Annotated in this window: 53 protein-coding genes and 3 tRNA genes (1 of these 56 running past the window's edge); 30 read left to right on the top strand and 26 right to left on the bottom strand. The window is 71.2% G+C overall.

Features of this window, described 5'->3' with window-relative positions:
* The 5 genes from IE225_RS29270 to IE225_RS29250 form a co-directional block, all read left to right on the top strand.
* Positions 1-1541, top strand: the 3' portion of a protein-coding gene (locus IE225_RS29270; protein WP_190060658.1) for an NADH-quinone oxidoreductase subunit 5 family protein. It extends 454 nt beyond the left edge of the window; the window shows 1541 of its 1995 coding nt (coding positions 455-1995); its start codon lies beyond the left edge, outside the window; the stop codon is at positions 1539-1541.
* 6 nt (positions 1542-1547) lie between these two features.
* Positions 1548-3122, top strand: a complete 1575-nt coding sequence (locus IE225_RS29265) for a complex I subunit 4 family protein (RefSeq protein ID WP_190060657.1) — start codon at positions 1548-1550, stop codon at positions 3120-3122.
* Entirely contained in the window at positions 3119-4672 is a 1554-nt protein-coding gene (locus IE225_RS29260) for an NADH-quinone oxidoreductase subunit N (protein WP_190060656.1), read from the top strand. Before IE225_RS29265 ends, IE225_RS29260 begins: the two co-directional genes overlap by 4 nt.
* 298 nt (positions 4673-4970) lie before the next feature.
* Complete coding sequence (htpX, locus tag IE225_RS29255; RefSeq protein ID WP_190060655.1) at positions 4971-5831, top strand: zinc metalloprotease HtpX; 861 nt, start codon at positions 4971-4973, stop codon at positions 5829-5831.
* Positions 5828-6220 carry a YccF domain-containing protein gene (locus tag IE225_RS29250; RefSeq protein WP_190060654.1) on the top strand — a complete coding sequence of 131 codons (393 nt, stop codon included), beginning with the start codon at positions 5828-5830 and terminating at the stop codon, positions 6218-6220. The genes htpX and IE225_RS29250 overlap by 4 nt, the downstream gene beginning before the upstream one ends.
* Before the next feature lie 104 nt (positions 6221-6324).
* Here the strand turns inward: IE225_RS29250 and IE225_RS29245 are convergent, their stop codons facing one another.
* Entirely contained in the window at positions 6325-7587 is a 1263-nt protein-coding gene (locus IE225_RS29245; RefSeq protein WP_190060653.1) for an APC family permease, read from the bottom strand.
* Positions 7588-7881: 294 nt separating this feature from the next.
* Between IE225_RS29245 and IE225_RS29240 the strand changes: the two genes are divergently transcribed.
* A complete protein-coding gene (locus IE225_RS29240; protein ID WP_190060652.1) occupies positions 7882-8148 on the top strand; it encodes a GlsB/YeaQ/YmgE family stress response membrane protein in 267 nt (88 codons plus the stop codon).
* A gap of 139 nt (positions 8149-8287) precedes the next feature.
* Here the strand turns inward: IE225_RS29240 and IE225_RS29235 are convergent, their stop codons facing one another.
* The 16 genes from IE225_RS29235 to IE225_RS29160 all read right to left on the bottom strand — a co-directional run bounded on the left by IE225_RS29235 (position 8288) and on the right by IE225_RS29160 (position 21030).
* Entirely contained in the window at positions 8288-8776 is a 489-nt protein-coding gene (locus tag IE225_RS29235; protein WP_190060651.1) for a YajQ family cyclic di-GMP-binding protein, read from the bottom strand.
* 417 nt (positions 8777-9193) lie between these two features.
* Entirely contained in the window at positions 9194-10558 is a 1365-nt protein-coding gene (locus tag IE225_RS29230; RefSeq protein ID WP_190060650.1) for a tyrosine-type recombinase/integrase, read from the bottom strand.
* A gap of 58 nt (positions 10559-10616) precedes the next feature.
* Positions 10617-10805: a helix-turn-helix transcriptional regulator gene (locus IE225_RS29225; RefSeq protein ID WP_190060649.1), complete on the bottom strand. Its 189-nt coding sequence runs from the start codon at positions 10803-10805 to the stop codon at positions 10617-10619.
* Positions 10806-10909: 104 nt separating this feature from the next.
* Positions 10910-12319, bottom strand: a complete 1410-nt coding sequence (locus IE225_RS29220) for a DNA primase family protein (protein WP_190060648.1) — start codon at positions 12317-12319, stop codon at positions 10910-10912.
* Entirely contained in the window at positions 12316-12747 is a 432-nt protein-coding gene (locus tag IE225_RS29215) for a hypothetical protein (protein WP_229880154.1), read from the bottom strand. The genes IE225_RS29220 and IE225_RS29215 overlap by 4 nt, the downstream gene beginning before the upstream one ends.
* On the bottom strand, positions 12744-13646 hold the full coding sequence (locus IE225_RS29210; RefSeq protein ID WP_190060647.1) for a bifunctional DNA primase/polymerase: 903 nt from the start codon (positions 13644-13646) through the stop codon (positions 12744-12746). Before IE225_RS29210 ends, IE225_RS29215 begins: the two co-directional genes overlap by 4 nt.
* Before the next feature lie 92 nt (positions 13647-13738).
* Positions 13739-15016, bottom strand: a complete 1278-nt coding sequence (locus tag IE225_RS29205; protein WP_190060646.1) for a DNA cytosine methyltransferase — start codon at positions 15014-15016, stop codon at positions 13739-13741.
* 92 nt (positions 15017-15108) lie between these two features.
* On the bottom strand, positions 15109-15387 hold the full coding sequence (locus IE225_RS29200; protein WP_229880153.1) for a hypothetical protein: 279 nt from the start codon (positions 15385-15387) through the stop codon (positions 15109-15111).
* A gap of 17 nt (positions 15388-15404) precedes the next feature.
* Positions 15405-15866 carry a hypothetical protein gene (locus IE225_RS29195; protein WP_190060645.1) on the bottom strand — a complete coding sequence of 154 codons (462 nt, stop codon included), beginning with the start codon at positions 15864-15866 and terminating at the stop codon, positions 15405-15407.
* Positions 15867-16070: 204 nt separating this feature from the next.
* Positions 16071-18197: an FtsK/SpoIIIE domain-containing protein gene (locus IE225_RS29190; RefSeq protein WP_190060644.1), complete on the bottom strand. Its 2127-nt coding sequence runs from the start codon at positions 18195-18197 to the stop codon at positions 16071-16073.
* 115 nt (positions 18198-18312) lie between these two features.
* A complete protein-coding gene (locus IE225_RS29185; RefSeq protein ID WP_190060667.1) occupies positions 18313-18483 on the bottom strand; it encodes a pRL2-8 in 171 nt (56 codons plus the stop codon).
* Positions 18484-18485: 2 nt separating this feature from the next.
* Complete coding sequence (locus IE225_RS29180) at positions 18486-18803, bottom strand: hypothetical protein (protein ID WP_190060643.1); 318 nt, start codon at positions 18801-18803, stop codon at positions 18486-18488.
* 115 nt (positions 18804-18918) lie between these two features.
* Positions 18919-19218 (bottom strand): hypothetical protein, encoded by a 300-nt coding sequence (locus IE225_RS29175; protein ID WP_190060642.1) that lies wholly within the window; start codon positions 19216-19218, stop codon positions 18919-18921.
* Positions 19215-20111, bottom strand: a complete 897-nt coding sequence (locus IE225_RS29170) for a protein spdB (protein ID WP_308432566.1) — start codon at positions 20109-20111, stop codon at positions 19215-19217. Before IE225_RS29170 ends, IE225_RS29175 begins: the two co-directional genes overlap by 4 nt.
* Positions 20108-20764, bottom strand: coding sequence for a GGDEF domain-containing protein (locus IE225_RS29165; RefSeq protein WP_190060641.1), 657 nt, complete (start codon positions 20762-20764; stop codon positions 20108-20110). Before IE225_RS29165 ends, IE225_RS29170 begins: the two co-directional genes overlap by 4 nt.
* The gene (locus tag IE225_RS29160; protein WP_190060640.1) at positions 20761-21030 is read right to left on the bottom strand and encodes a DUF6284 family protein; all 270 of its coding nucleotides are present in this window, start codon (positions 21028-21030) and stop codon (positions 20761-20763) included. The genes IE225_RS29165 and IE225_RS29160 overlap by 4 nt, the downstream gene beginning before the upstream one ends.
* 701 nt (positions 21031-21731) lie before the next feature.
* On the opposite strand from IE225_RS29160, the gene IE225_RS29155 reads away from it, so the two are divergent.
* A complete protein-coding gene (locus tag IE225_RS29155) occupies positions 21732-22862 on the top strand; it encodes a helix-turn-helix domain-containing protein (RefSeq protein ID WP_506004988.1) in 1131 nt (376 codons plus the stop codon).
* Here the strand turns inward: IE225_RS29155 and IE225_RS29150 are convergent.
* Positions 22846-23637: an NUDIX domain-containing protein gene (locus IE225_RS29150; protein WP_190060639.1), complete on the bottom strand. Its 792-nt coding sequence runs from the start codon at positions 23635-23637 to the stop codon at positions 22846-22848. The two genes, IE225_RS29155 and IE225_RS29150, sit on opposite strands and share 17 nt — an antisense overlap.
* 355 nt (positions 23638-23992) lie before the next feature.
* Between IE225_RS29150 and IE225_RS29145 the strand changes: the two genes are divergently transcribed.
* Positions 23993-24205 carry a hypothetical protein gene (locus IE225_RS29145; RefSeq protein ID WP_190060638.1) on the top strand — a complete coding sequence of 71 codons (213 nt, stop codon included), beginning with the start codon at positions 23993-23995 and terminating at the stop codon, positions 24203-24205.
* A 115-nt stretch (positions 24206-24320) separates the two neighbouring features.
* Here the strand turns inward: IE225_RS29145 and IE225_RS29140 are convergent, their stop codons facing one another.
* From IE225_RS29140 to IE225_RS29130, 3 genes are all read right to left on the bottom strand, one after another.
* A complete protein-coding gene (locus IE225_RS29140) occupies positions 24321-24722 on the bottom strand; it encodes a nuclear transport factor 2 family protein (protein WP_190060637.1) in 402 nt (133 codons plus the stop codon).
* Positions 24723-24724: 2 nt separating this feature from the next.
* Entirely contained in the window at positions 24725-25381 is a 657-nt protein-coding gene (locus tag IE225_RS29135) for an SDR family oxidoreductase (RefSeq protein ID WP_190060636.1), read from the bottom strand.
* Between the two features lie 227 nt (positions 25382-25608).
* Entirely contained in the window at positions 25609-26874 is a 1266-nt protein-coding gene (locus tag IE225_RS29130) for an amidohydrolase family protein (RefSeq protein WP_190060635.1), read from the bottom strand.
* A 404-nt stretch (positions 26875-27278) separates the two neighbouring features.
* Here IE225_RS29130 and IE225_RS29125 point away from each other — a divergent pair.
* From IE225_RS29125 to IE225_RS29100, 6 genes are all read left to right on the top strand, one after another.
* Positions 27279-27351: transfer RNA gene (locus IE225_RS29125), tRNA-Thr, on the top strand.
* A gap of 45 nt (positions 27352-27396) precedes the next feature.
* Positions 27397-27469, top strand: a tRNA-Met gene (locus IE225_RS29120).
* A 90-nt stretch (positions 27470-27559) separates the two neighbouring features.
* On the top strand, positions 27560-27724 hold the full coding sequence (rpmG, locus tag IE225_RS29115) for a 50S ribosomal protein L33 (protein WP_190060634.1): 165 nt from the start codon (positions 27560-27562) through the stop codon (positions 27722-27724).
* A gap of 321 nt (positions 27725-28045) precedes the next feature.
* Complete coding sequence (locus IE225_RS29110; protein ID WP_190060633.1) at positions 28046-28498, top strand: MaoC family dehydratase N-terminal domain-containing protein; 453 nt, start codon at positions 28046-28048, stop codon at positions 28496-28498.
* A 4-nt stretch (positions 28499-28502) separates the two neighbouring features.
* Complete coding sequence (locus IE225_RS29105) at positions 28503-28931, top strand: MaoC family dehydratase (protein ID WP_190060632.1); 429 nt, start codon at positions 28503-28505, stop codon at positions 28929-28931.
* Between the two features lie 171 nt (positions 28932-29102).
* On the top strand, positions 29103-30158 hold the full coding sequence (locus IE225_RS29100) for a UDP-N-acetylmuramate dehydrogenase (RefSeq protein ID WP_190060631.1): 1056 nt from the start codon (positions 29103-29105) through the stop codon (positions 30156-30158).
* Positions 30159-30331: 173 nt separating this feature from the next.
* Here the strand turns inward: IE225_RS29100 and IE225_RS29095 are convergent, their stop codons facing one another.
* Positions 30332-30964, bottom strand: coding sequence for an NAD(P)-dependent oxidoreductase (locus IE225_RS29095; RefSeq protein ID WP_190060630.1), 633 nt, complete (start codon positions 30962-30964; stop codon positions 30332-30334).
* 107 nt (positions 30965-31071) lie between these two features.
* Here IE225_RS29095 and IE225_RS29090 point away from each other — a divergent pair, with 107 nt between their 5' ends.
* Positions 31072-31680, top strand: a complete 609-nt coding sequence (locus IE225_RS29090) for a TetR/AcrR family transcriptional regulator (protein WP_190060629.1) — start codon at positions 31072-31074, stop codon at positions 31678-31680.
* Between the two features lie 55 nt (positions 31681-31735).
* Here the strand turns inward: IE225_RS29090 and IE225_RS29085 are convergent, their stop codons facing one another.
* A complete protein-coding gene (locus IE225_RS29085; protein ID WP_190060628.1) occupies positions 31736-32776 on the bottom strand; it encodes an adenosine deaminase in 1041 nt (346 codons plus the stop codon).
* Positions 32777-32980: 204 nt separating this feature from the next.
* A complete protein-coding gene (locus tag IE225_RS29080) occupies positions 32981-34207 on the bottom strand; it encodes a pyridoxal phosphate-dependent aminotransferase (RefSeq protein WP_190060627.1) in 1227 nt (408 codons plus the stop codon).
* Between the two features lie 295 nt (positions 34208-34502).
* On the opposite strand from IE225_RS29080, the gene IE225_RS29075 reads away from it, so the two are divergent.
* From IE225_RS29075 to IE225_RS29005, 15 genes are all read left to right on the top strand, one after another.
* Positions 34503-34575 (top strand) — tRNA-Trp (locus tag IE225_RS29075).
* Between the two features lie 105 nt (positions 34576-34680).
* On the top strand, positions 34681-34971 hold the full coding sequence (gene secE / locus IE225_RS29070; RefSeq protein ID WP_190060626.1) for a preprotein translocase subunit SecE: 291 nt from the start codon (positions 34681-34683) through the stop codon (positions 34969-34971).
* Positions 34972-35052: 81 nt separating this feature from the next.
* Entirely contained in the window at positions 35053-35904 is an 852-nt protein-coding gene (gene nusG / locus IE225_RS29065; RefSeq protein WP_190060625.1) for a transcription termination/antitermination protein NusG, read from the top strand.
* Positions 35905-36085: 181 nt separating this feature from the next.
* Positions 36086-36520, top strand: a complete 435-nt coding sequence (gene rplK, locus IE225_RS29060; protein ID WP_190060624.1) for a 50S ribosomal protein L11 — start codon at positions 36086-36088, stop codon at positions 36518-36520.
* 97 nt (positions 36521-36617) lie between these two features.
* A complete protein-coding gene (gene rplA / locus IE225_RS29055; RefSeq protein WP_190060623.1) occupies positions 36618-37346 on the top strand; it encodes a 50S ribosomal protein L1 in 729 nt (242 codons plus the stop codon).
* Positions 37347-37934: 588 nt separating this feature from the next.
* Positions 37935-38465: a 50S ribosomal protein L10 gene (gene rplJ / locus IE225_RS29050; protein WP_190060622.1), complete on the top strand. Its 531-nt coding sequence runs from the start codon at positions 37935-37937 to the stop codon at positions 38463-38465.
* A gap of 114 nt (positions 38466-38579) precedes the next feature.
* Positions 38580-38969: a 50S ribosomal protein L7/L12 gene (gene rplL / locus IE225_RS29045; RefSeq protein WP_190060621.1), complete on the top strand. Its 390-nt coding sequence runs from the start codon at positions 38580-38582 to the stop codon at positions 38967-38969.
* A 619-nt stretch (positions 38970-39588) separates the two neighbouring features.
* On the top strand, positions 39589-43074 hold the full coding sequence (rpoB, locus tag IE225_RS29040) for a DNA-directed RNA polymerase subunit beta (RefSeq protein WP_190060620.1): 3486 nt from the start codon (positions 39589-39591) through the stop codon (positions 43072-43074).
* A 109-nt stretch (positions 43075-43183) separates the two neighbouring features.
* Positions 43184-47083 (top strand): DNA-directed RNA polymerase subunit beta', encoded by a 3900-nt coding sequence (locus tag IE225_RS29035; protein WP_190060619.1) that lies wholly within the window; start codon positions 43184-43186, stop codon positions 47081-47083.
* A 411-nt stretch (positions 47084-47494) separates the two neighbouring features.
* Positions 47495-47959: a DUF1707 and DUF4190 domain-containing protein gene (locus tag IE225_RS29030; protein WP_229880152.1), complete on the top strand. Its 465-nt coding sequence runs from the start codon at positions 47495-47497 to the stop codon at positions 47957-47959.
* 346 nt (positions 47960-48305) lie between these two features.
* A complete protein-coding gene (rpsL, locus tag IE225_RS29025; protein ID WP_007823146.1) occupies positions 48306-48677 on the top strand; it encodes a 30S ribosomal protein S12 in 372 nt (123 codons plus the stop codon).
* Between the two features lie 2 nt (positions 48678-48679).
* Positions 48680-49150, top strand: coding sequence for a 30S ribosomal protein S7 (gene rpsG / locus IE225_RS29020; RefSeq protein ID WP_190060617.1), 471 nt, complete (start codon positions 48680-48682; stop codon positions 49148-49150).
* A 39-nt stretch (positions 49151-49189) separates the two neighbouring features.
* Positions 49190-51316: an elongation factor G gene (gene fusA, locus IE225_RS29015; protein ID WP_190060616.1), complete on the top strand. Its 2127-nt coding sequence runs from the start codon at positions 49190-49192 to the stop codon at positions 51314-51316.
* A gap of 155 nt (positions 51317-51471) precedes the next feature.
* Positions 51472-52665: an elongation factor Tu gene (gene tuf, locus IE225_RS29010; RefSeq protein ID WP_190060615.1), complete on the top strand. Its 1194-nt coding sequence runs from the start codon at positions 51472-51474 to the stop codon at positions 52663-52665.
* A gap of 264 nt (positions 52666-52929) precedes the next feature.
* A complete protein-coding gene (locus IE225_RS29005) occupies positions 52930-56031 on the top strand; it encodes a glycosyl hydrolase 115 family protein (protein ID WP_190060614.1) in 3102 nt (1033 codons plus the stop codon).
* Positions 56032-56238: 207 nt separating this feature from the next.
* On the opposite strand, the gene IE225_RS29000 is transcribed toward IE225_RS29005, so the two are convergent.
* Positions 56239-56862 carry a hypothetical protein gene (locus tag IE225_RS29000; RefSeq protein WP_190060613.1) on the bottom strand — a complete coding sequence of 208 codons (624 nt, stop codon included), beginning with the start codon at positions 56860-56862 and terminating at the stop codon, positions 56239-56241.
* 120 nt (positions 56863-56982) lie between these two features.
* Positions 56983-57570, bottom strand: a complete 588-nt coding sequence (locus IE225_RS28995; protein WP_190060612.1) for an SUKH-4 family immunity protein — start codon at positions 57568-57570, stop codon at positions 56983-56985.
* Between the last annotated feature and the right edge of the window lie 101 nt (positions 57571-57671).

Raw genomic sequence — 57671 nt, 5'->3', positions numbered from 1 at the left:
TCGTCGGCCACTACTGGGAGACCCCCGAGGCCCGCGCCGCCTCGCTCAAGGCGTTCCTCGTCACCAAGCTCGGCGACGTGCCGTTCCTCATCGGCCTGTTCGCGCTGGCCGCCGACGCGGGCTCCTTCCGCATCACCCGCGTCCTGGCCGCCGTCGCGCACGGCGGGCTCGCCCACCCCACCCTCATCGCCCTGCTGCTGCTCGCGGGCGTGGCGGGCAAGTCGGCGCAGTTCCCGCTGCACACCTGGCTCCCGGACGCGATGGCGGGCCCGACGCCCGTCTCCGCGCTGATCCACGCGGCGACGATGGTCGCCGCCGGCGTCTACTTCACCGCCCGTCTCCTCCCGCTGTTCGAGGCCTCCAGGGCCGCGATGGTCGTCCTCGCCGTCATGGCCGCCGTCACGATGGCCGGCTCGGCGCTGGCCGCCCTCGCCCAGGACGACATCAAACGCGTCCTGGCCTACTCGACGATCGGCCAGCTCGGCTACATGAGCGGCGCCCTCGCCGTCGGCGACCGCTCCGCCGCCGTCTTCCACCTCCTCACCCACGGCGCCTTCAAGGCGCTGCTGTTCCTCGCCGCCGGCGCGGTCATCCACGCCGCCGGCACCAACTCGCTGGCCGCCATGTCCCGCATGAGCGGCCTGCGCGACCGCGTCCCCGACGCCTACTGGACGATGACCGTGGCGCTGCTCGCGCTCGCCGCGATCCCGCCGTTCAGCGGCTTCTTCTCCAAGGAGACGGTCCTCGGCGCCGCCGAGCACGTCACCGCCGGCCACACCGGGCACGCCCCCGGCGCCGCGGGCTGGATCGTCCTCGTCGCCGGTCTGCTCACCGCCCTGCTCACCGCCGCGTACGCGACGCGGCTGTGGCTGCTGGCCTTCCGCGGCCGGGGCGTCGAGGCCCCCGACCACGGCCGCCAGCCGCTGAGCATGACCGTGGTGCTGTGGGTGCTGGCCGTGCCGTCCCTCGCCCTGGGCGGGTTCGCGTTCCGCCTGCTGCCCGACTGGTTCGACGGCACCTCCCTCGCCCCGGCCCTCACCACCTCCGTCCTCGGTACCGGCCTGGCCCTGGCCGGCGGGATCGTCACCTACGGCGCCTGGCGGCACACCACCGCGCTCGCCGCCCGCCCGCCGCTCGGCGCGGTCGCCGCCCACCCGCAGGCGGACGCCGCACAGGTCGAGGCCGAGGCCATCGCCAGTCACAGGCCGGCCTACGGCACGCTCGCCGCCGCACCCGACCCGGCCGACCCCGGACGGCTGCTGCTCGGCCCGCTGCACCGGCACGCGGCCCTCGGCTTCCACCTCGACGCCGTGTACACGGCCCTCTTCGTCCGCCCGGTCCGGGCCGGCGCGTCCCTCGTCCGGTTCCTCGACCGCGAGGTCGTCGACACCTACGTACGCGGCGCGGGCGCCGTGCCCCGCCTGCTCGGGGCCGCGGTGCGGCGCGCCCAGACCGGCAACGTGCAGACCTATGTGAGCGCGCTGCTCGCCGGCACCGTCGTCCTGGCGGTCGCCGCCGTCCTCGTCGCCACAGGAGCGTGAGCAGGCGTGATCGATATCAGCGAGTCCGTGATGCAGTTCCTTCTGGCATTCGTCGTCGTCGGCCCGCTCCTGGGCGCGCTCGCCGCCCTCCTGCCCGCCCCGCCCGGGCTGAAGGGGAAGTCCCCGGAGCAGGCCGTGCTGCGGCACGGCGTCACCGTCACCGGCGCGGTCCTCATCGCCGCGATCGCCCTGGCGCTCGGCTTCGACCACGACCACCCGTCGAGGATGCAGGCCACCACCGACATCAGCTGGATCCCCGCACTCGACGTGCGCATCCACCTCGGCATCGACGGCATCTCCCTCCCCCTCGTGGTCCTCACCGCGCTGCTGACCTTCCTCAGCGCGCTCTACGCGTACTTCCACATGCCGGCCGGCCCCGGCCCGAAGGCCTTCGTCGCCCTGCTGCTCGTCCTGGAGTCCGGCACCCTGGCGACCTTCGCCGTCCTCGACCTGCTGCTGTTCTTCCTCGCGTTCGAGACGGTGCTCGTCCCGATGTACTTCCTCATCGCCCGCTGGGGCGGCGCGGGCCGCCAGGCCGCCGCCTGGCGGTTCATCCTCTACACGCTGCTCGGCTCGGTCGTCATGCTGCTCGGCCTGCTCCTGATCGGTCTCAGGGCGGGCACCTTCGACATGGTGGCACTCGCCACTGACAACGGCCGGTCGCTCACCGCGTCCGTGCAGGTCGTCGCCGTACTGGCGATCGGGATCGGACTCGCGGTCAAGACACCGATGTGGCCGCTGCACAGCTGGCTGCCCGACGCCCACACCGCCGCGCCCACCGTCGGCTCGGTCCTGCTGGCCGGCGTCCTGCTGAAGATGGGCACGTACGGATTCGTCCGGATCCTGCTGCCGATCACGCCCCACGGCTTCCACACCTTCGCGCCCTACCTCGCGGCCTTCGCCGTCGTCGGGATCGTCTACGGCTCCCTGGCCTGCCTGTCCCTGGCCCGGGCGGGCGCCAGGGGCGACCTCAAGCGGCTCGTCGCCTACTCCTCCGTCGGCCACATGGGCTTCGTTCTCCTCGGCATCGCCACGGCCACCCCCACCGGCGTCAACGGCGCCCTGTTCGCCAACATCGCCCACGGCCTCATCACCGGCCTGCTGTTCTTCCTCGTCGGCGCGCTGAAGGACCGCACCGGCACCACCGACCTCGACACCCTCGCCGAGGAGACCGGCGCCGCCCTGTACGGCCGCGCCCCGCGCCTGGGCGGCCTGCTCGCCTTCGGCGCCGTCGCCTCGCTCGGCCTGCCCGGCCTGGGCGGGTTCTGGGGCGAGATGCTGTCGATGTTCGGCGCGTTCCGGCCCGCCGCCGGCCTCAGCCGCCCCGCCTTCCTCACCTTCCTGTCGATCGCCGCGTTCGGCACCCTGCTCACGGCCGCCTACCTGCTCGTCGTGGTCCGCCGCGTCTGCATGGGCGCCGTACCGCAGGACGCCCCGGCGCTGCCCGACGTGCGCCCCTACGAGTTCGCGGCCTGGACCCCGCTCGTCGCCCTCACCGTCGTCGCCGGGCTGTGGCCCAAAGTCCTGCTCGGCCTGACCGACCCGGCCGTGCAGCAGCTCCTCGCAGGAGGCACCCGATGAGCTCTCTGGCCCACCCGCCGGCCGCCCCCGCGGTCCACTCCGTCGACCTGGCCGTCTCGGCGGTCCAGTCCGTCGACTGGCTCGCGATCGCGCCGCCCACCCTCACCGCGGCCGTCGCGCTCACCGTCCTCGTCGCCGACCTGTTCGTGCCCGACGCGCGCAAGACCCTCCTCGGGTGGCTGTCGGTCGCCGGGCTCGCCGCCTCCGCGCTGCTGCTCCTGCCCCTCCTCGACGGCGACCGCAGCACCTTCTGCCTCACCGGCGACCCGCGCGTGTGCAGCTACACCGCCGACCGCTTCACCCTCGTCATCCAGCTCCTGGTCCTGGCCGGCGCCCTCCTCGCGGCCCTGCTGTCGGTGACCATGCTGCAGGACGCCCGCCGGACGCTCCCCGAAGGGGAGTACTGGTTCCTGCTGCTGTCCTCCGCGGCCGGCGCCGCGCTGCTGCCCGCCTCCCGGGACCTGGCGACCCTGATCGTCGCCCTGGAGGTCGCCTCCCTGCCCGCCTTCGCCCTCGTCGGCCTCCGCCAGGGCGACCGGAGGTCCTCCGAAGCGGCCCTGAAGTTCTTCCTGTCGTCGGTCACCGCCACCGCCGTCAGCCTCCTGGGCGTCAGCTTCGTCTACGCCACCACCGGCACCCTCCACCTCACCCAGGTCGCCGCCCGCATCCAGCACGTCGACGGACAGCTGCGCACCCTCGCCCAGACCGGCGTCGTCCTCACCCTCGTCGGCTTCGCCTTCAAGACGGCCGCCGTCCCCTTCCACTTCTGGGTCCCCGACACCTACGTCGGCGCGCCCCTGCCGATCGCCGCCTACCTGTCGGTCGTCGGCAAGGCCGTCGGCTTCTCCGGCCTCATCCTCGTCACCGTCGTCGCCTTCCCCTCGTACGCCGGCGCCTGGGGCCCCGCCCTCGCCGTCCTGGCCGCCCTCACCATGACCGTCGGCAACGTCGGCGCCCTGCGCCAGCAGGCCACCCGCGCCCACAGCGCGGTACGGCTGCTGGCCTGGTCGTCCGTCGGGCAGGCCGGCTACCTCCTGGTGCCGATCGCCGCCGCCGGATACGCCGAGCACCCCCAGAAGGCCATCGGCTCCACCGTCGCCTACGCCCTGATGTACGCCGCCGTGAACCTCGGCGCCTTCGCGGTGGCCGCGCTCGTGGGCCGCACCCGGGCCCGCAACCGCGTCGCCGACTACCGCGGCCTGTACGCCACGAACCCGCTCACCGCGCTCCTGCTGGCCTTCTTCCTGCTGTGCCTGGCCGGGCTCCCGCCCGGCGTCATCGGCCTGTTCGCCAAGGTCACCGTCTTCTCCGCGGCCGTCGACGCGGGCCTCGGCTGGCTCGCCGTCGTCATGGCCGTCAACGTCGTCGTCGCGCTGTACTACTACCTGCAGTGGACGGCCCTGCTCTTCCGCGCCCCCGAGGGCACACCGCCACGGCACCGCGTCCCGGCCCCGCTCACCACCGCGCTCGCCGCCACCGCGGTCGTCGGCATCGCCCTGTCCGGCGTCCCCCAGCTGGTCCTGCGGTTCGCCGGAGCCGGTCTGTTCTGAGGCCGGCACCGGTCTGTTCCGAGGCCGGCACCGGCCTGTTCCGAGCAGCGGTCCGTTCGAGACGGCGGCCGCCTGCCGGGGGGCGGTGGGGCCCCGCCCCCGGACGCCCACCGCCCACCCGGACGCCCCCTCCCGCCCCCGCGTGCCCCCACCCGCACAAGGGAACTAGTAACCCCTGCCCGGCGTTGACCAGGCAGGAGGGCCTCCCGGCCGACACCGCTGGCACCCCAGCGCCAGGAGGCCGGACCAGCAAGCAAGGGCCACAGGGTTCCCCTGCCGCACACTTGGAGGGCGTACCGTGCACCGCCGGCACAACGGGCTCAGGACCGCGGCACTCCTCGGAGTGCTGTCCGCGATCATCATCCTCATCGGCAGCTTCTTCGGCCGAGCAGGGCTGGTCGTGGCCGTCCTGGTGGCGCTCGGCACGAACGCGTACGCGTACTGGAACAGCGACAAGCTGGCCCTGCGCGCCATGCGGGCCCGCCCGGTCAGCGAGTTCGAGGCCCCCGGCCTCTACCGCATGGTCCGCGAGCTCTCCACCCAGGCCCGCCAGCCCATGCCCCGCCTGTACATCTCCCCGACCGAGGCGCCCAACGCCTTCGCCACCGGCCGCAACCCGCGCCACGCGGCCGTGTGCTGCACCGAGGGCATCCTGCGCCTCCTCGACGAGCGCGAGCTGCGCGGCGTCATCGGCCACGAACTCAGCCACGTCTACAACCGCGACATCCTCATCTCCTCGGTTGCCGGCGCCCTCGCCTCCGTGATCATGTTCCTGGTGAACTTCGCCTGGCTGATCCCGGTCGGCCGCTCGGACGACGACGACGGCCCCGGCCTGGTCGGCATGCTCCTGATCATGCTGCTCGGCCCGCTCGCCGCCACCCTCATCCAGCTCGCCGTCAGCCGCTCCCGGGAGTACGAGGCCGACGCCTCCGGTGCCCAGCTCACCGGCGACCCCCTGGCCCTCGCCAGCGCCCTGCGCAAGCTCGAGACCGGCACCCGGCAGCTGCCGCTGCCTCCCGAGCCCCGCCTGGAGACCACGAGCCACATGATGATCGCCAACCCGTTCCGCCCGGACCAGGTCTCCAAGCTCTTCTCCACCCACCCGCCCATGGCCGAGCGCATCGCCAGACTCGAGCAGATGGCAGGTCGTTACCGATGAAGACGATCCTCAACATCCTGTGGCTGGTGCTCAGCGGCATCTGGCTGTTCCTCGCCTACCTCGCCGCGGGCGTCCTGCTCTGCCTCACGATCATCGGCATCCCCTTCGGGATAGCCGCCTTCCGCATCGGCGTCTACGCCCTGTGGCCCTTCGGGTACACCACGGTCGAGCGCCGCGACGCGGGTGCCCCCTCCTGCATCGGCAACGTCCTGTGGCTCCTCCTCGCCGGCTGGTGGCTGGCGCTCGGGCACATCGTCACCGGCCTCGCCCTGTGTCTCACGCTCATCGGCATCCCGTTCGGCGTGGCCAACTTCAAGCTGATACCGGTGTCGCTGTTCCCGCTGGGACGGGAGATCGTCCCGACGGACCAGCCGTTCGCGACGCGGTGACGTCGTAGAACCGGGCCCGGACCGAGCCCCGAAACCCGAGCCACGAGCCTCAAGCCATGAGCCACGAGCCTCAAGCCATGAGCTGCGAGGCCAGTGGCCGGGTTTCAGCGCCCGGCGGCCCACCGCCGTGCGCCGTACGCCGCCACCCCCACCGCCAGCACCCCCGCGCCCGTGGCGACCGACGTCCACGGCAGGGCGAAGGCGAGCGCGGCACACCCGACGAGCCCCACCAGCGGCACCGCCCGGGCCCTCGGCGCGGCGTCCAGCGTCCAGGCGGAGGCGTTGGCGAGGGCGTAGTAGGCGAGCACCCCGAAGGAGGAGAAACCGATCGCGCCGCGGACGTCCACGGTGGCGGCCAGGACGGCCACGACGGCGCCCACGGCGAGCTCCGCGCGGTGCGGCACGTGGAACCGCGGATGCACGGCGGCCAGGGCCCCCGGCAGGTGCCGGTCCCGCGCCATGGCCAGCGTCGTACGCGACACGCCCAGGATCAGCGCGAGCAGCGAACCGAGGGCGGCCACCGCGGCCCCCGCCCGCACCACCGGCACCAGCCCCGGCACCCCGGCCGCCCGCACCGCGTCGGCCAGGGGAGCGTCCGCGCGGGCGAGCCCGTCCGCGCCCAGGACTCCCAGTGCGGCGACGGCCACGCACGCGTACACGGCGAGTGCGATGCCGAGCGCGAGCGGGATCGCACGCGGGATGGTGCGCGCCGGGTCGCGCACCTCCTCCCCGAGGGTGGCGATCCGGGCGTAACCGGCGAACGCGAAGAACAGCAGCCCGGCGGCCTGCAGCACCCCGCCCGCGCCCGCCGCATCCCCGCTCGCGAGCCGGCCGCCGTCGAAACCGCCGGAGCCCAGGCACCCGGCCACCACGGCGGCCAGCACCGCCAGGACCACCGCCACGACGGCGCGGGTCAGCCAGGCGGACTTCTGGACGCCGCCGTAGTTCACCGCGGTCAGCGCCACCACCGCGGCCACGGCCACCGCGTGCGCCTGCGCGGGCCAGACGTACGCCCCCACGGTGAGCGCCATCGCCGCGCACGAGGCCGTCTTGCCCACCACGAACGACCAGCCGGCGAGGTACCCCCAGAACGCCCCGAGCCGCTCCCGCCCGTACACGTACGTGCCGCCGGAGGCCGGATACCGGGCCGCCAGCCGTGCCGAGGACGAGGCGTTGCAGTAGGCCACCACGGCCGCGACCGCCAGCCCCGGCAGCAGCCCCGAGCCGGCCGCGCGCGCCGCGGGCGCCGGCGCGGCGAAGACGCCCGCCCCGATCATCGAGCCGAGCCCGACCACCACGGCGTCCCCGAGCCCGAGGGAACGCCGCAGTCCGGCCTCCGCTCCGGCTCCCGTGTCCGTCCGTGTCATGTCCGGCACCCTACTGACCGGCGCAACCGCCCGGTGCCCCCGCGTCGTCCTTGCCACCGACACGGCACGAACGCCCGCCGACCCGCTCCCGAGCCGGATCCACCCGTTCGCCGGGTGAAGACCGGTGAACGCCGGTGAATACCGGTGAAGGGCATAAAGATCGGCGAGGACCGACGGGGTCAGTGGAGCTGCTGGGACCGGTAGGACCAGTGGGACCGGTGAGGCCGGCGGGCACCGGTGAAGACCACCGCGCCGGGACGGCGCGGGCGCAGGCGGGAAGGGCAGGATCGGGGCATGAGCATCGTCAGCTGGATCATCCTGGGGCTGTTGGCCGGCGCCATCGCCAAGTTCCTGCTGCCGGGCCGCGACCCGGGCGGGTTCGTCGGCACCACCCTCATCGGCATCGCGGGCGCCTTCATCGGCGGCTGGATCTCCGCCCGCTGGCTGCACCACCCCGTCAGCAAGCACTTCTACGACGGCGCCACCTGGCTCGCCGCCATCGGCGGCTCCCTGGTCCTGCTGGTGGCCTACCGCCTGCTGTTCGGCAACTCGCGCGACTGACGCGCCCGGTACGGCCGACGTGCCCGGTACGGCCGACGTGCCCGGTACGGCCGAAGCGGCCGGCATGGCCGGTACGCCGGCACGGGCGAGGGCGGGCACCCGTACCCGCCCGCCCTCGCCCCGCGCACCGTCCGGCCGGTCACCGGTAGTTCGTGAACTGCATCGCGAAGTCGAAGTCCTTGCCCTTCAGCAGCGCGATGACGGCCTGCAGGTCGTCCCGGCTCTTGGAGCTGACCCGCAGCTCGTCGCCCTGCACCTGGGCCTTCACGCCCTTGGGGCCCTCATCCCGGATGATCTTCGCCACCTTCTTGGCGTTCTCCTGGGAGATGCCCTCCTTGATGGACGCGAAGATCTTGTACTCCTTGCCGGACAGCTGCGGCTCGCCCGCGTCCAGCGCCTTCAGCGAGATCCCGCGCTTGATCAGCTTGGACTGGAAGACGTCGAGGACGGCCTTCACCCGGTCCTCGGAGTTCGCCACCATGAGGATCTTGTCGCCCGACCACGAGATCGAGGCGCCGACGCCCTTGAAGTCGTAGCGCTGCGAGATCTCCTTGGCGGCCTGGTTGAGGGCGTTGTCGACCTCCTGCCGCTCGACCTTCGAGACGATGTCGAAACTGGAGTCGGCCATGTCCTGTGGCTCCTTGTATCGGGTGAGACCGGCGTACGTGGGCGGCCACCGAGCCCGCCACGGGTCCCGGGCCGCATCCGCACCAGCCTAGCCACCCCGCGTCCCTGTGCCCGTCGATCAACCGGGTGGCGAAGCACCCCTGTGCATCAGGTATTGTTTACGTCGTTGCCAGGGAGCACCGCCGAAAGGCGGTCCCACAGGCAGCGACCCCGGCGGTGTGTCGGCTATGCCTACCCAGGTTCGAATCCTGGCGCCGCCACACGCGACGAAGGGCCCGTGACCAGCGAAAACGCTGGACGCGGGCCCTTCGAACGCTGTAGGTGACGGTGGTGCCGCTATGCGTGGTTCATCCCACTCTGTCTCACCCTGACTCGCGTGCTGACCAGCGCTTGCGGGGCATCCGTGGGGCAGAGTGGATCATGACCAGCGGCTCAGTGCCTCATCGATCCGGGCGTTCGCCATGGCCGTGGCCCCGTCCAGGCACTTCGCGTAGACCTTCAGCAGGACGGCCACGGAGTGGCCGGCGCGGCGGGCGACTTCCACGGGATCGACCCCGGAGTTCAACCAGAGGGACACGCACGCGTGGCGAAGATCATAGGGGCGGGCGGCGAGGGGTGAGGCGTACTGCTGCGGCGTGAGCGCCTGCTTGCGGGCGCGGGCCCACACCTCGCCGTAGCCGCTCTCCTGCACGATGCCGCCCCGCAGCGTCCGGAAGAGCCGGCCGTCGGACGCGGTCCCGTACGTGTCGAGGTGCTCCCGGAGCATGGCCGTGAACTCGGGAGGGATGGGCACGTGCCGTATCTCCTTCTCCGGCCGCCACTTCAGACCGCGGGTGTCGTGCGGAGCGCCGGAATCCGTCCAGCCGCGCCCGACGCGCGGGCGTGAGCCGTCCAAGTGCAGCGTGCCCCACCCGGACAGGGGGAGATCACAGTTCTCGCGCCGCAGCCACACGGCTTCGGCCGGGCGCATGCCGGCGTGGTACAGGCACCCGAAGAACGCTTTCAGGTGCTGCCCCCGGGCCCCCTGTTCGGCGACGGCCTCCAGCAGGGCCCGCGCCTGCCGGGGGTTGACCACACAGCCGGGGTCCACTTCATCGACCGCCGGAGGGACGGCCCACTGCACCTGAGTCAGCGGGTTGTGGGGCAGGCGCCGTGCCTCTACGGCGAAGCCAAGCGCGTTGTGGAAGATCGCCCGCTTCCGCTTGAAGGTGGAAGGGGCCGCCTTGGCGCCGTCCAGACGGAGGGTGAAGGCGGTCAGCACCTTCCGGATCACCAAGGGATCGTCCAGAGCGCTCACGGGCAGGGTGTTTCGCTCCACCCACGCGAGGGTGCGGGCCACGGCGGCCGGCGGTTCCTCCGTCCAGCGGTTGCAGTTGAAGGCCCACCCGTAGAGCGCGTGGCGAAGCTCCATGGTGTCGGGCATGCCCCGGCGGGTGCTCACCAGGGCCGGTGTCGCCGTCGCCATGGCGTCGGCGAGGGTCGTACGAGTCTTGGCCGGGGAGGTCGGCCACTTCATCTCGATGTAGTCGCGAGCATGCCGGTACCAGGACACGTCGTTGCGCTCCCGGAGCTCCCGCAGGGGCAGGCCGGTCGCCTCGTCGAACGGCTCGCCGTTGTTCACCGCGGTGAGCAGCTCCGCGCGGCGGCCGTCGGCGAGGGTCTTGGTGCTGAACGTCTGCGAGTGCGGGGTGTTGCCGACCCTCCATCGCAACTCGGCTGAGGACTGCCCCCGGTCCTTGCGCTGCCGGACCGCCCAGATTCGAACATCGTACGTCTTGCCCACAAGCGTCCTTTCACGGGAGCGGGCCCGCCGGATCGGCGGGCCCGCGGTCAAGCGATGATCAGTAGGAGGGGCGTTCGAGGCTCTCCCACCACTCGTCCAGGTCCCGCCGGGAGATGCGGATCTGGCCGTTGGGGAGATAGGTGATCCGGGGCGCCTTGCCGCGGGCGCGCATGCGGTAGAAGGCCGCGCGGCTCATCCCGATCTCTTCCAGCACTTCGCAGAGCTTGAGCTTCTGAGCGTCTGCCACTGCCGAGACTCCTTCAAGGTGCGGGGGAGTTGAAGTGACATTGCTCTGAGTCGTGACTCATCGCGACTCAGAGCGGGTTGGCGGGGGGCTTGAGTCGCGATGAGTCACGACTCAGGCTGATGTGGACCGGACGGCTTGAGGGTGATCCCGTTGTAGGTGGCCACCTGCCGGCCGTAGGCGTCGCGGGGTCGGGTGCGGTGGAGCTGAGGCACGACGGAGAGCAGGTTGCGGCCGAACATCTGCTTCGTGCCGACGGCCTTCACGCCGTTGTCCTCGGCCCACTCGCGCCAGACGGCCCACAGCGTGTCCACGGGCACGCTGCACGTCGGGCCGGTCAGGCAGCGCTCCCGGATGAACGCCGACGTGGGGGAGGCGGTGTCCTGCATGGTGGTGACCGCCTCCCGGCTGCACACCGGTTCGGTGAGCCGCCCCTTGGTCTCCAGCCGGGCAAGTCCGTCCAGGGCCCAGTTGAGGATGCCGGGCATCTCGACAACGAGCCGGTCGAACAGGGTGGGGTCTTCCTTGCCCAGCCAGGACACGGTCATGTTGAGCACCACGAAGCGGCGGGCGATGACCCCGGAGGCGTCGCCGAAGTAGGGCAGCTCATTGGACAGAATCATCAGCCGCGTGGGCAGCTTGCCGGTCCACGGCTCGCGGTACTTGCGGTCGATGTCGATGGTGTCCTCACCGGAGATGGTCAGCAGCCGCTCAACCACCTGGCTGTTGTCGTTGCCCGACAGCCGGGCGTCGGAGATGACGGCGAGGGGTTTGCCGATCAGGGTGGACAGGCCGAAATTCGTGCCCAGTCCGGCGAGGGTCGGCCCGGCAAGGTTCTCCTTGCCGACCAGCGCCTTCAGCACTCGGGCGATGGTGCCCTTGCCCGAGCGGGACGGGCCGACCATCAGCAGGATCTTCTGCTGGTCCGTGCGGCCGGACAGGACGTAGCCGAACCATTCCTGGAGGGACTGGATGGCGTCGGGATCGTTGGGCCAGATCTGTCCCAGGAAGCGTTCCCAGGTCGGCGCGGTCGCCTCGGGGTCGTAGGCGAAGGGGACGGAGACCAGGTTGAAGAACTCCGGCCCGTGCGGCAGCAGCGCGCGGTCGCGGATGCGCAGCAGTCCGTTCTCGCACGCCACGATGGGGCTGCGGTCCTGCTCGCCCCCGCCGGCACCGTCGATCCACGCGGGGGCGTCTACCTCGGTGGGCAGCAGGGTGACGGCGCCCAGGGCGTCGAGAAGGTTGCTGATCTTCTGCTTCGTGGGGGCCCAGTCGCGCGGCTCGGGCTGCCCGTCCTTGCCCGGGGTACTGTAGACGGCGTACTCCAGCCGTTCGTACATGCGGGCGCGCATCTGGGCTTCGTCCAGCTCCCGCCAGCAGGTGCCGGTCCAGCGCATCCACGAGCCGCGCCAGCGCCGCACGGTCAGGCGCCCGCCTTCGGTCTGCCAGTCGGGCAGGAGCCGCCGGGCGACGGCGAGCGGGTTGGACGGTGCGGGCAGTTCCTCCGGCTCGGTCATGCGGCCGCCCTCCCTTCGGTGGGTACGGCGGGTGTTCCGGTGCAGAAGTGCTGATGGGCGGCGTACTCGGTGACCAGGGCGGCCACGGCGTCCTGACCGCGCGCGGTGTCGGTGTGTCCGCAGGCGCAGGCGTAGGCGGCGGTAGGGGTGTCGCCCGGCCGTGTGGACCAGCGGGCACCGTCCCAGTGATGGCGGTAGACCGGCGGGGCGTAGATCCGGATACCGGGTCGCTCCGGCGTCGGGTCCTCACCGGGACGGCACCGCTCGCGGAACCGGTGCGGGTCGGGGCGAAGGGCAGAAAGGACGCCCTTGCGGGCGGCGTCCTTCGGGTCGCCCACGGCCGTCTCGGGTGCGGCCGGCCGGGCGGCGCGGGGGCCGGTGGCCGGTGGGGGTTGGCCTTCCAGGCGGGGGCGGTGGGGGACGCTCATGCCGCCTCCCGGGGGCGGGCTTTGCGGAGGGAGCTGTCCAGGGCGCTGCGGATGGTGGCGCGGCACTCGGCCGCGGTCAGTCCGGTCGCCTCGCCGGCCGCTTGGAAGGCCTCCTCTGCCACGTGCCGGGGGAGGTCGCCCCACGCCACGAAGCGCCCCACCTTGAAGGCGCACCGGTTCAGCGTGACGTTGCGCTCCCCGTCCGGAGCGGCGGCGACCACGGCGCATTCGGCCTCCAGTGCGGCCAGGGCCGCGCGGCTGCCGTCCACCGCGGGCAGCCGCAGCGGCCCCGCAGACGGCGCGGGGGCCGGTTGCAGGATGCTCAGCAGCCATGCGGGCAGAGGAGCCGGGAGACGGCCACAGGACGCCTCGTACCGTCCGGCAGGCGTGATGCTGCCGGCGGCGACGACGTAGCCGCCCCACGCGCGGGTGTCGACCAACTCGGCGATGGTTCCCGCCGTGTTGCCCAGCCGTGCCCCGGGCGGGGCGGTGAAGTACAGGTGCGTGCCGCCGCTCGGGGTCCGGGTGCGGTAGGTGGCGGGGACGGCGTGCCCGGCGCGCTCGCAGAGCGCCTTGAAGGTCGCCGCGCCGTCAGGCGCGTCCGAACTGCCCTTGTGCTCGGGGGTGTCCAGGTCAACGACCAGCAGCCCCGACGGGCCGGTGGCGATGCCGACGTTGTACGGGGCGCGCGCCCAGGTGGCGCGGATGCGGTCGGGGTCGGTGGTGGCGCGCTGCTCCCACTTGCGGTGCCCGCCCGCGCACACGCCGGTGCGGGGGCAGGCGGCCTGCCCGTGCAGGGCGGGCCGCTTGGTGCCCGGCCGCAGCGGGAAGACGCGCCACCCGCGCTCCGCGGCGTCCAGTGCGGCGCGCAGCAGCGCGGATTGGGGGTCATGGGTCATGCTGGATGCCTCCAACGGGTCTGTTGCGGACTGGTTGGGCAGGGGCGGCCCCGCGATCTTTGGCGAGACGGTGGGGGCCGCCCCTGGCGTTGTTAGGCGATGTCCAGGGCGAGCTGGGTGGGGGCGGGGTCCGCGGCCGCAGGGGTGAGGGTGGCGAGCAGTGTGCGGTAGGCGTGGACGGCCTGGTGGATGACGACGCCGTTGCCGAGGATCTTGAGCTGGTCGGAGCGGGACAGGCCCAGGTCCGCGCCGGTCACCCAGCCGGGGTCGGCGCCCATCATCCACTCCACGAAGACGGGGGACAGGCGGCGGTTGCCCCTGGTGCCGGGTTCGGTCGGCTCCGGGGCGGGGCGGCCCAGCACGGCCTCCCAGCGGCGGATGGCGGGCCCGTAGTCGGTGCCGTTGGTGGCCACCCACCGGTCATCCAGGCGCACGGCCTGGCCGGGCAGGTAGTAGTGGCCGGCCTTGTCGCGCTGGTTGGGGCCGCCGTGCGGCCCGTCGGAGGCCTTCGGCGTGGGCAGCAGGTTGACCACGACCTCGTTGAGCGGGCGGGAGTTGGTGCCCAGCAGGTTGGAGGCGCCGGACTTCCAGTCGCGGGCGGCGGGGGTGGGCAGCAGGGTGACGGCGGTGCGCAGGTTCATGCCGCCCCGGCGCTTCGGTGAGGTGCCGGGGCCGCCGGTGCCGTCGGCGGCGGCCGGGGTGGGCAGCAGCCTCAGGTGTCCGTCGGGGGCAGCAAGAAGACCACTTCGTCCTCCAGCGTGGGCCCGTGCCCGCCCGCCCGCCGTTTGTCCGGGTGCTGGGGTCCGCCGTTGCGCCCGAGCTGGGAGGTGGGGGTCTTCAGCAGCGGGATGGGCGAGGGCGAACCAGCGGTCCCGGCGGTGGCAGGCGCCGACTTCGGGATCGGAAGCGCGTAGGCACATCCACCGCGCGTCATACCCGCACGCGGCCAGGTCGGCGGTGACGACGTCGAGTCCCCGGCTGCGGATGGCGGCGACATTTTCCAGGAAGACGAGGCGGGGTCGAAGGTGGCGAATGGCTTCTGCGACGGTTTTCCACAGTCCCGAGCGGTCACCGGCGATCCCTCCCCGAGGTCCGGCGTTGGAGATGTCCTGGCAGGGAAAGCCGGCGGTCAGCGCCGCCGGGCGCGGCAGCGCGGCGGCCAGCGCCGCCCAGTCCACCTTCGTGATGTCGCCCAGGTTGCGGGCGCCGGGCAGGCGGGCGGCCAGCAGCCGGGAGGCGGCCGGGTCCCTCTCGCCGACCAGGACCGTGGAAAGGCCGGTGACGGCCTCCACGGCCAGGTCCAGCGCACCGGACCCGGTGCACAGGCTGACGTTGCCGCCCTCCGGCCGGGCGGCGGGGTCATGGGTCATGCTGGATGCCTCCAACGGGTCTGTTGCGGACTGGTTGGGCAAGGGCGGCCCCGCGATCTTTGGCGAGACGGTGGGGGCCGCCCCTGGCGTGGCTAGAAGGGCGGTTCGTTGCGGTAGTCGTTGCGGCCACGCCACCACCGCGGGCGGGGCAGCGGCAGCAGGACCCAGCGGCGGTTCTCGTTCCAGCAGGGGCACGGCTCCCACGCCGTGCCGTCGTACTCGCCGGTGTCGGGGTGGCCGTAGTCGCGGGCCGTGCCGCCGTCGCCCGCGCACTGCGGGCAGGTGGGGCGGGGGGTGTCGGCCAGGACCAGGGCGTGGCGCGGCCAGGTCGTGCGGTAAAGGCGCAAGCGGGGCAGGGTCTTGCGGGTCATGCGGTGCGCTCCTGTTCTCAGCCGCGGAAGTGGCTGCGCTTGATGACGGCCTTGCGGATGTGGACCGTGGTCCCGGCCCCGCCGCCGTGGCGGTGGCCGAAGAGCTGGATGGCGATGAAGCCGCCGAAGACGACGGCGGCGAGGATGATGAGCTGCTGCACGAGTGCCGCGAGGGCGGTGAGGAACGAGGTGAGCAGCAGCAGGCCGCCGCAGGCCGCGGCGAACCCGACGCCCCCGAGGGCGACGTTCACGGCGGTGCGGGAGACGGCCGGCTTGGCGGCGGGCTCGGGGTGGGCGGTGGGCAGGGCGTAGCCGGTGACGACCCTGCCGTCGGGCAGGACGATGCTGGCCACGCTCGGCACGGCGGCCGGCTGTGCGGGCACCAGCGGTGCCGCCGCCGGGGCGGGCGGGATCGGGGTGGGGTGGTGGACGGCGGTGGGCCGTCCGGCGGGCGGGCGCGGGGTGTGGTCGGGCAGCATGCGGAATCCCTTCGCGGAGTGGTTCAGGGAGGCGGGGGCACCCCCTTCGGGGGCGCGTGGGAGGGGAGTTTCGGGGCTGTGGCCTGCGGGCCTCCCTGCCTCCCTGGTGGATCATTTGTGCAGCTCAAGGGGAGGGAGGCGGGCCAGGGAGGGGGTCAGGGAGTTCTCCCTGCCTCCCTGGCCCGCGCGAGGGGTGGCTCCCTGTCAGCCGGCGGTGGAAGCGGAATCCGTTCCGGCGCGGGTCTCCAGGGCGCGGGCGAGGCGGTCGCGGGCGACGACCATGCGGCCGTCGGACTTGTAGGGCTCGGCGCCGGTGCCCTCCAGCACCCGCTTGAGGTCCAGGAAGGACCACTTGCCGTAGGCGTCCGGGTTGAGGGCGGAGAGCCGCTTGAGGACGTCCTGGGTGAACACGCGCGGGGCGTCGCCGATGACGGTGGCGATGTCGGCCAGCGGATCGCGTTCCTCGTCGCCGCGGTCGATGGCGTGCAGGGTGGTCACGCCGTCGCGCAGTGCCTTGGCGCGTTCGGCGATCGCGGTGGCCTGGTCGTCGTCGATGTAGTGGGTGCGCACGGTGATGGACGCCTGGCCGGCCGGGATGGCGATGCCGTCGGAGGCGACCACGAGGGTGCCCTTGTCCAGGCCCTGGCGCAGCAGGTGCGGGGCGGCACCGCCGTCGACGGCCTTGTCGCCCAGCGCCATGCGGGCCTGGGCCTCGGTGCCCAGGGCGAGGGCGGCGCGGGTGTGGGCGCCCTCGCGCACCAGCTTGGGCAGGTTCTGGTCGGTGGGGTCCTGGGTGCCCTCCCACATCAGCACGTCCACCGCCCGGCCCTGGTTGTGGACCTTGCGCACCGCCATGAAGTACCGGGAGGTGGCCTTGGCGCCGCCGTAGGGCCGCTTGTCCTCATCCACCGCGGGGCACATGAACGCCACCTGGGCTTCGTCAACGATGCAGATCAGCGGGCGGAACACGGCCTTGGGGTCGGTGCGGCGAGCCTCCATGCGGCGGTTCATCTCCGCCACCACGTCTTCGACCATTTCGGTGGCCTCGATGACGTGTTCGTCGGTCGGGCCCTGGATGAGCACCGTAGCCAGGCCGTCGAACATGGCCCAGTCGCCCACGCCCTTCAGGTCGGCGATGCGGAAATCCACGGTCTTGTCCAGCGCCGCCCACAGGGCGAGCGCGCGCAGCGAGGCGGTCTTGCCCTGGTTGGACAGGCCCGTGATGAGCAGGTGGCGCTGATACAGGCTCAGCGCCGCGGCGTCGCCGCGCAGGTCCTGGCCCCACGGTGCCTTGCCGGTCTTGTAGTTGGCGGTCAGGGTCGCGTCGGTGACCAGCGGGGAGGGGCCGATCGGTTCGTCCAGGGCGCCGGAGTCGGCGATCCACAGCCGCACCGTGCGGGCGGCCTGGGGGATGGTGATGAACACCTCGTGTTCGTGGCGGGTGAGGTTCTCGGCGAGCTTGCGCCGCCGGTTTTGCACCTCCACTGTCGACACCCCCGACGGCAGGGTCACATCCACCTCGACGCCGCAGCCGGCGATCCGGATGGGCCCGAGCATGGAGGCGCCGGCATCGCCCATCTCCTTGATGGCGTTGCGCAGCGCCGGGATGCCCAGGTCCCGCAGCGCCTTGACCACGATGGACGGGGTGATGGGCTCCCCTTCGGCGGAGCGGGTGTTGGCGGGCAGGGCCCAGGCGGGTGCGGCCTGCTGCTTGCGGCCGACCGACCACAGGGCGAGCAGGGCGAGGAACGGGCCGATCGTGACCGCCGGGCCCCACACGATCTGCACGATGCGGATCAGCAGGGCGATGAAGTCGATCGTGGCGTCCAGCGGGGTGAGGACGTCGCCGACGTTGCCGGTGTTGATGGCCAGCACCACCCCGAGGGCGACCAGGGTGCCGATGCTCATCCCGGCGCCGACGGCGGCCCCCCGGGCCACCTCCACGGGGGAGTGCAGCAGGTCCATGCGGCGGTGGTGGCGGGCGGCGCGGAAGCGCTGCAGGCGCTCCTCCCACTCGGTGGCCGCCTCGTAGTTGCCGGCGGCCTCCGCGGCGCGCAGCATGCGCTCGTAGCGGGCGCCGGTACGGCCGTCCCAGGTGCGGCGGGCCACGATCCGGGCGCCGTTGAGGGTGTAGAGGCTGTGCCGGGCCACCGCCCGCGCGCTCGCCTGGGTGCGCTCGTGCATGACGGCGCGCTTCACCGCGCGGCCGGAGCGCACCCACAGCGGCACCGGGGGCGCCGGCGGGACCTCGGGCACCACGGTCAGCACCGTCGGCGTGCCGGCGGCGGGCGTGGGCGCGTCCTTGACGAGACGGACGATGTTCTCGGACATGCGGAGATCTCCTCAACTCCCCAAGACGAGGGGGCGGGAAAGAAAAGGCATGGGCAGGGCCGGGCGGCAGCGGAGCCGCCCGGCAGGCGTGCGGGTCAACCGGTGCGGGATGTGCTCACCACCAGCGAGATTCCTTCTTGGGCACCAGGTAGGGGCAGCCGTTGATCATGTGGTCCACGCACTGCGGGCAGTCCTCGCGCGGGCGGAGCTTGCGGTGAATGCTGCGGTCGTGGGCGTGCTGCCAGCACTGCGGGCACTCGCCCGGAGGCGTCTCCTGCCGGGCCATGCTCACCACCACCCTGACGACTTCTTGGCGGCCTTGGCGCGGGCGGCCTCGGTGAGCAGCCGCTGGCGCTCGCCGTGCAGGGCGGTCAGCTCCGCGGTCAGCCGCATCTCGGCGGCGTTGCCCGCGGCGTCCATCCGCTCCTCGGCACGGTCGGCGCTGCGGCCCCGGGTGATGCGGTAGGCGCCGCCGGCCAGGGCACGGGCCATCGCGCGGCGCTCGCGGCCGTTCAGCGGCCACCACTCGCCCCGGCGGACCGCTTCCAGCTTCTTCTCCGTCGCCCGGATCTCACGGTCCAGACGGCGCAGGTCGGGGTTGCCCATCACACACTCCTAGGACTGGTAGAAGGGGAATTGCACGGCACGCAGGTGCCGAGCGACGTGGGGATGACGTAGCGGGCGCCGGACGGATCGAAGTACTTGCCGAACGCGGTCGGCATCAGGCGTCCCGTGCCGCGCGGGCCTCGGCCCGGCTGAGCTGTTCCGGCCGGGTGCGGGGCGTGGTGGTGTCCCAGCAGAACGGCCGGAGGGCATCGGCCGCGGTGAAGACGCGCAGCGCGGCGCCGGCCGGGGCGTCGGGCAGGGGGTAGACCCTGCCGCCGTCCAGGGAGGCGAGCAGCCGCGCGGCGTGGTGCTCGCAGCCGGACACGCCGGCCCCTTTGGCGTCCAGGACCGTGACGGCGACCGGCCCCCCGCAGGCGGTGGGGTCATCCGGGTGGGCAGCAGAGCAGCGGGTCACGACTGCTCCTCCCGCCCGAGCGGGCCCCGGTCGGCGGCGGCCACGCGCTTCCACGCCGCCCGCAGCCGCACCTCGGAGGCGGAGTGGCCGGCCGCGCGGAAGCGGGCCGCCGTCTCCCGGTACGACAGCGCCGGGCTCTGGCTGTGCCGGATCTCGTCGACCAGCCCGTCCAGCGCCGCATCAGTGAGCGCGGGCCCTGCCGTCTCCAGCGCCGCCACCGCCTCGCTGGGCCCCCACACCGGCAGCTCCCAGCGGGGTGTGACGCCGGGTGTGACGCGGCTCGTCACGCAGGTCAGCGCCCTGCCGGTGTCCTCACCGGAGCGGGCCGTCTCCAGCGTCGCCCACGCCCGCGCGAGGGTCTTCGCGGTCCGGGCCTGGGTGCGGGCGACGCGGGCCCCGGCCTGCGTCACGGCCACCAGCCTCGTCTCCTCGGTGGCCGCCTCCGCGCGCAGCCGGGCCCGGGCCACCGCCGCCTCATCCCGCGCCTCCTGCCGGATGCCGCGGATGGCGTCCAGCGCCGCCGGGGTGAGCGCCGTCTGCTCCCACAGCCCGTGCACCAGCCACAAAGCCTTGGCCGCCACCGGCAGCCAGGCCACCGCCAGCCACGCGGCGACCGCGCCGCCGGCGGTGAGCGCATGCGCGACCAGCACGCCGGTGGCGATGAGGCCGAAGCACCAGCCGACCGCGGTCACCGCCCGGCGGTGGTCGCCCTGCGCCGCCAGGCGCCGCTCGTAGGCGAGGGTGGCCAGCCACCCGCCGTCGATGCCCAGCCCGACCACCAGGGCGACCGGCCACGGCACCGCCGCACCCAGCCACATCACCACCACCGCCAGGGCGAGCACCATCGACACCGCCGTCATCGCCACGGCGGGCAGCACCGTCTTGGCCCTCACGCCGCCTCCCTGCGGTGCGGGGTGTGGGTGCCGGGGCGCCCGGTGCGGCGGCCGGCCGTGGTGGTGCAGGTGGGGGCGGGGCCGCCGGCGATGCGCCAGCCGCCCCCGGCGCGCTTGGCCGCGTACATGGCCTCATCCGCCCGCCGCAGCGCCAGCGGCAGCGACGGCGCCGGCAGCTCCGCGGTCACGCACGCGCCGATCGAGGCGCCCACGGCCAGCGTCATCCCCCGGTAGGCGAACGGGGCGGTCACCTCGCCGTGCAGACCGCCCAGCAGCCACGGCAGCACCGCCGCATCCGGCAGCGGCACCACGGCGGCGAACTCATCCCCGCCCAGCCGGGCCGCCACGCCGCCGCGCCGGTCGCTGAGCGCGTCGCCCAGCCTCGCCGCCACGGTGCGGATCGCCTCATCCCCGGCCGCGTGCCCGAAGGTGTCGTTGAGCTGCTTGAACCCGTCCAGGTCCAGCAGCAGCACGGCGTGCGGGCCACGGGCCAGCGCCCGCGCCGCCCGGTGCTCGAACACCGCCCGCGTCGGCAGACCCGACAACGGGTCCCGCCGCGCCGCGGCCAGCCGGCGCCGCAGCACCACCCCGTGCCAGACCCACCCCGAGGCCAGCGGCACCGCCGCGGCAAGCGCGGTCACCACGTCGTTCATGCCGCACCGCCCGGCAGGCTCACGCCGGCCGTGCCGGTGGCCAGCGCCGCCCGCTCGGCCAGCACCCGGCGCAGCGCCCGGCGGATGCGCTGCCGGTCGATCTCGCTCGGGGTGCGGTCCAGGGTGATGATCTGCGCGTCCAGCAGGTCGACCTCCGCCAGGATCGCGGGCAGTTCCTGCTCGATTGCGTCCAGCTCCGCGCCCGTCGGCTCCATGAAGTCGGCGAACGCCGTAACAGCGTCCTGAACAGTCACGATGACGTCCATTGGGTCGTGTTCTCCCTTGCAGGTGGCAACGGCCCGAAAGCGGCTCCGGTGTGCCAGCACCGGAGCCGCGCGCCGTTGAAGTCGGCCGATCCGACTCCCCGCGCTTCCGCCCGTAAGACCCGCAGTGCGCGGGCCGGACGGGCGGAAGAGGCAGCCGGCCGCAGCGCCCTGCGCTGCGAGGCCGGGAAGGGACCGAAGGGGGTGTGCGGGCGCCGCCGGCCGGTCCCTCACGGCGGCGCCTGTCGATGTCGTCGATTCACCGGATCTCTCCTCACTCGAAGCGGACAAGGACTGCTGCAAGGGGGACCTGCGTCCCCACCCTCCGGCCGTTGCTCGCGGTCACCGGGCCACCTCGCCAGTCGGGCCGAAGCCCTGTCCCCTGGCCTTGTCGGGCGGTCTTGCAGCGTGTCCGCCCTGGAACGGCCGCAGCGCGGCCACTCCTTGCACACACCGCGAACCGAGGACGACCTCGATAACTGGTGCGCACCAGTAGAGTGCATCTGGTGCGCACCAGAGTCAAGGCTGGTTCACCGATTCAGGTGGCGACCACCCGCCGCGGTGCACTCCCAGGAGACCGTTCGAGACAGGGACGCCGGTAGCCAACACCCCTTAACGTTCGGCGTGTTAACCCCTGTTGACCTGCGGCAACGTCGTGCATCCTGGGTGGGTCAGCGATAGGAACGAACGCCGGGCGGTGGCCTGTGAGCGCAGGACTTCGGAACGCGCGTACGGCGCGAGGGTGGTCCCAGGAACGACTGGTTCGCGAGATCGAGCAATACGCCCGACGGAACCTGGTCGATGTGGCCTCGAAAGCCAGCCTGCGCGTGTACGTCTCCGAGTGGGAGAACGGCAGGCGGGTCATCTCGAACCACTACGCGGCCATTCTGCGGCGGCTCCTTGGAGTCACGGACGCAGAGTTGAGAGACGCCGGTCCCGCTCCCACCGCGCCGTCGGCAGACGGCTACGACGAACTGCTCAGCAGGATCGACTCCGCCAGCAGCGTCAGCGCGTCCATGGTGAAGGCGTTCAACGACCAGACCGAACTCCTGCGCACGATGGACCGCCAGATGGGCGCCGCGAGCCTTGTTGACCAGATGACCGGCCACCTCGCAGCGCTGGAAGAGGCGTTGAGCTTCGCCGTCCTGCCCTCCGCTCGCCGACCGGTCGCCCTCGCGCTGGCCGGCGCATCAACCCTCGCAGCGTGGCAGGCGATCGACTCAGGGGCGATCGAACGAGCGTGGCGGCACTACGAGCTTGCGAAGCGGGCAGCACGCGACGCTGAAGCACCGATGTACCTCGCGCACGCGATGGGTGAGCAGGCGTACGTCTTGTGCGAGGCAGGTCGGCCGGCGCTCGGTGTCGAGCTGGTGCGCGACGCTCAGCGCACTTTGGGACAGTCCGGCTCGCCCCGACTCCGGGCATGGCTCCACGCGGCAGAGGCAGAGTTGTGCGCCCATGCCGGCATGCCGGATGACTGCCGCCGCGCTCTCGACGCGGCCATGGGCGAGATCCCCCCAGGGCCCGAGGATCGAGACCCGGACATGGTGAGCATCTTCCTGAACGGTGCTCACCTCACCCGATGGCAGGGCAACGTGCTCGCTCTACTCGGAGACGAGGAAGCGGTCACTAGCCTCTATGACGCGTTGGAAGCGATGGACCCGACGTTCGTCCGGGCCCGGGCCGGTCTGCACGCCGACTTGGCGCACGCGCACCTGACCCGGACCGAATACGACGATGCTCGGACCCACCTGCAGCAGGCTCGCCTGCTGGCGAGCCGCACCGGTTCGGTGCGGCAGCGCCGTCGCGTCGATCGGCTCAGTGAACGGCTGTGACGTTCTGTTTGCCCTTGGTCGCCAGGATGTGAAGCAGCGCGACCAGGGTGCCGGAACCCAGTAGCTCACCGCGGGCCATGAGTCCGGGGATGTCGGCGAGGGGTACCCACTCGATGTGACCGGCTTCTTCCAGGTCGGTCGGCTCTCCCACCTTCTCCGCTCCGTGAGCTACGAAGATCTCGTGGGGAGAGTCGACCATGCCGACCATGGGCTGGTAGCTCACGACGTGCTCAAGATTCTTCGGACGCCACCCCGTCTCCTCGATGACTTCCCGCAGAGCGGTGTCCGCCGGCTCCTCTCCCTTATCGACGATGCCGCCGGGCAGCTCCCAGCCGAAGCGCTGTGGCACGAACCGGTAGCGCCACATCATGAGCACGCGGTCTTGATCGTCAACCACGGCTGTGACAGCGACGCGGTGAAGCTTGACCACATGGTGTTCGAACCTCTCCACACCGGGCGGTTCCACGTCCCACAGTTGTAGCTTGACCCAACGGTTGTCGTAGAGGTCACGCTCGCCGTGGATACGCCACGGCTTCAACCCTTCCGGCGGTTTTACGCTCACCTTGCCCGGGACCCGGTAGGAGCTCCGACCCCGGACTTCCAGGGCACCCTCCGACACGAGACGGGCGAGAACCTGCCGGAGCGCCGTCCGCCCGATGGCGAGCTCCTCGGCCAGTGTGCGTTCAGAGGGGATCTTTTCGCCGGGACCGCCGTACTCGCCATCGGCAAGCCGCTGTCGCAGCGTCTCGTAGACCTTGGTCGTCTTCGGTCCCATCCGCGGACCACTCTCCGTTCTGAGGTGGTGCGTACCAGCGTAGCAACAGTCGTTGCCGCAGAGTGGGATGGGCTGTTACTGCCCGCCTCGATACTTCCCGCTGAGTGCTTCGTGGGGCATCTGTGGGGCGCTGGGCATCCACTATTGGAACGGCCCAGGTCACAGGGGGATGGCTGCGCGGCCTGTAAATCTGTCGGCTATGCCTACCCAGGTTCGAATCCTGGCGCCGCCACGCGACGAAGAGGGGCCTTCCTCAGCGGAGACGTTGAGGAAGGCCCCTCTCGGTGTTGCGGTGTTGCGGTGTTGCGGTGGTGTGCGGCGGGGCGTTGTCGGTGGGGGCGGGCACACTGGTGCCATGTCCTCTCCGCGCAGGCGCTGTCCCGAGTGTCGTCGTGAGATCGCCGTCGTGGCGGGGAGGCTGGCGCGGCACGATCCGCCGGGGGCGCGAAGGAGCGGGCGGCTGGTGTCGTGTCCCGGATCGCGGCGGCCGGTGCAGACGGGGGCCGTGCAGCCGGGGCTGGACGGGTACGTCGTGCCGGAGTTCCCGGGGCAGTTGCGGCTGTTCTGATTCCGCGTACGGGCCCGTTCCAGGCGCCCGCGTACGGGGGCTTGTTCCAGGCCCGCGTACGGGGGCTTGTTCCAGGCCCGCGTACGGGCTCGCTCGTGAACTCGTGAAGCGGGTCTCAGGACGTCTCCCGGCCCTGGTGTCGTGCCGCCGCCCGTACGTCCATCCGTGCCACCCGCCCGTCCTCCGCGAAGCGGTACACGTGCTCCACCAGCCCCGCCCAGTGGTCGCCCGAGTCGTCCCGGTGGCCCTGCCGGACGGTCGCCACCACGGCTGCCCCGTCGGTGTCGGGGCGCAGGCCCTCCAGGCGGACGAGGGGGTGGCCGGTGGCGAACTGCCGGTCCCAGTACGCCCGTACCTCGTCGTGGCCGTGCAGGCGGGTGCCGTCCAGCACGTTCGGCCAGTCCACGTCGGGTGCCAGGCACCCGGAGAGGTGCGTGTCCCGCTCGTCGGTGGAGAAGACCTCGTACATGCGGCGCAGCAGCGACTCCTGCTCGGCCGGTACCCCCTGCGTCGCCATCGTCAGTTGCCCGCCACCGACTTGACCGCCACGGACACCGGTGTGGAGCCGCTGATCAGCTCCAGGGTGAGGCCCGCCGTGGCCGGGGTGTCGATCAGTTCGGCCAGGACGGCCGCCACGTCGTCGCGCGGGATCGGGCCGCGGCCGGTGTGGGCCTCGAGGCGGACCAGGCCGGTTCCGGGGTCGTCGGTGAGCCGGCCGGGGCGCAGGATCGTCCAGTCCAGGGCGTCCTGGGCGCGCACGTACGCGTCGGCCGCGCCCTTGGCCCGCAGGTAGGCGTCGAAGACCTCGTCGCCCTGGTGGTCGGGGTCCGCGCCCATCGACGACACGACCAGGAACCGGCGTACGCCCGCCCGTACCGCCGCGTCGGCGCACAGGACGGCGGCCGCGCGGTCCACCGTCTCCTTGCGGGCCGCGCCGCTGCCCGGGCCCGCGCCCGCCGCGAAGACCAGCGCGTCGGCGCCCCGCAGCCGCTCGGCGAGTTCCTCGACCGACGCCGACTCCAGGTCCAGGACGATCGGTTCGGTGCCCGCCGCCCGCAGGTCGTCGCTCTGCTCGGCGCGGCGGATGATGCCCGCCACCTCGTCCCCGCGCGCCGCGAGCAGCCGTTCCAGCCGCAGCGCGATCTGACCATGACCACCAGCGATGACAATGCGCATGATTCCGACCGTACGCCCGGATGGCTGTATCCGCCGCCCGAGTTCGGTCGTGTCCGGTCGTGGTGCGGTCGCTCCCGTGGACGGCGGTGAAAGCCCCGCGGTCGATCCTCCTGTAGACGGCTCCTGTAGACGGTGGCGAAGGCCCCCGGCGACCCTTCCCGGCCCCTACGGCGCCTGGCCCTACGGCGCCCGGCCCTACGGCGCCCCGGCCCTACGGCGCCCCGCCCCTACGGCGCCCCGCCCCGCCCCTGCCGAGGCAGCCCTGACGCCGCCGACGCCGCGGCGGCGCAGAACTCCCGGACCGCGCTCGTGCGCGTCACCACGCGCCCCCGGTGCACCACGATGCGGCTGTACGCCAGCGACAGGGCCCCCGCCAGCCCGTCCGCGCGCACCGCGAGCAGCTCGGCCGGGAAACCGGCCTCCACGCGCACCTCGGGCAGGCCGAGGACGGCGCGGGCCGACGAGCTCACGGCGTCGTAGGCGTCCTCGGGGCGCAGGCCGTGCCGGGAGGCGAGGAGGTAGGCCGCCTCCAGGGGGTCGCCGCGGCCCACGGGGTTGGACAGGTCGCGCAGGGCGCCGCTGCCGGCGGCGATGCGCACGCCGGCCGCCCGCAGCAGCCGCACCGGGGCCGTGGCGCGCCGCTCCGCGCCCGTGCAGCCGCCCTGGGGCAGGCAGACGACCGCCACGCCGGCCGCGGCGAGCTGGTCGGCGGTGCGCGCGGCCACCTCGGCGGGCACCCGGCCCAGGCCGCCGCACGGGCCGAGGGTGACGCCGGGGCGCAGTCCGCCCGCCATGGCGGCGATGCGGGCCAGGCGGGCCGGATCGGTGCCGTCGGTGTGCAGGTCCACCGGGCAGCCGTGCTCGGAGGCGACCTCCAGGACCGCCTCGACGTAACCGGCCGGATCGGGGTCCAGGTCGGGGCAGCCGCCCACCACACCGGCGCCCATCTTCACCGCGTCTCGCAGCATCGCCAGCCCGTCGGCCCCGGCTGCCCCGGTCAGTACGCGCGGCACGGCCACCGCCGTCAGCTCGGCCAGCCCGCGCAGCGCCCGGCCCGCCCGCAGGACGGCGGCCAGGGACTCCAGCCCCTGCACGTCGCCCACGCGCACGTGCGCCCGCAGCGCGGTCGCGCCGTGGCCGAGCTGCAGCAGCACCGCCTCGGTCGCCCGGCGCTGCACGTCCTCGGGGTCGTCGCAGGCCGGGCCGCCGCCGGCGGCGGCGGACAGGGCGGCGTCGCCGTGGGCGTGGGGCTCGGCCGGCGCCGGCAGCAGCAGGTAGCCGCCGAGGTCCACGCGCGTGCCGTCGTCCCGGCCGCTCACCGCGAGGCTGCCGGCCGTGCCGACCGCCTCGATGCGGCCGCCGCTCAGCCGTACGTCCACCACCCGCCCGTCGCTCAGGTGTGCCCCGCACAGCAGCAGGGGACCGGTGCCCGCGGGCGCAGGCGCGGGCGCGGGTGGGAACGGGTGGGACGGCGGCGGCTGACTGTCGGGCATCGCGCTCCAGGCACTCCGGACACTCGGGGGCACTCAACGGGCTCGGGCACTGCGTGCGGGCTGGGAGGGGTGCTGATCACACAGAGTGAGTCGAGCCTAGGGTCGCGCTCCGCGGCGGGTGGGGAGGAGCGCAATAGTCGTACCGGTGGGACGTCGACGGGGGCATCGGCCACCGGGGCGGCTCTACGGCTCTACGGTCCTACGGCCACAGGTCCGTGGCCACGGTCACGGTCATGTCCGCACACGCACGCACGCGCGCGTGCGACTCACGCACGCGCGCGTGTGACTGCCGTGGTGCCGCGGTCCTCCGGGGCGCGCGGGAGGCGCCGCCGACCGGTTCCGGGCGGTCGGCGCGGAACGGATTTGGGCGAACGGCGGCCGACCGTGTAATGTCTTCATCGCTCGCCCCAATAGCTCAGTCGGCAGAGCGTCTCCATGGTAAGGAGAAGGTCAACGGTTCGATTCCGTTTTGGGGCTCTGATGTGAGCGGTTCCGCCGCCGTGCGGAACCGGATCGCATCGCAGCGGTGTAGCTCAGTCGGTAGAGCAAGCGGCTCATAATCGCTGTGTCACCGGTTCAAGTCCGGTCACCGCTACTTTCAGTAGCCGATTGCCGGGTCGGTCCGTCGATCGGCTACTCTTCTTGTGCGTTAAACCAGTCCACCCGTTCGTCAAGGAGCACTCACGTGGCTGCCACCGACGTCCGCCCGAAGATCACGCTGGCCTGCGTGGAGTGCAAGGAGCGGAACTACATCACCAAGAAGAACCGCCGGAACAACCCGGACCGGCTCGAGCTGAAGAAGCACTGCCCGCGCTGCAACCGCCACACCGCGCACCGCGAGACCCGCTGACCCAGGCTCGTCCCCGGCGTACCCGGACCCTGACACGGGCCGCGTACGTCATACGGTCCACAGGAGTCCACAGGACAGTCGTACACGAGGCCGCCCCGCCGTCAGGGGGCGGCCTCGTGTCGTTCCACGTGTCGTTCCACCGGGCGTCGCCCGCTGTACGGTGATGCCGCGGATGCCGCGCGCTCGTGAGCGGGCCGCCCCGTCGGCTGCCGGCCCTCCCGGGACCGGAGGGCGGTCGTGCACCGGACCCGGAGCGGGCCCGGATCCCGAGGGGCGGTCGTGCACCGGACAACGACAGCAGACACCAGGAGGTGCCGAGCCATGGCGCTCGACCAGTCCTTCGTGGGGCGGACCTATCCGCCCACCGCCCCCTACGAGGTGGGCCGGGAGAAGATCCGCGAGTTCGCGGAGGCGGTGGGGGACCCCAACCCGGCGTACACCGACCCGGAGGCCGCGAAGGCGCTCGGCCACCCCGACGTGATCGCCCCGCCGACCTTCCCGTTCGTGATCACCTACCGGGCCGCGGCGGAGGTCGTCGGCGATCCGCAGCTCGGCCTGGACTTCAGCCGCGTGGTGCACGGCGACCAGAAGTTCGCCTACACCCGGCCGGTGCGCGCCGGGGACCGGCTCGCCGTCGCGCAGACCATCGAGTCGATCAAGTCGCTGGCCGGCAATGACGTCCTGGTGATCCGTGGCGAGGTGCACGACGAGGCCGGCGAGCACGTCGTGACCACGTGGATGAAGCTGGTGGCCCGCGCGGCCGGGGAGGCGTGAGCAGATGACGGCGAAGATCGCGTACGACGACGTCGAGGTCGGCACCGAGCTGCCGGCGCAGACCTTCACCGTGACCCGCGACACCCTCGTGCGGTACGCGGGCGCCTCCGGGGACTTCAACCCGATCCACTGGAACGAGCGGTTCGCCAAGGCGGTCGGGCTGCCGGACGTGATCGCGCACGGCATGTTCACCATGGCCGAGGCGATCCGCGTGGTCACCGACTGGACCGGCGACCCGGGCGCGGTCGTCGAGTACGGCGTGCGCTTCACCAAGCCCGTCGTCGTGCCCGACGACGACAAGGGCGCCACGGTCGAGGTCGCCGGCAAGGTCGCCGAGAAGCTCGACGGCAACACCGTGCGCGTCGACCTCGTCGCCACCAGCGGCGGCCAGAAGGTGCTGGGCATGGCCCGAGCGGTCGTACGGCTGGCCTGAACCCCCCCGCCCCCGGGGCGGGGCCGGGCGGCGAGGGGCGCCGGCCGGCGCGAGCGCTCCTCGCGTGATCGGCGCGGTGTCTCCGTAAGCCCCGCCCCGCCGACCGCTCCGCCGACCGCCCCGCCCCGCCGCGCGGCGGAGCGGTCGGCGGGGTCTCGTAGTCTTGAGCCCGTGCAGGAACTCCACGACGCCCCCCTCGCCCCGCTGACCACCTTCCGGCTGGGCGGCCCCGCCGCCCGGCTGCTCACCGCGACCACCGACGACGAGGTGATCGCGGCCGTCCGCGAGGCCGACGAGACCGGTACGCCGCTGCTGCTCATCGGCGGCGGATCCAACCTGGTCGTCGGCGACAAGGGGTTCCCCGGCACGGCCCTGCGCATCGCCACCCGCGGCTTCACCCTCGACGGCACCGCGCTCGAACTGGCCGCCGGCGAGGTGTGGACCGACGCCGTCGCCCGCACCGTCGAGGCGGGACTGGCCGGCATCGAGTGCCTCTCCGGCATCCCCGGCTCCGCGGGCGCCACGCCGATCCAGAACGTCGGCGCCTACGGCCAGGAGGTCTCCTCCACGATCACCGAGGTCGTCGCCTACGACCGCCGGATCGGCGAGACCGTCACCCTCACCAACGACGAGTGCGGCTTCTCCTACCGCCACAGCCGCTTCAAGGCCGACCCCGACCGCTACGTCGTCCTGCGCGTCCGCTTCCGCCTGGAGGACGCCGGCGGTCTGTCCGGGCCCATCCGGTACGCCGAGACGGCCCGCGCCCTCGGCGTCGAACCCGGCGACCGCGTCCCCCTCGCCGACGCCCGCGACACCGTCCTGAAGCTGCGCGTCGGCAAGGGCATGGTCCTCGACCCCGAGGACCACGACACCTGGTCGGCCGGGTCCTTCTTCACCAACCCGATCCTCACCGACGCCGAGTTCGCCGCGTTCCGCGCGCGCGTGCGGGAGCGGCTCGGCGACGACGTCGAACCGCCCGCCTACCCGGCGGGGGAGGGCCGTACCAAGACCTCCGCGGCCTGGCTGATCGACAGGGCGGGCTTCACCAAGGGCTACGGCACCGGGCCCGCGCGCATCTCCACCAAGCACACCCTGGCACTCACCAACCGCGGCGGCGCCACCACCGAGGACCTGCTCTCCCTCGCCCGCGAGGTCGTCGCCGGCGTGCGCGAGGCCTTCGGGATCACGCTGGTCAACGAGCCGGTGATGGTGGGCGTCGAGCTGTAGCGGCACCACCGGGCAGCAGCCGCCCCGCCGGGCAGCAGCCGCCCCACTGGACCACCGCCGCCCCACCCCGCCGTGCCGGCCCGTCCCTCACCGCGCCGGGTCGCGCTCCCGCCGCGCACCGGAGCGCAGGCTCGCCGCACTGGGCCGCGCTCCCGCCGCGCCGGGGCGGCGGCTCAGTACGCCACCCCCACGCCCTGCTTCACCGTCGCCGGGTCCTCGACCATCTCCAGCATGGCGTGCGCCACGTCCGCCCGGCCGATGAAGCGCCCGCTGCGCGGGAAGCCGCCCACCACCCGGCGGTAGGAGCCGGTGACCGGCTTGTCCAGCAGCCGCGGCGGCCGCACGATCGTCCAGTCCGTCGCGCTGCGCTCCAGTTCGGCCTCCATCGCGCGCAGGTCGGCGTAGACGTCCTTCAGGATCGCGGAGACGATCCGCCGCACCGCGCGGTCCAGGGCCGGGTCGTCCTGCGGCCGCGGGCCCACCGGCGCGGCGCTCACCACCAGCAGGCGCCGTACGCCCTCGGCCTCCAGCGCCCGCAGCACCGTGCGGGTCAGCCGGGTGGCCACCCCCGCGTCGGCGCGGCGGCGCGCGCCCAGGCCCGAGAGCACCGCGTCCCGGCCCGCCACCGCCGGACGCAGGGCCTCCGGGTCGGACAGGTCGGAGCGGACCACCTCCAGGCGCTCCCCGGTGACGGGGAGCCGGGCCGGGTCGCGGACCACGGCGGTGACCCGGTGGCCGGCGTCGAGCGCCTGCCGGACGATCTCTTGGCCGATGCCTCCGGTGGCGCCGAAAACAGTGAGGTTCATGGTGTGCTCCCAACCTTCCGGGACAGTGTGGGTGAGTACTCACTCACTCCTGCTTACCCTAGAGTGAGTAAGCACTCACCCACCCGTCAAGGACAGTTGGAGCAGACATGCGGAACGGCGCGGAGCCACGGCCGACGCGGGAGCGGATCCTCGACGCGGCCCATGAGCTGATGCTCACCGTCGGGCTGGCCCGCGCCACCACCAAGGAGATCGCCCGCGCGGCCGGCTGCTCCGAGGCCGCGCTCTACAAGCACTTCGCGGGCAAGGAGGAGCTGTTCATCCGCGTCCTGGCCGAACGGCTGCCGCCGCTCACCCCGCTGCTGCACCGCCTCGCCGCCGAGCCGGAGCAGCGCCCGCTGGAGGACAACCTCACCGAGATCGCCCGGCAGGCCGCGCTCTTCTACGAGCAGAGCTTCCCCATAGCCGCGTCGCTGTACGCCGAGACGCAGCTCAAGCGGCGGCACGACGCGGCGATGCGGGAGATCGGCTCCGGGCCGCACCGGCCCATCGAGAGCCTGGACGCCTACCTGCAGGCCGAACAGGCGCGGGGGCGGGTCCGGGCGGACGCGGACACGTTCGCGGCGGCCTCGCTGCTGCTGGGGGCGTGCGCGCAGCGGGCGTTCGCGTACGACGCGACGGAGACGGGGGAGCGGCCGGCGGTCGAGGAGTTCGCCGCCCGGCTGGCGCGGACGCTGGCGGGCGGCATCGGCGCGTGAACGGACGGCCGGCCAAGGCGCGGAGAAGCCCGGCGCCTACTGGCGCCCACTGGGCCTACCGGGCCTCCTGCGCCAACCAGTCGTCCACCCCCTCCAGCAGCCGCTTCTTCACATCCTGCGGGGCCGCCGAGGCACGGATGGACTGGCGGGCCAGCTCGGCCAGTTCGGCGTCGGTGAAGCCGTGGTGGCGGCGGGCGATCTCGTACTGGGCGGCCAGGCGGGAGCCGAACAGGAGGGGGTCGTCGGCGCCGAGTGCGACGGGCACGCCCGCCTCGAACAGCGTGCGCAGGGGCACGTCCTCCGGCTTGTCGTACACCCCCAGCGCCACGTTCGACGCCGGGCACACCTCGCAGGCCACCTGCCGGTCGGCCAGCCGCTTCAGCAGCCGCGGGTCCTCCGCCGCCCGCACGCCGTGGCCGATGCGGTGGGCGCCCAGGTCGTCGAGACAGTCCCGCACCGACGCCGGCCCGGTCAGCTCTCCGCCGTGCGGGGCCGACAGCAGGCCGCCGTCCCGGGCGATGGCGAAGGCGCGGTCGAAGTCGCGTGCCAGGCCGCGCCGTTCGTCGTTCGACAGGCCGAAGCCCACCACACCCCGGTCCCGGTAGCGCACCGCCAGCCGGGCCAGGGTGCGCGCGTCCAGCGGGTGCTTCATGCGGTTCGCGGCGACCAGGACACGCATCCCGAGCCCGGTCTCCCGCATGGTCGTCTCCACGGCGTCGAGGATGATCTCCAGCGCCGGGATCAGCCCGCCCAGCCGCGGCGCGTACGACGTCGGATCCACCTGGATCTCCAGCCAGCCCGAACCGTCCCTGAGGTCCTCCTCCGCGGCCTCCCGCACCAGCCGCCGGATGTCCTCCGGCCGCTGCAGGCAGGAGCGCGCCGCGTCGTACAGCCGCTGGAAGCGGAACCAGCCCCGCTCGTCCGTCGCCCGCAGCCGCGGCGGCTCCCCGCTGACCAGCGCGTCCGTCAGCGCGTCGGGCAGCCGGACGCCGTACTTGTCGGCCAGCTCCAGCAGGGTGGCCGGCCGCATGGAACCGGTGAAGTGCAGGTGCAGGTGGGCCTTCGGCAGCTGAGAGAGATCACGTACGCGCTCCATTCCAAGATGCTGCCGTAAGCCACCGCCGCCCCGGTAGCGCATTCCCCGAACGTGGTCTTGCTCGCACAGACGAACCCGCACAGACGAACCCGCACAGACGAACTCGCACAGACGAACCCGCGCAGACGACTCGCGCAGACGACTCGCGCAGACGAAGGGGCCCGCCCGCCGGCACCGGCGGACGGGCCCCGGGCGGGCGCGGCGTCAGTCCCGCGCCTCCGCCAGCAGCTTCTGCATCCGGCTCACGCCCTCCACCAGGTCCTCGTCCCCCAGGGCGTACGACAGCCGCAGGTAGCCCGGCGTGCCGAAGGCCTCGCCCGGCACGACCGCGACCTCGGCCTCCTCCAGGATCAGCGCGGCCAGCTCCACGGTGTCCTTCGGCCGCCTGCCGCGGATCTCCTTGCCGAGCAGCGCCTTCACCGACGGGTAGGCGTAGAAGGCGCCCTCCGGCTCCGGGCAGACCACGCCGTCGATCTCGTTGAGCATCCGCACGATGGTCCTGCGGCGCCGGTCGAAGGCCTCGCGCATCCTCTCCACGGCCGCCAGGTCGCCGGAGACGGCCGCGAGCGCGGCGACCTGGGCGACGTTGGAGACGTTCGAGGTGGCGTGCGACTGCAGGTTGGTCGCGGCCTTGACCACGTCCTTCGGGCCGATGACCCAGCCCACCCGCCAGCCCGTCATGGCGTACGTCTTGGCCACGCCGTTGACGACGATGCACTTGTCGCGCAGCTCCGGCAGGAGCGCCGGCAGCGAGGTGAACGCCGCGTCGCCGTAGACCAGGTGCTCGTAGATCTCGTCGGTCAGCACCCACAGGCCGTGCTCGACGGCCCAGCGGCCGATCGCCTCGGCCTCCTCGCGGCGGTAGACCGCGCCGGTCGGGTTGGACGGGGAGACGAACAGGACGACCTTGGTCCGCTCCGTGCGGGCCGCCTCCAGTTGCTCCACGCTCACGCGGTAGCCGGTGGTCTCGTCGGCCACGACCTCCACCGGGACACCGCCGGCCAGGCGGATCGACTCCGGGTACGTCGTCCAGTACGGCGCGGGGACGATGACCTCGTCGCCCGGGTCGAGGATCGCGGCGAAGGCCTCGTAGATGGCCTGCTTGCCGCCGTTGGTGACCAGGACCTGGGACGGGTCGACCGCGTAGCCGGAGTCGCGCAGCGTCTTCGCGGCGATCGCGGCCTTGAGCTCGGGCAGGCCGCCGGCCGGCGTGTAGCGGTGGTACTTGGGGTTCCTGCAGGCCTCGACGGCCGCTTCGACGATGTAGTCCGGGGTCGGGAAGTCGGGCTCGCCGGCGCCGAAGCCGATCACCGGACGCCCGGCGGCCTTCAGGGCCTTGGCCTTGGCGTCCACGGCGAGGGTGGCGGACTCGGAGATCGCGCCGACTCGGGCGGAGACCCGGCGCTCGGTGGGTGGGGTTGCAGCGCTCATGCGCCCATCGTTTCAGACCGGAAACGGGCCGGGCACGCGGGTTTCACCCACTGAACCGCACTGGACAAAAGAGGGAACACCCGTGCGTATCCGGACCGCGGCGCGGCGCCTGCGCAGGCGATCTTCGGTCCCTCCGGTGCCCGCGGCGCACCCGCGCGGGCTCTTCGGAGCGCTTTCCGTTCGACGACCGGCGCCGGAGCACGTACACTCTGACCTCGTTGGCCTCCGGCTCCCACAACCGCCCGTGCTGCACACCGAGCAGCCGGTCGGATGCGGTACGTTGGGGGACAGGCAAAGGGTCGTAGCTCAATTGGTAGAGCACTGGTCTCCAAAACCAGCGGTTGGGGGTTCGAGTCCCTCCGGCCCTGCTCCACACACCGCCAGGATGTGTGCGCATGTACGTACAGCATTGCACCGCCGTGCGGCTCAGACCGGGCGCGGCACGGCCACGACCCGGGATCAGGTGAGGACGAATGACGGACGCCGTGGGCTCCTCCATCGACACGCCTGATGCCCAGGACCGGCTTCAGGAGTCGAAGAAGAGGGCCCGCAAGGGTGGCAAGCGCGCCAAGAAGGGTCCGCTGAAGCGCCTTGCCCTCTTCTACCGGCAGATCATCGCCGAGCTCCGCAAGGTCGTCTGGCCCACGCGCAACCAGCTGACGTCGTACACCACCGTGGTGATCTTCTTCGTCGCCATCATGATCGCCCTGGTGACCGTGATTGACTATGGGCTCACTCACGCCGCCAAGTACGTCTTCGGCTGAGCCAGAAGCGATAGGGCGCCGAGGTACCCGGCGCCCCTTTCGCATGTTCCACCCCTCAGTAACCAGGAAGAAGCAGCCACCGTGTCTGACCCGAACCTGAACGACGCCATCGAGCCGACCGAGTCCGTGGATGACGAGCTCGACATCGTCGAGGGCGCGGACGAGGGCGACGAGGCCGAGGCTGCCGACGCCGCCGCGGGGGAGCCGGCCGAGCGGGCCGCCGTGCACACCGAGGACGCCGGGGACTCCGCCGAAGGCGGCGAGGACTCCGCCGAGGGCGCCGAGGCCGACGCGGGCGAGCCGGAGGCCGAGGAGCTCGACCCGGTCGAGAAGCTGCGCGAGGAGCTGCGTTCGCTGCCCGGCGAGTGGTACGTGATCCACACCTACGCCGGCTACGAGAAGCGCGTGAAGGCCAACCTGGAGCAGCGCGCGGTCACGCTCAACGTCGAGGACTACATCTACCAGGCCGAGGTCCCCGAGGAAGAGATCGTCCAGATCAAGAACGGCGAGCGGAAGACCGTCAAGCAGAACAAGCTGCCCGGTTACGTGCTCGTCCGCATGGACCTGACCAACGAGTCCTGGGGCGTCGTGCGCAACACCCCCGGTGTCACCGGCTTCGTCGGCAACGCCTACGACCCCTACCCGCTCTCCCTGGACGAGGTCGTCAAGATGCTCGCCCCGGAGGCGGAGGCCAAGGCCGCCCGCGAGGCCGCTGAGGCCGAGGGCAAGCCGGTGCCGCAGCGCAAGGTCGAGGTCCAGGTGCTGGACTTCGAGGTCGGCGACTCCGTCACCGTCACCGACGGTCCGTTCGCCACGCTCCAGGCGACCATCAACGAGATCAACCCCGACTCGAAGAAGGTCAAGGGCCTGGTGGAGATCTTCGGCCGCGAAACGCCGGTCGAGCTCTCCTTCGACCAGATCCAGAAGAACTGACCCCGCCGGGCTTCGGCCTCCGGCACGGCTTCCAGCAGGTCGGGCGGGCGCTCGCGCGTCGGTCTGACCTGCTCGGTTTTTGGCCGCGCAGTTGTACCCGTTATCGTTGTGCGGTATGCCTCCGCCCGGATGACGTCCGGTCGGACGGCGGACCCCTCTCACTAAGGACCCGGAGAGAGCAATGCCTCCCAAGAAGAAGAAGGTCACGGGGCTCATCAAGCTCCAGATCCAGGCCGGTGCCGCCAACCCGGCTCCGCCGGTCGGTCCGGCGCTGGGTCAGCACGGCGTCAACATCATGGAGTTCTGCAAGGCCTACAACGCCGCGACCGAGTCGCAGCGCGGGTGGGTCATCCCGGTGGAGATCACGGTCTACGAGGACCGGTCCTTCACCTTCATCACCAAGACTCCGCCGGCCGCCAAGATGATCCTCAAGGCCGCGGGTCTGGACAAGGGCTCCGGCGAGCCGCACAAGACCAAGGTCGGCAAGATCACCCGCGACCAGGTCCGCGAGATCGCCCAGACCAAGATGCCCGACCTGAACGCCAACGACCTGGACGCCGCCGAGAAGATCATCGCCGGTACCGCCCGGTCCATCGGCGTCACGATCGAGGGCTGAACCCCGTAGACCCTTTTGCGGCGGTGCGGCCGCCGCACGTGGAAGGGCCTGCTCGGCCCGTACCACGACTCCTCACCGAACATCACAGGAGCTAGTTGTGAGCAAGCGCAGCAAGGCTCTCCGCGCTGCGGACGCCAAGGTCGACCGGGCGAAGCTGTACGCGCCGCTCGAGGCCGTGCGTCTCGCCAAGGAGACCTCCACGACCAAGTTCGACGGCACCGTCGAGGTCGCCTTCCGCCTGGGCGTCGACCCGCGCAAGGCCGACCAGATGGTCCGCGGCACCGTCAACCTTCCGCACGGCACCGGCAAGACTGCCCGGGTCCTGGTCTTCGCGACCGGTGAGCGTGCCGAGGCCGCGCGTGCCGCGGGCGCCGACATCGTCGGTGCCGACGAGCTGATCGACGAGGTGGCCGGCGGCCGCCTGGACTTCGACGCCGTCGTCGCCACCCCGGACCTCATGGGCAAGGTCGGCCGCCTCGGCCGCGTGCTCGGTCCGCGTGGTCTGATGCCGAACCCGAAGACCGGCACCGTCACCATGGACGTCGCCAAGGCCGTCACCGACATCAAGGGCGGCAAGATCGAGTTCCGTGTCGACAAGCACGCGAACCTGCACTTCATCATCGGCAAGACGTCCTTCTCGGACCAGCAGCTGGTGGAGAACTACGGCGCCGCGCTGGAGGAGATCCTGCGTCTGAAGCCGTCCGCCGCCAAGGGCCGCTACATCAAGAAGGCCGCCATCACCACCACCATGGGCCCGGGCATCCCGGTCGACCCGAACCGCACCCGCAACCTCCTCGTCGAGGAGGACCCGGCCGCGGTCGCCTGACCCTCGCGTCGGCAGCGAGCCCCGCACCTTCTTCCGGTGCGGGGCTCGTCCCGTGCAGGGAGGCGGGAGGAGTCCAGTCCTGCGCGGGCCGGGGGCGCCAAGGCGCCCACGAGGGCCGGGGAGGCGGAGGGTGGCTCTGCAGCGGGTGTCGGCCCTACGGCAGGCGGGTGCCTGCGGCGGGCCGGAGCGGGCGCCGGTGGCCCCGAGGAAGCCCTGGGGAAGCCTTTCGGGTCCTCGACTCGTCGGCCCGGCAGCCGGCAGCGGCCGCAGGTCGTCCCGGCCCTCGTAGGACCCTCCTGGACCGATTTGCTTGACAGCGGCCCGTTCGCGTACCCTCCTTGTCCGAAGCCAAAGACCGCTGGTCGTTGCCGTGCGCTCGAATGAGGTGCGGTGGCCGAAGGATCCGCTGAACTGCGGGCGGCCCGCGCAGGTGACATGAGGAAGATCTCCCGGAGTACGGGCACGTGTGCGTGTCCCCGTGCGACCGGTCGAGTCCGCCCCCGTGCATCTGCGCAGGGGCGTTTCGTTTTCCCCAGTCCTCCTTCGGGTCCGCGCGGTCCGAATCACCCGGAAGGAGGCCGAGGCTCTATGGCGAGGCCCGACAAGGCAGCCGCGGTTGCCGAGCTCGCGGAGCAGTTCCGCAGCTCCAACGCCGCCGTGCTGACCGAGTACCGCGGTCTCACCGTGGCCCAGCTCAAGCAGCTGCGCCGTTCTCTCGGTGAGAACGCCCAGTACGCCGTGGTGAAGAACACGCTGACCAAGATTGCGGCCAACGAGGCCGGAATCACCACGCTGGACGACCTGTTCAACGGTCCGACGGCGGTCGCCTTCGTCACCGGTGACCCGGTGGAGTCGGCGAAGGGTCTGCGCGACTTCGCCAAGGAAAACCCGAATCTCGTCATCAAGGGCGGTGTCCTTGACGGCAAGGCGCTGTCCGCCGACGAGATCAAGAAGCTTGCGGACCTCGAGTCCCGCGAGGTTCTGCTCTCCAAGCTGGCCGGTGCCTTCAAGGCGAAGCAGTCCCAGGCTGCCTCCGTCTTCCAGGCGCTGCCGTCGAAGCTCGTCCGCACCGTGGACGCGCTGCGCGCCAAGCAGGAAGAGCAGGGCGGTGCCGAGTAACTCGGCTCGCACCCTGGCCGTCGCCGCCTGACGCGGCAGGCCGACGCGGGCCAGACGTACGCCCGCCACACATGTACATCCGGCACCAGCCGATTTAGTGGAAGGACCGCCATCATGGCGAAGCTGAGCCAGGACGAGCTGCTCGCGCAGTTCGAGGAGATGACCCTCATCGAGCTCTCCGAGTTCGTGAAGGCCTTCGAGGAGAAGTTCGACGTCACCGCCGCCGCTGCCGCGCCGGTCGTCGTCTCCGGTGGCGGCGCCGCCGGCACCGAGGCCGCCGCCGAGGAGGAGAAGGACGAGTTCGACGTCATCCTCGCCGGCGCCGGCGACAAGAAGATCCAGGTCATCAAGGTCGTGCGCGAGCTGACCTCCCTGGGCCTGAAGGAGGCCAAGGACCTGGTCGACGGTGCGCCGAAGCCGGTTCTGGAGAAGGTCAACAAGGAGCAGGCCGACAAGGCCAAGGAGGCCCTCGAGGGCGCCGGCGCCACCGTCGAGGTCAAGTAAGACCTCCCGGCACGCGACAGCACGCGACATCAGTCACGTCGGGCCGAAAGGCCGTCTGAGGCTGTAACGCGGGCGCACCGAGGAGCGATCATCCATCCGGGTGGTCGCTCCTCGTCGTTCCCGGGGTCGGGTGGGGGTCGCCTTGCACCCACGGGCGCGCGGGGTAGGGTGATCTTCGCCGCGCCTCCGGGACACCGGAAAGCCCCCGCGGGCGGGCCTCACGTGACGGTGGCAGCACCCGCTTCGGCCAAGGGGGCCTTGACGAACCGCACGCAGCGCGCAATTCTCAGGACGCGTCGTCAAAGGATCCGAATCCGAGGCATGGATCGATGACGAAGAGGGCAGTATCAAAGCGCGTTGAGGGCGCGGCTCAGCCGCGGTGATGGGCGCAGTGGTGAGTACGACGAGGGTCTCTCATAACCGGCGCTGGACATCAGTGGGCCTTGTGGCTACACTGACCCTTTGCGCTGCCTGTTAGCTGTCCCCTGCCCGTCACCAGGGGCATGCCCTCACCCGAGCACCGAGATTGGACGTCCTTGACCTGGGCTTTCCGTCTTCGTGCGACCGGTGGGGGACCGGTACGCGCGTAGTGAGTCCGAGCCCTCGGAAGGACCCCCTCTTGGCCGCCTCGCGCACTGCCTCGACCGCGAATACGAACAACGGCGCCAGCACCGCCCCGCTGCGCATCTCCTTTGCAAAGATCAAGGAGCCCCTCGAGGTTCCGAACCTCCTCGCGCTGCAAACCGAGAGCTTCGACTGGCTGCTCGGCAACGACGCGTGGAAGGCTCGCGTCGAGGAGGCTCTGGCCAACGGTCAGGACGTCCCCACCAAGTCCGGGCTCGAGGAGATCTTCGAGGAGATCTCCCCGATCGAGGACTTCAGCGGGTCCATGTCGCTGACCTTCCGCGACCACCGCTTCGAGCCGCCGAAGAACTCGATCGACGAGTGCAAGGAGCGCGACTTCACCTACGCGGCTCCCCTCTTCGTCACCGCCGAGTTCACCAACAACGAGACCGGCGAGATCAAGTCCCAGACCGTGTTCATGGGCGACTTCCCGCTCATGACCAACAAGGGCACCTTCGTCATCAACGGCACCGAGCGTGTCGTGGTCTCGCAGCTGGTCCGTTCCCCGGGCGTCTACTTCGACTCCAGCGTCGACAAGACCTCGGACAAGGACATCTTCTCCGCCAAGATCATCCCCTCCCGGGGTGCCTGGCTGGAGTTCGAGATCGACAAGCGCGACATGGTCGGCGTCCGCATCGACCGCAAGCGCAAGCAGTCGGTCACCGTGCTGCTGAAGGCGCTCGGCTGGACCACCGACCAGATCCTCGAGGAGTTCGGCGACTACGAGTCGATGCGCGCCACCCTGGAGAAGGACCACACCCAGGGCCAGGACGACGCGCTGCTCGACATCTACCGCAAGCTGCGCCCGGGCGAGCCCCCGACGCGTGAGGCCGCGCAGACGCTGCTGGAGAACCTGTACTTCAACCCCAAGCGCTACGACCTGGCCAAGGTCGGCCGCTACAAGGTCAACAAGAAGCTGGGTACGGACACCCCGCTGGACGCGGGCATCCTGACCGTCGAGGACATCATCGCGACGATCAAGTACCTGGTGAAGCTGCACAACGGCGAGACCGAGATGGTCGGCGACTCCGGCCGCACGGTCATGGTCGAGACCGACGACATCGACCACTTCGGCAACCGCCGTATCCGCAGCGTCGGCGAGCTGATCCAGAACCAGGTGCGCACCGGTCTCGCCCGTATGGAGCGGGTCGTGCGCGAGCGCATGACCACCCAGGACGTCGAGGCGATCACGCCGCAGACCCTGATCAACATCCGGCCGGTCGTCGCCTCCATCAAGGAGTTCTTCGGCACCAGCCAGCTGTCCCAGTTCATGGACCAGAACAACCCGCTGTCGGGGCTGACGCACAAGCGTCGTCTCAACGCCCTCGGCCCGGGTGGTCTCTCCCGTGAGCGGGCCGGCTTCGAGGTCCGCGACGTGCACCCGTCGCACTACGGCCGCATGTGCCCGATCGAGACGCCGGAAGGCCCGAACATCGGTCTGATCGGCTCGCTCGCCTCCTATGGCCGGGTCAACGCGTTCGGCTTCATCGAGACGCCGTACCGCAAGGTCGTCGACGGCCAGGTCACCGACGAGGTCGACTACCTGACCGCCGACGAGGAGGACCGCTTCGTCATCGCGCAGGCCAACGCGCCGCTGACGGACGACCTGCGCTTCGCCGAGAACCGCGTGCTGGTCCGCCGCAAGGGCGGCGAGGTCGACTACGTCGGCCCCGAGGACGTGGACTACATGGACGTCTCGCCGCGCCAGATGGTGTCGGTCGCGACCGCCATGATCCCGTTCCTGGAGCACGACGACGCCAACCGCGCCCTGATGGGCGCGAACATGATGCGCCAGGCCGTTCCGCTGATCCAGGCGGAGGCCCCGCTCGTCGGCACCGGCATGGAGTACCGCTCCGCCGTCGACGCCGGCGACGTCATCAAGGCGGAGAAGGACGGTGTGGTCCAGGAGGTCTCCGCGGACTACATCACCACCGCCAACGACGACGGCACGTACATCACCTACCGCCTGGCCAAGTTCGCCCGCTCCAACCAGGGCACCTCGGTCAACCAGAAGGTCATCGTCAACGAGGGCGACCGCGTCGTCGAGGGCCAGGTCCTCGCCGACGGCCCGGCCACCCAGAACGGCGAGATGGCGCTCGGCAAGAACCTGCTGGTCGCGTTCATGCCGTGGGAGGGCCACAACTACGAGGACGCGATCATCCTCAGCCAGCGCCTGGTGCAGGACGACGTCCTGTCCTCGATCCACATCGAGGAGCACGAGGTCGACGCCCGCGACACCAAGCTCGGCCCGGAGGAGATCACCCGGGACATCCCGAACGTCTCCGAGGAGGTCCTCGCCGACCTCGACGAGCGCGGCATCGTCCGTATCGGCGCCGAGGTCGTCGCCGGCGACATCCTGGTCGGCAAGGTCACCCCGAAGGGTGAGACCGAGCTGACGCCGGAGGAGCGCCTGCTGCGCGCGATCTTCGGTGAGAAGGCCCGCGAGGTCCGCGACACCTCGCTGAAGGTGCCGCACGGCGAGTCCGGCAAGGTCATCGGCGTGCGCGTCTTCGACCGCGAGGAGGGCGACGAGCTGCCGCCGGGCGTGAACCAGCTGGTCCGCGTCTACGTGGCGCAGAAGCGCAAGATCACCGACGGTGACAAGCTCGCCGGCCGCCACGGCAACAAGGGTGTCATCGCCAAGATCCTGCCGATCGAGGACATGCCGTTCATGGAGGACGGCACCCCGGTCGACGTGATCCTCAACCCGCTGGGCGTGCCTTCCCGCATGAACCCGGGACAGGTCATGGAGATCCACCTCGGCTGGCTCGCCAGCCAGGGCTGGGACGTCTCCGGCATCCAGGAGGAGTGGGCCCAGCGGCTGCAGGCCATCGGCGCCGACCGGGTCGAGCCGCGCACCAACGTGGCGACCCCGGTCTTCGACGGTGCGCGCGAGGACGAGCTGGCCGGCCTGCTGGAGCACACGCTGCCCAACCGCGACGGCGACCGCCTGGTGCTGCCGTCCGGCAAGGCCCGGCTGTTCGACGGCCGCTCCGGCGAGCCGTTCCCGGACCCGATCTCCGTCGGGTACATGTACATCCTCAAGCTGCACCACCTGGTCGACGACAAGCTGCACGCCCGCTCGACCGGTCCGTACTCGATGATCACCCAGCAGCCGCTGGGTGGTAAGGCCCAGTTCGGTGGCCAGCGCTTCGGCGAGATGGAGGTGTGGGCCCTGGAGGCCTACGGCGCCGCCTACGCCCTCCAGGAGCTGCTGACCATCAAGTCCGACGACGTCACCGGCCGTGTGAAGGTCTACGAGGCGATCGTCAAGGGCGAGAACATCCCCGAACCCGGCATCCCCGAGTCCTTCAAGGTGCTCATCAAGGAGATGCAGTCGCTCTGCCTGAACGTGGAGGTGCTGTCCAGCGACGGCATGTCCATCGAGATGCGCGACACCGACGAGGACGTCTTCCGCGCCGCGGAGGAGCTCGGTATCGACCTGTCCCGGCGCGAGCCGAGCAGCGTCGAAGAGGTCTGACGGGAGTCCGGCGGGCCTTCACCCCCGAAGCACCCCGAAGGCCCGCCGATCCCGCGGGACCCCCGTTTCAGACCACATGACTTACGACCCTGAGAGGGATTGACGCATAGTGCTCGACGTCAACTTCTTCGACGAGCTCCGGATCGGCCTGGCCACCGCTGACGACATCCGCCAGTGGAGCCACGGCGAGGTCAAGAAGCCCGAGACCATCAACTACCGCACCCTCAAGCCCGAGAAGGACGGCCTCTTCTGCGAGAAGATCTTCGGCCCCACCCGGGACTGGGAGTGCTACTGCGGCAAGTACAAGCGCGTCCGCTTCAAGGGCATCATCTGCGAGCGCTGTGGCGTCGAGGTCACGCGCGCGAAGGTGCGCCGTGAGCGGATGGGCCACATCGAGCTGGCCGCCCCCGTCACGCACATCTGGTACTTCAAGGGTGTGCCGTCGCGCCTGGGCTACCTGCTCGACCTCGCGCCCAAGGACCTGGAGAAGGTCATCTACTTCGCGGCGTACATGATCACGTACGTCGACGAGGAGCGCCGCCAGCGCGACCTGCCGTCCCTGGAGGCCCACGTCTCCGTCGAGCGGCAGCAGATCGAGCAGCGCCGGGACGCGGACCTGGAGGCCCGCGCCAAGAAGCTGGAGAGCGACCTCGCCGAGCTGGAGGCCGAGGGCGCCAAGGCCGACGCGCGCCGCAAGGTGCGCGAGTCCGCCGAGCGCGAGATGAAGCAGATCCGCGACCGCGCCCAGCGCGAGATCGACCGCCTGGACGAGGTGTGGAACCGCTTCAAGAACCTCAAGGTCCAGGACCTCGAGGGCGACGAGATGCTCTACCGCGAGCTGCGGGACCGCTTCGGCACCTACTTCGAGGGCTCGATGGGTGCCGCGGCGCTGCAGAAGCGCCTGGAGTCCTTCGACCTGGAGGAGGAGGCGGAGAAGCTCCGCGAGATCATCCGCACCGGCAAGGGCCAGAAGAAGACCCGTGCCCTGAAGCGGCTGAAGGTCGTCTCCGCGTTCCTGAACACCAGCAACAGCCCCAAGGGCATGGTGCTGGACTGCGTGCCGGTCATCCCGCCGGACCTGCGTCCGATGGTGCAGCTCGACGGTGGCCGCTTCGCCACCAGTGACCTGAACGACCTGTACCGCCGCGTCATCAACCGCAACAACCGCCTGAAGAGGCTGCTCGACCTCGGCGCGCCCGAGATCATCGTCAACAACGAGAAGCGCATGCTTCAGGAGGCGGTCGACGCCCTCTTCGACAACGGCCGCCGCGGCCGCCCGGTGACGGGCCCCGGCAACCGCCCGCTGAAGTCCCTCAGCGACATGCTGAAGGGCAAGCAGGGCCGCTTCCGCCAGAACCTGCTCGGCAAGCGCGTCGACTACTCGGCGCGTTCCGTGATCGTCGTCGGTCCGCAGCTCAAGCTGCACCAGTGCGGTCTGCCGAAGGCGATGGCGCTGGAGCTGTTCAAGCCGTTCGTGATGAAGCGGCTGGTGGACCTCAACCACGCGCAGAACATCAAGAGCGCCAAGCGCATGGTCGAGCGCGGCCGCACGGTCGTGTACGACGTGCTGGAAGAGGTCATCGCGGAGCACCCGGTCCTGCTGAACCGTGCGCCCACCCTGCACCGCCTGGGCATTCAGGCCTTCGAGCCGCAGCTCGTCGAGGGCAAGGCCATCCAGATTCACCCGCTCGTGTGCACCGCGTTCAACGCGGACTTCGACGGTGACCAGATGGCCGTCCACCTGCCGCTGTCCGCGGAGGCGCAGGCCGAGGCCCGCATCCTGATGCTGTCCTCGAACAACATCCTCAAGCCGGCCGACGGCCGCCCGGTGACGATGCCGACCCAGGACATGGTGCTGGGCCTGTACTTCCTCACCACGGACGCCGAGGGCCGCGACGTCAAGGGCGAGGGCCGCGCCTTCTCCTCCGTCGCCGAGGCCATCATGGCGTTCGACGCGGGCGAGCTGTCCCTGCAGTCGTCGGTGGACATCCGCTTCCCGGTGGGCACCATCCCGCCGCGCGGCTGGACCCCGCCGGCGCGCGAGGAGGGCGAGCCGGAGTGGCAGCAGGGCGACCCGTTCACCCTGCGCACCACCCTGGGCCGCGCGCTCTTCAACGAACTGCTGCCCGAGGACTACCCGTTCGTCGACTACGAGGTCGGCAAGAAGCAGCTCTCCGAAATCGTCAACGACCTCGCCGAGCGCTACCCGAAGGTCGTCGTCGCGGCCACGCTCGACAACCTGAAGGCGGCGGGCTTCTACTGGGCCACCCGTTCCGGCGTCACCATCGCCATCTCCGACGTCGTCGTCCCCGACGCCAAGCCGGAGATCGTGGCGAAGTGGGAGGCCGCGGACGAGAAGGTCCAGAAGCAGTACGAGCGCGGTCTGATCACCAAGGACGAGCGGACGCAGGAGCTCATCGGCATCTGGACCAACGCGACCAACGAGGTCGCCGAGGCCATGACGGGCAACTTCCCGAAGACCAACCCGATCTTCATGATGGTCAACTCGGGTGCCCGAGGAAACATGATGCAGATGCGTCAGATCGCCGGTATGCGCGGTCTGGTGTCCAACGCGAAGAACGAGACGATCCCGCGGCCCATCAAGGCGTCGTTCCGCGAGGGCCTGTCCGTGCTGGAGTACTTCATCTCCACGCACGGTGCCCGCAAGGGTCTGGCGGACACCGCCCTGCGGACCGCCGACTCGGGTTACCTCACCCGTCGTCTGGTCGACGTCTCCCAGGACGTCATCATCCGCGAGGAGGACTGCGGCACCGACCGCGGCCTGCGCCTGCGGATCGCGGAGCGAGACGCGGACGGCGTGCTGCGCAAGGCGGAGAACGTCGAGACGTCCGTGTACGCGCGCTGCCTCGCCGAGGACATCGTCGTGGACGGGCAGGTGCTGGCCCCGGTCGGCACCGACCTGGGCGACGTCCTCATCGAGGAGCTGGTCGGCCGCGGCGTCGAGGAGGTCAAGGTCCGCTCGGTCCTGACCTGCGAGTCCGCCGTGGGCACCTGCGCCATGTGCTACGGCCGTTCGCTGGCCACCGGCAAGCTGGTCGACATCGGTGAGGCGGTCGGCATCATCGCCGCCCAGTCCATCGGTGAGCCCGGCACCCAGCTGACGATGCGCACCTTCCACACCGGTGGTGTGGCCGGTGACGACATCACCCAGGGTCTGCCGCGTGTCGTCGAGCTCTTCGAGGCCCGTACCCCGAAGGGTGTCGCCCCGATCGCCGAGGCCTCCGGCCGCGTGCGCATCGAGGAGACCGAGAAGACCAAGAAGATCGTCATCACCCCGGACGACGGCAGCGACGAGACGGCGTACCCGATCTCCAAGCGCGCCCGTCTCCTGGTGAGCGAGGGCGAGCACGTCGAGGTGGGCCAGAAGCTCATCGTCGGTGCGGTCAACCCGCACGACGTGCTGCGCATCCTGGGCCAGCGGGCCGTCCAGGTCCACCTGGTCCAGGAGGTCCAGAAGGTCTACAACTCGCAGGGCGTGTCGATCCACGACAAGCACATCGAGATCATCATCCGCCAGATGCTGCGCCGGGTGACGATCATCGAGTCCGGCGACGCCGAGCTGCTGCCCGGCGAGCTGGTCGAGCGCTCCCGCTTCGAGCAGGAGAACCGTCGTGTGGTCCAGGAGGGCGGCCAGCCGGCCTCCGGCCGTCCGCAGCTGATGGGTATCACCAAGGCCTCGCTGGCCACCGAGTCCTGGCTGTCGGCGGCGTCCTTCCAGGAGACCACCCGAGTTCTGACGGACGCGGCGATCAACGCCAAGTCCGACCAGCTCATCGGTCTCAAGGAGAACGTCATCATCGGTAAGCTCATCCCGGCCGGTACGGGCCTCGCCCGCTACCGCAACATCCGGGTCGAGCCGACCGAGGAGGCCAAGGCCGCCATGTACTCGGCCGTCGGCTACGACGACATCGACTACTCGCCGTTCGGCACGGGCTCCGGCCAGGCCGTGCCGCTGGAGGACTACGACTACGGTCCGTACAACCAGTAAGGCGTACGTCCGGGACATCGGAGACACCGGAGGGCGGTCACCCCGTGGGGGTGGCCGCCCTCCGGCGTGCGGGCCACCGCCGCCACCGCCACCGCCGTCCCGCGGCGCGGCGAACCGGCGGGCGAGCGGCCCGGTGGCACGCCGGTGCCCCGGCGGGCCGGGGCGGCAGCCGGCCGGCGCCGGGCGGAGAACACCGGGCGGAGAACACCGACGGAGAGCACAGGGCGGGAACGAACACCGCGTGGAGAACGGGGACACGGGTGCGCCGCCGCGGTGGTTGGGCGCATCATGGAGGGACCCGGTGCCCGGAGGTGCCCTGTGTCCCAACCGCCGTATCCGTCCTGGCAGCCCTGGCAGCAAGGGCCGGGCGGTGCTCCCCAGCCGTGGTCGTGGCAGGCCGCAGGGGGGTCGATGCTGGCCTCGCACGCCGACCGGGAGCGGACGGTGGACGTGCTCAGAGCGGGCTACAGCGAGGGACGGCTGACCGAGGACGAGCTGCGGCGGCGGACGGCGCGGGCTTACGAGGCGCGCACGGTGGGCGAGCTGGCGCTGCTGGTGGCGGATCTGCCGCAGGGGCCGGTGCCGCAGCCGATGGTGGCCGCCGTGCCGGTGCCGCGGACGTTCCTGCCGGCGCCGCGGCCGACGAACGGCAAGGCGGTGGGGTCGGCGGTGTGCGGGGGACTGTGCCTGCTGACGTTCGGGCTCACCGGGATCCCGGCGGTGGTGCTGGGGCACGCGGCGCGGGCCGAGATGCGGCGCACCGGCGAGGCGGGGGAGGGGCTGGCGCTGACCGGGCTGGCGCTGGGCTGGCTGTCCACGGCGGGGTGGGCGCTGATGCTTCTGCTGGGGCTGATCGCCACCCTCGCGCACGGATGAGGAAGATCACACGATTCCCATGGACCTACCCGCTGACCTGCATCGACGTCGATTTCGAAGATCATGTACCGCGTAGGGGCTTGACAGCGCGGTCGTCGTGATGCGGGCCGGGCCCATTTGTTTTGACCGCAGCGAATGAGGTAGGTACGCTCAGACCTTGTGCCTGGGGTGTGCCCTGGCTTTCCCGCGTGCCTTCAACCGCTGGGGGAGCCGTCACCGGCCACCGTAATCTGCGCCCATTTCCGCCTGCCGGCGAGAGATCCGCAGCATTCGACACGCCCGACCGCGTGGGTCGGCGACGTTCCAGGTTAGCTGTACCCATCGGCACACAGAAACCGGAGAAGTAGTGCCCACGATCCAGCAGCTGGTCCGCAAGGGCCGGCAGGACAAGGTCGAGAAGAACAAGACGCCCGCACTGGACGGTAGCCCCCAGCGCCGGGGCGTCTGCACGCGTGTGTTCACGACCACCCCGAAGAAGCCGAACTCGGCCCTGCGCAAGGTCGCGCGTGTGCGTCTGACCAGCGGTATCGAGGTCACGGCCTACATTCCGGGTGAGGGACACAACCTGCAGGAGCACTCCATCGTGCTCGTGCGCGGCGGCCGTGTGAAGGACCTGCCGGGTGTTCGCTACAAGATCATCCGCGGCTCCCTCGACACCCAGGGTGTCAAGAACCGCAAGCAGGCCCGCAGCCGTTACGGCGCCAAGAAGGAGAAGTAAGAATGCCTCGTAAGGGCCCCGCCCCGAAGCGTCCGGTTCACGTCGACCCGGTCTACGGCTCTCCTCTGGTCACGTCGCTGATCAACAAGGTGCTGCTCAACGGCAAGCGCTCCACCGCCGAGCGCATCGTGTACGGCGCCATGGAGGGCCTGCGCGAGAAGACCGGCAACGACCCGGTCGTCACCCTCAAGCGTGCTCTCGAGAACATCAAGCCCACCCTCGAGGTGAAGTCCCGCCGCGTCGGTGGTGCCACCTACCAGGTGCCGGTCGAGGTCAAGCCCGGCCGTGCCAACACCCTCGCGCTGCGGTGGCTGGTCGGCTACGCCCGCGCCCGCCGTGAGAAGACGATGACCGAGCGTCTGATGAACGAGCTGCTCGACGCCTCCAACGGCCTCGGCGCCGCCGTGAAGAAGCGCGAGGACACGCACAAGATGGCCGAGTCCAACAAGGCCTTCGCGCACTACCGCTGGTAGTCGCACCCCCATCGAGAACCGAGAGAAGACGAAAGCCTTATGGCTACCACTTCGCTTGACCTGGCCAGGGTCCGCAACATCGGGATCATGGCCCACATCGACGCGGGCAAGACGACGACCACCGAGCGGATCCTGTTCTACACCGGTGTCTCGTACAAGATCGGTGAGGTCCACGACGGCGCCGCCACCATGGACTGGATGGAGCAGGAGCAGGAGCGTGGCATCACGATCACCTCTGCTGCCACCACCTGTCACTGGTCGGTGGACGACGTCGACCACACGATCAACATCATCGACACCCCGGGTCACGTGGACTTCACCGTCGAGGTGGAGCGCTCCCTGCGTGTCCTCGACGGTGCCGTGACGGTGTTCGACGGTGTGGCCGGCGTCGAGCCCCAGTCCGAGACCGTGTGGCGCCAGGCCGACCGCTACGGCGTCCCGCGGATCTGCTTCGTCAACAAGCTCGACCGCACCGGTGCCGAGTTCCACCGCTGCGTCGACATGATCGCCGACCGCCTGGGTGCGCAGCCGCTGGTCATGCAGCTGCCCATCGGCGCCGAGGCCGACTTCAAGGGCGTCGTGGACCTGGTCCGCATGAAGGCCCTGGTCTGGTCCCCGGAGGCGACCAAGGGCGAGATGTACGACGTCGTCGACATCCCGGCCACCCACGCCGAGGCCGCCGAGGAGTGGCGCGGCAAGCTGCTGGAGGCCGTCGCCGAGAACGACGACGAGATGATGGAGCTGTACCTGGAGGGCCAGGAGCCCACCGAGGAGCAGCTGTACGCGGCGATCCGCCGTATCACCATCGCCTCCGGCAAGGGCCAGGGGACCACGGTCACCCCGGTCTTCTGCGGCACCGCCTTCAAGAACAAGGGCGTTCAGCCCCTGCTCGACGCGGTCGTGCGCTACCTGCCCTCCCCCGTCGACATCGAGGCCATCGAGGGCCACGCCATCGGTGACCCGGAGGAGGTCATCAAGCGCAAGCCCTCCGACGAGGAGCCGCTGTCCGCGCTGGCGTTCAAGATCATGAGCGACCCGCACCTGGGCAAGCTCACCTTCGTCCGCGTGTACTCCGGCCGCCTGGAGTCCGGCACCCAGGTGCTGAACTCCGTCAAGGGCAAGAAGGAGCGCATCGGCAAGATCTACCGCATGCACGCCAACAAGCGTGAGGAGATCGACTCGGTGGGCGCCGGCGACATCGTCGCCGTCATGGGCCTGAAGGTCACCACCACCGGTGAGACGCTCTGCGACGACAAGGCCCCGGTGATCCTGGAGTCCATGGACTTCCCGGCGCCGGTCATCCAGGTCGCCATCGAGCCCAAGTCCAAGGGCGACCAGGAGAAGCTGTCCGTCGCGATCCAGCGCCTGGCCGAGGAGGACCCGTCCTTCCAGGTCCACGCGGACGAGGAGACCGGCCAGACCATCATCGGCGGCATGGGCGAGCTGCACCTGGAGGTGCTGGTCGACCGCATGCGCCGGGAGTTCAAGGTCGAGGCCAACGTCGGCAAGCCGCAGGTCGCGTACCGCGAGACCATCCGCAAGGCGGTCGAGAAGGTCGAGTACACCCACAAGAAGCAGACCGGTGGTAGCGGTCAGTTCGGTAGGGTGATCATCTCGATCGAGCCGATCGAGGGCGGCGACACCTCGTACGAGTTCGTCAACCAGGTCACCGGTGGCCGTATCCCGAAGGAGTACATCCCCTCGGTGGACGCCGGTTGCCAGGAGGCCATGCAGTTCGGTGTCCTCGCCGGCTACGAGATGACCGGCGTGCGCGTGAAGCTGCTCGACGGTGCGTACCACGAGGTCGACTCCTCCGAACTCGCGTTCAAGATCGCTGGTTCGCAGGCCTTCAAGGAGGCCGCGAAGAAGGCCAGCCCCGTGCTGCTCGAGCCGATGATGGCCGTCGAGGTCACCACGCCCGAGGAGTACATGGGTGAGGTCGTCGGCGACATCAACTCCCGCCGTGGCCAGATCCAGGCCATGGAGGAGCGGGCCGGTGCCCGCGTCGTGAAGGGCCTCGTGCCCCTCTCGGAGATGTTCGGCTACGTCGGAGACCTCCGCAGCAAGACGTCGGGTCGCGCGAGCTACTCGATGCAGTTCGACTCCTACGCCGAGGTTCCGCGGAACGTCGCCGAGGAGATCATCGCGAAGGCCAAGGGCGAGTAACGCTCCGCGTTCATACGCCGTAGGCTTGACTCCGGAGCCTCGTGGGGCAAACACCCGCTTTTGCGGGGTTTGCCCCGGGGATCCGGGCCATCCAGCAAAGATCACCTGGCGCCGATGAAGTAAGGCGTACAGAACCACTCCACAGGAGGACCCCAGTGGCGAAGGCGAAGTTCGAGCGGACTAAGCCGCACGTCAACATCGGCACCATCGGTCACATCGACCACGGTAAGACCACTCTTACCGCGGCCATCACGAAGGTGCTCCACGACGCGTACCCGGACCTGAACGAGGCCACCCCGTTCGACAACATCGACAAGGCGCCCGAGGAGCGTCAGCGCGGTATCACCATCTCCATCGCGCACGTCGAGTACCAGACCGAGACGCGTCACTACGCCCACGTCGACTGCCCGGGCCACGCGGACTACATCAAGAACATGATCACCGGTGCCGCCCAGATGGACGGCGCGATCCTGGTGGTCGCCGCGACCGACGGCCCGATGCCGCAGACCAAGGAGCACGTGCTCCTGGCCCGCCAGGTCGGCGTTCCCTACATCGTCGTCGCCCTGAACAAGGCGGACATGGTCGACGACGAGGAGATCATGGAGCTCGTCGAGCTCGAGGTCCGTGAGCTGCTGACCGAGTACGAGTTCCCGGGCGACGACGTCCCGGTCGTGCGCGTCTCCGCTCTGAAGGCCCTCGAGGGCGACGAGAAGTGGACCCAGTCGGTTCTGGACCTGATGAAGGCCGTCGACGAGTCCATCCCGGAGCCGACCCGCGAGACGGACAAGCCGTTCCTCATGCCGATCGAGGACGTCTTCACCATCACCGGTCGCGGTACGGTCGTCACCGGCCGTATCGAGCGCGGTGTCCTCAAGGTGAACGAGGAAGTCGAGATCATCGGCATCAAGGAAGAGAAGACCAAGACCACGGTTACGGGCATCGAGATGTTCCGTAAGCTGCTGGACGAGGGTCAGGCCGGTGAGAACGTCGGTCTGCTGCTTCGCGGTATCAAGCGCGAGGACGTCGAGCGCGGTCAGTGTGTCATCAAGCCGGGTTCGGTCACCCCGCACACCGAGTTCGAGGCCCAGGCCTACATCCTGTCGAAGGACGAGGGTGGCCGCCACACCCCGTTCTTCAACAACTACCGCCCGCAGTTCTACTTCCGTACGACTGACGTGACCGGTGTCGTGCACCTCCCCGAGGGCACCGAGATGGTCATGCCGGGCGACAACACCGAGATGCGCGTCGAGCTGATCCAGCCCGTCGCCATGGAGGAGGGCCTGAAGTTCGCCATCCGCGAGGGTGGCCGCACGGTGGGCGCCGGCCAGGTCACCAAGATCCTGAAGTAAGGTCCGCCTGCTTCGAGGTCGCCTGACCTGAGGAGGCCCGCACGGCCGGGAGGTCGTGCGGGCCTCTTCGCGTGTACGGCCGGGAGGTCGTGCGGGCCTCTTCGCATGTACGGCTCGCATGTACGGCCGAGGATGCCTCCGTCGGCCTGCGGCCCTGGGCGCGTGGGTCGAAACTATTCGTCGCGCACGACCCGTTCCCCCCGCCGGTCACCCCCTCCACTATTTGTCATGCCGCTGACCAAATTCGGGTGGAGGGGCTCAGCCATGTCTGGGAACGTCAGCCGTCGCACCGTGCTCGGCGCCGGCGTCGCCGCCGCGCCGGTCCTGTCCGGCCTGACCGGGGCCGCACGGGCCCGGGGCGCGGAACAGGACGCGGCGCGGGAGGCGGCTCAGGACGCGACGGCGCGCGGACCGGCCGCGCTCCGGGTCGTCGATCCGGGGGCGTACGTCTCCTTCACCCCCGCGCCCGGCGCGTTCCCGCTGACCGGCGCCCCGGTCGTGGTCGGCGACCGGGACCACCCCGGCGTGGTCCGGGCGGCGCGGGACCTGCGCGCCGACATCGAGCGGGTCACCGGCGTCCGCCCCGGCGACACCGTGGCCCGCACGGCGGTGCTGGTCGGCACCATCGGCCGCAGCCCGCTCGTCGACGGCCTGATCGAGGCCGGGAAACTGGACGTCACCGGGGTGCGCGGCAGGTGGGAGACATCGCTGCAGACGGTGGTCGAGCACCCGATGCCGGGCGTGGAGCGGGCGCTGGTGGTGGCGGGCAGCGACCCGCGTGGCACGATCTTCGGCGCGTACGACGTGTCGTACGGCCTCGGCGTCTCGCCCTGGCACTGGTGGGACGACGTGCCGCCGCCGCGCCGCGACGGCGTGTGGATCCTGCCCGGCCGGTACACCCAGGGCACGCCCGCCGTGAAGTACCGCGGGATCTTCATCAACGACGAGAACCCGGCCCTCGGCACCTGGGCGCCGCGCCACTTCGGCCCCGGCAAGGCACCCGGTCACCCCGGCGGCTTCACCGCCGACTTCTACGCCAAGGTTTTCGAACTCCTGCTGCGCCTCAAGGGCAACTACCTGTGGCCGGCGGTGTGGGGCCGGGCCTTCGCCGAGGACGACCCCGACAACCACCGGCGGGCCGCCGAGTACGGCATCGTCATGGGCACCTCGCACGAGGCGCCGATGATGCGCGGCATCGAGGAGTGGAACCGGCACGCGTCCGGCGGCCGCGACCCCTACGGCGGCAACGGCGCATGGTCGTTCCGCCGCAACGCCGAGGCCGTCAAGGCCTATTGGCGCGCCGGCATCCAGCGCATGGTGGACCAGGGTTTCGAGGGCGTGGTCACCCTCGGCATGCGCGGCAACGGCGACACCGGCCTGCCCGACGGCGACGGCATCGAGCTGATGCGGGAGATCATCGCCACCCAGCGGCAGATCATCGAGGAGGTCACGGGCAAGCCGGCGGCCGAGACACCCCAGGTGTGGACGCTGTACAAGGAGGTGCAGCGCTACTGGGACCGCGGCCTGCGCGCCCCCGACGACGTCACGGTCGTCCTCACCGACGACAACTGGGGCAACATCCGCAAGCACCCCGACCCCGCGGAACCGGCGCGCTCCGGCGGCTACGGCCTCTACTACCACTTCGACTACGTCGGCGTGGGCCGCAACTACAAGTGGGTCGACACCGCCAACCTCCGCACCACCTGGGACCAGCTCCACCAGGCCCACGCCCACGGCAACCACGGCCTGTGGGTGGCCAACGTCGGCGACCTGAAGGGCAACGAGCTGCCCACGGAGTTCTTCCTGACGTACGCCTGGAACCCCGACCGCTGGGACGTCGACGACCTGGACGAGTGGGAGCGCCGCTACGCCCGCCAGAACTTCGGCGAGCGGCAGGCGAAGGCCATCGCCTCCCTCCTCGCCGACTACGGCCGCCTCCAGGCCCGCCGCAAACCCGAACTGCTCAACCGGCGGATCACCCTGGCCGACGGCGAGGTGGTCTACGACGACCGGCAGACCCCGTTCTACTTCGCCCACCGCGAGCTGGAGCGGGTGACCGCCGAGTGGCAGGAGCTGGCCGGGCGGGCCGACCGGATCGCGTGGCGGCTGCCGTCCGCGCTGCAGGACGCGTGGTTCGAGCTGGTCGGCTACGAGGTCGGGGCGACGGCGAACCTGTACGCGCTGCGCGAGGCGGAGTTCACCAACCTGCTGTACGCGGCGCAGGGCCGGGCGGCCACCAACGACCGCGCGGCGGCCGCCGAGGCGGGCCTGGCCCGCGACCTCGCCCTCGCCGACCGCTTCAACTCCCGCGTCGCGGGCGGCAAGTGGCAGGGCTTCCAGACCCAGCCGCACATCGACTACGGCGACGTGGACCGCTACGGCCCCAACGCCGGCTGGCAGCAGCCGGAGAAGGACGACGTGGCCCTGCCGGACGTGCTGTTCCCCGCGGTACGGCGCATCGACGTGCCCGCCGGGGCCGGACTCGGGGTGTCGGTGGACGGCGCCGAGGACGCGGGGGAGTGGTGGCCGGGCGGCTCCCCGCGCCCGGCGCGGCTGCCGGAGTTCAGCCCGTACCAGACGCGCCCGCAGCAGTACGTGGAGATCTTCAACCGCGGCCGCACCCCCTTCGACTACCGCATCGAGACCTCCGCGCCATGGCTGGTGGTGGACCGCCCGCGGGGCCGCGTCGAACAGCAGGTGCGCGTGGAGGTGCGCGTCGACTGGGAGCGGGCACAGGCGGGACGCGCGCGGGGCACGCTGACCGTCACCGGCGCCGGGGAGTCGGTGACCGTCGCCTGCGTCACCGAGCACCCCTCCCGGCGAGGCCTGCGGGGCTTCGTCGAGGCGGGCGGCTACGTGGCGATCGACGCCGCACACTACGACCGGGCGGTGGGGCAGTGGCGCGTCCTGCCGGGGATCGGCCGCACCGGCGCCGGCGTCACCCCGTGGCCGGTGACGGGGCCTCGTCGCACGCCCGGCGGCTCCTCGCCCCGCCTGGAGTACGACGTGACCCTGCTGTCGGCGGGCGAGGTGACGGTGTGGGCGTACCTCTCCCCGCGCAACCCGGCGGTGGCGACCGGCGGCGGCCTGCGCTACGGCATCTCCTTCGACGACGCCCCCGTGCAGACGGTGGACATCATCGCCGCCACCGGCGCGGACGACGGCACGATGAACACCGCATGGGCCCGCAACACCTCCGACAACATCAACCTCACGGCGACCAGGCACACGGTGCACGCGGCCGGCGTCCACCGCCTGAAGTTCTGGACGGTGGACCCGACGGTGGTGGTCCAGCGGCTGCTGATCGACACGGGCGGGCTGGAGCCGACGTATCTGGGGCCGGGGGAGAGTCGGCGGGTGGGGTGAGGGCGGTCAGTCAGAGCCCGCGGTCCCAGGTGCGCAGGACGGCCAGGGCGAGCAGGGCGAGCAGGGTGAGCAGCCGGACCGGGGCGGTCACGACATGCGCGAGCCATGTCCATGGGGGTATGGCGCACAGTCAGGCATGCCGTGTCTTCGCGGCCGGTTCGCTCTGACGTGCTCCGAGGGCTCCCGGTGGGGGTGCCGAGTGCGTCCCTAGGGCAGTCCCACCAGGCCCCAGCCGCGGCGGGCGGCCTCTGTCACCACGTCGCCCCATTCGCGGATGAGGGTGGTGAACTCCTCGAAGGTGTCCGGGCGTCCGGCCCAGCCCTCGCACTCCGCGGCGAAGGGCCCGCGCAGCTCCTCCAGGAAGGGTGCGGCCTGCTGCCAGGCGCGGGCCTTGCCGGGGACCGCCTCGGGTGGGCAGACGAGAAGCAGGTAGGGCCGCCAGCGGTCGGCGGGGGGCGGGAAAAAGCCCCCGCCTCCGGTCCGCGCGGGGTTCTCGGCCGGATCCTCGTCCCAGATCAGGCCCTTCAAGAAGTCGTCCATCGCCTCGCGCAGGGAGGCGCCGGCGAGCATCCGCATGTCGGCCCAGGCAGTACCGGCACGGGCATGCGGCCGGTAGGAGCCGCTGGTGCTGAAGAAGCGGTACTCGGCGCACCATGCCGCACCCTGGCCCGGGGGCCACACCCATCCGCCGTCCGAGCCGTACGCGCTGTAGTACGCGTCGTCGAGGTCCGACGGCCACATCGTCTCGTCCAGTACTTGGATCCGCTCCTCGACCGGAACGGCGCGCAGCCGTCCCCAGTCGGCCATGCACAGGCTGAGGTCCAGTCCCACGGCGGCAGCATAGGGCGGGCCGGCCGCAGCGGCTGCGGCCGGCCCCGGCGGGAAGGCACGGCCCTGCTGCTTCGGCACGGGCTGAACGGTGACGATGCCGCCGGAAGAGCCGATGGGGCGTCAGGTGTAGATGCGGATTTGGAGGTTGTCGAAGATCTCGACCCACTCGCTGTACTCGTGGGAGAAGGGCAGCGGGTCGACGAGGCGGATGCCGGCCATCAACGCGTCGACCTCACGCTTGCGGCGTGCGTACCCCATGTCCTCGTCGTCCTCGTCCTCGCCGGGGTTGTAGGAGTCGACGTAGTCCAGGAAGGAGATCATGGTCTTCACGAGTGACGAGACATCCCCGTGGATCGGGATGACTTGCTGGCCGCCTTCGGTGTACTGGTACACCACTCCCGTTGCCGGATCGATCACGACAGCGTTGATCGGAAAGACACCGATTTTTACGACCTTTTCGACCCCGTCGGGAGTCCTCCAGCCCTGCTCCGCATGTGCGGCACAGTCCCAGAGGAAACCCGGCCTGAACTCCTCGGGCAGGCCGAACGACAACTCCCACTGTTCGGCGGTGGGAAGCCCGACGTGGACGAGGAAGTCCGGCGTCTTTCCCGTGAAGCCGTACTGCCGGGCCGTCGCCTCCGGCAGACGGACGGCTTCCTCCACCAGGGCCGTGTTCGTCAAGGTGTCATGATCAATGCTGAAGAGCACCTGTCGGCCTCTCTGTTCGGGGTCACGACCACATACCGGCGGCGATCTCCTCCATGATCTGGGGCCAGATGCTGTCATCGGAGAAGGGAAGCGCGTCACGC

This window comes from Streptomyces echinoruber, assembly GCF_014651135.1.
GTDB classification, from domain to species: domain Bacteria; phylum Actinomycetota; class Actinomycetes; order Streptomycetales; family Streptomycetaceae; genus Streptomyces; species Streptomyces echinoruber.
The sequence above is the reverse complement of the archived record's forward strand: the minus strand, read 5'-3'. Positions and strand labels throughout refer to the sequence as shown.

Coding starts and splice junctions, on each gene's coding strand:
- IE225_RS29260 (WP_190060656.1), top strand. CDS start 3,119: ATGAGCTCTCTGGCCCACCCGCCGGCCGCCCCCGCGGTCCACTCCGTC.
- IE225_RS29250 (WP_190060654.1), top strand. CDS start 5,828: ATGAAGACGATCCTCAACATCCTGTGGCTGGTGCTCAGCGGCATCTGG.
- IE225_RS29245 (WP_190060653.1), bottom strand. CDS start 7,587: ATGACACGGACGGACACGGGAGCCGGAGCGGAGGCCGGACTGCGGCGT.
- IE225_RS29240 (WP_190060652.1), top strand. CDS start 7,882: ATGAGCATCGTCAGCTGGATCATCCTGGGGCTGTTGGCCGGCGCCATC.
- IE225_RS29235 (WP_190060651.1), bottom strand. CDS start 8,776: ATGGCCGACTCCAGTTTCGACATCGTCTCGAAGGTCGAGCGGCAGGAG.
- IE225_RS29220 (WP_190060648.1), bottom strand. CDS start 12,319: ATGACCGAGCCGGAGGAACTGCCCGCACCGTCCAACCCGCTCGCCGTC.
- IE225_RS29215 (WP_229880154.1), bottom strand. CDS start 12,747: ATGAGCGTCCCCCACCGCCCCCGCCTGGAAGGCCAACCCCCACCGGCC.
- IE225_RS29210 (WP_190060647.1), bottom strand. CDS start 13,646: ATGACCCATGACCCCCAATCCGCGCTGCTGCGCGCCGCACTGGACGCC.
- IE225_RS29205 (WP_190060646.1), bottom strand. CDS start 15,016: ATGACCCATGACCCCGCCGCCCGGCCGGAGGGCGGCAACGTCAGCCTG.
- IE225_RS29200 (WP_229880153.1), bottom strand. CDS start 15,387: ATGACCCGCAAGACCCTGCCCCGCTTGCGCCTTTACCGCACGACCTGG.
- IE225_RS29195 (WP_190060645.1), bottom strand. CDS start 15,866: ATGCTGCCCGACCACACCCCGCGCCCGCCCGCCGGACGGCCCACCGCC.
- IE225_RS29190 (WP_190060644.1), bottom strand. CDS start 18,197: ATGTCCGAGAACATCGTCCGTCTCGTCAAGGACGCGCCCACGCCCGCC.
- IE225_RS29185 (WP_190060667.1), bottom strand. CDS start 18,483: ATGGCCCGGCAGGAGACGCCTCCGGGCGAGTGCCCGCAGTGCTGGCAG.
- IE225_RS29180 (WP_190060643.1), bottom strand. CDS start 18,803: ATGGGCAACCCCGACCTGCGCCGTCTGGACCGTGAGATCCGGGCGACG.
- IE225_RS29165 (WP_190060641.1), bottom strand. CDS start 20,764: ATGAACGACGTGGTGACCGCGCTTGCCGCGGCGGTGCCGCTGGCCTCG.
- IE225_RS29160 (WP_190060640.1), bottom strand. CDS start 21,030: ATGGACGTCATCGTGACTGTTCAGGACGCTGTTACGGCGTTCGCCGAC.
- IE225_RS29150 (WP_190060639.1), bottom strand. CDS start 23,637: ATGGGACCGAAGACGACCAAGGTCTACGAGACGCTGCGACAGCGGCTT.
- IE225_RS29145 (WP_190060638.1), top strand. CDS start 23,993: ATGTCCTCTCCGCGCAGGCGCTGTCCCGAGTGTCGTCGTGAGATCGCC.
- IE225_RS29140 (WP_190060637.1), bottom strand. CDS start 24,722: ATGGCGACGCAGGGGGTACCGGCCGAGCAGGAGTCGCTGCTGCGCCGC.
- IE225_RS29135 (WP_190060636.1), bottom strand. CDS start 25,381: ATGCGCATTGTCATCGCTGGTGGTCATGGTCAGATCGCGCTGCGGCTG.
- IE225_RS29130 (WP_190060635.1), bottom strand. CDS start 26,874: ATGCCCGACAGTCAGCCGCCGCCGTCCCACCCGTTCCCACCCGCGCCC.
- IE225_RS29110 (WP_190060633.1), top strand. CDS start 28,046: ATGGCGCTCGACCAGTCCTTCGTGGGGCGGACCTATCCGCCCACCGCC.
- IE225_RS29105 (WP_190060632.1), top strand. CDS start 28,503: ATGACGGCGAAGATCGCGTACGACGACGTCGAGGTCGGCACCGAGCTG.
- IE225_RS29095 (WP_190060630.1), bottom strand. CDS start 30,964: ATGAACCTCACTGTTTTCGGCGCCACCGGAGGCATCGGCCAAGAGATC.
- IE225_RS29090 (WP_190060629.1), top strand. CDS start 31,072: ATGCGGAACGGCGCGGAGCCACGGCCGACGCGGGAGCGGATCCTCGAC.
- IE225_RS29085 (WP_190060628.1), bottom strand. CDS start 32,776: ATGGAGCGCGTACGTGATCTCTCTCAGCTGCCGAAGGCCCACCTGCAC.
- IE225_RS29080 (WP_190060627.1), bottom strand. CDS start 34,207: ATGAGCGCTGCAACCCCACCCACCGAGCGCCGGGTCTCCGCCCGAGTC.
- secE (WP_190060626.1), top strand. CDS start 34,681: ATGACGGACGCCGTGGGCTCCTCCATCGACACGCCTGATGCCCAGGAC.
- rplK (WP_190060624.1), top strand. CDS start 36,086: ATGCCTCCCAAGAAGAAGAAGGTCACGGGGCTCATCAAGCTCCAGATC.
- rplJ (WP_190060622.1), top strand. CDS start 37,935: ATGGCGAGGCCCGACAAGGCAGCCGCGGTTGCCGAGCTCGCGGAGCAG.
- rplL (WP_190060621.1), top strand. CDS start 38,580: ATGGCGAAGCTGAGCCAGGACGAGCTGCTCGCGCAGTTCGAGGAGATG.
- IE225_RS29030 (WP_229880152.1), top strand. CDS start 47,495: ATGCTGGCCTCGCACGCCGACCGGGAGCGGACGGTGGACGTGCTCAGA.
- rpsG (WP_190060617.1), top strand. CDS start 48,680: ATGCCTCGTAAGGGCCCCGCCCCGAAGCGTCCGGTTCACGTCGACCCG.
- fusA (WP_190060616.1), top strand. CDS start 49,190: ATGGCTACCACTTCGCTTGACCTGGCCAGGGTCCGCAACATCGGGATC.
- IE225_RS29005 (WP_190060614.1), top strand. CDS start 52,930: ATGTCTGGGAACGTCAGCCGTCGCACCGTGCTCGGCGCCGGCGTCGCC.